We start from the raw sequence: 57024 nt of genomic DNA, 5'->3' as shown, positions 1-57024 counted from the left end.
AGGTGCGCAACGAGGTCGAGTACTACGCGGAAGACCCGGCCGATGCCAGCCGCATGCGCATCTGCGCCGGCTACCTGCACCAGGTGCAGGGCACCCTGCGCATGGTCGAGCTGTACGCCCCGGCGATGGTGGCCGAGGAGCTGGAACAGCTGGCCAATGCCATCGGCGCCGGTAGCGTGGCTGATCGGGATGAAGCCTGCGCGACCCTGATGCGCGGCAGCGTGCTGCTGCCCGATTACCTGGAGCGCCTGCAGAACGGTCACCGCGATATTCCGATCGTGCTGATGCCGCTGCTCAACGAGATCCGCGCCGCGCGAGGCGAAGAAGGCGTGCATGACAGCGTGCTGCTGGCGTTTGCGCCGGACAGTGTCAGCGCCACCGAGGCTGAGCTGGACCATGCCCGCGGCAGCCTGAGCGGGCGCAACCGCGAGCTGCTGGATACGGTCGGCAGCGCGGTGAAGGAAGAACTGCTGCGCATCAAGGATGCGCTGGACCTGCACCTGCGTACTGGCGGTGCGCCCGAACAGCTGGAGACCCAGGCCAACGAACTTGGCGCCGTGGCCGATACGCTGGGCATGATGGGCCTGGGCGTGGCCCGTGGCGTGGTCGTGCAGCAGCGCGACGCGCTGCGTGGCGTGGTCGAGGGTCGCCAGCAGATCGATGAGAACCTGCTGCTGGATATCGCCGGCGCACTGCTGTACGTGGATGCCTCGCTGGACGACCAGGTGGCCCATCTGGGCGCCGGTGGCAGTGGCGAGGACGATCCGAGCGCGGTCGAGAACCGGCGCACCGTGGAAGTGCTGGCGCATGAAGCCATCGCCAACTTCGCGGCGGCCCGTGAGCATTTCGTCGCTTTCATTGAAACCAGCTGGAACCATGCCGAGCTGCAGGACGTGCCGCGCCTGCTGGGCGATGTGTCCGGTGCGCTGCGCATGCTCGACCTGAACACCGCCGCCGATTACCTGCGCGGTGTGCAGCAGTACATCGAAGCCGAGCTGATCGGTCGCCAGCGCGTGCCCAGTGGCCGCCAGCTGGACACCCTGGCCGATGCCATGGCCAGCCTGGAGTACTACCTCGAGGCTCTGCGCGACCGCCGCCCGGGTCGCGAGGACATCCTCGACATCACCCGCAGCAGCCTTGAAGCGCTGCGCTATTGGCCGTTGCCGGACCGCAATGCGGTGGAGCCTGTTGCCGCCGCGCCGATTCCGTTCGCATCGCTGCTGGTGGACCGCGAGCCGATCGCGCTGCAGGCCGAGCCGCTGCAGCCGGAGCCCATCGAGATTCCGGTGCAGCCGGCCGCGCCCGCCGCCGGCACGGTGCCGGTACCGCTGCCGGACTTCACCTTCGATCCGCCACCGGCCGCGCCTGCACCGGAGGTGGTGGACAACCGCCTGATGTTCGGGGCGCTGGGGAGTGTCGCCTCCACACCGCTGTCGCTGCATGACGACGCGGATGCACCGCTGGTCTTCGCCGCGTCCAGCGCGCCTGCGCCCGAGGTACCGCAATGGGATCTCGCACCGTTCCATCCGGACTCCGAGCCGACCGCGAGTGCCGAAGACGAGCGCAGTCCGACCTTCGCCAGCTTCGACCCGGTCAGTTTCGAACGGGCCGAAACCAGCGTGGAACCGGCGCCGCAGTGGACACTGTCGGAGGCAACACCACCGGCATTGGCCGATGTGGCTGTGATGGATGTCGAGGACGACGTCGACGCGTCGGTGCCCTTTGACACCGCTGACGTTGCCGCGCCCGTGTTCGACCCGGTGGCTGCCGAGCACGATGTGGTCGCCGCCGGTGACGACGTGGTGTTCCGTTTCGACGCCGATGCGCTGGACAATGCCGACGACGTGCTGTCGCTGCACGCGATGGAGACGCTGTCGCTGGACGACGACGCCGGATTGCACCCGGCGCTGGAGATCGTCGATCCCGCTGCACCCGTGCGGGTGGACGAAAGCCCTGTGGTTGCCGAAGCGGACGCGGTTCCGGCGGATGTGCAGGAGGACGTGCCCGCGCCGATGGCCGAGGTGCTGACGCCGGTCTCCGATGCACCGGCACCGGCGGTGTCGGTGATTGATATCGACACCATCGCGCCCATCGACTTCAGCGAAGCCGACGCGCAGTTCTTCGCCGAGCTGAGCGCCGCGGCGGCCGATTTCAATCCGCAGGCCATGGCGGCTCCGCCCGCTGCGGACATCCCGGTCGTGGCCGGCACCGAGACCGGCTTCGAGGCCGGCTTCGACGACGATGCCGAGAACATCGACGAGGACATCCGCGAGGTGTTCCTGGAAGAGTTCGACGACGAGCTGGCCAACCTGGGCACGCTGCTGCCGGCATGGCACATGCAGCTGGACAACATGGACCGGCTGCGGCCGATCCGCCGCATCTTCCACACCCTCAAAGGCAGTGGCCGCCTGGTGGGTGCACGCACCCTGGGCGAGTTCGCCTGGAAGATCGAAGGCATGCTCAATCGCGTGCTCGATGGCAGTCGCCCGGCGACTCCGGCGGTGCTGGCGATGGTCGACAACGCCCATGCCGCGCTGCCGCAGCTGAACGCCGCGCTGCGCCATGGCCAGCGCATCAGCGTGGACCTGCAGGCGATGCAGGCCATTGCCGATCGGGTCGGTGCCGGCGAGGAGACCTTCTACGTGCCGTTGCCGGCTGCGGCCGCACCGGCAGCGACACTGGCCGAGTCCGAAGGCGAAGACGAAATCAGCCGACTGCTGGAAGCCGAGGCCGCTGCGTCGGCGCAGGCCGATGCCACGGCGGTGGCGGAAGACGCCGGTACCCCGGCCAACATCGACAGCGTACTGCGCGAGATCCTCGAGGCCGAGGTCGAAGTCCACCAGGCGACCCTGCAGGAATGGCTGCGTTCGGCGCAGCAGGCACCGCAGCCGGTCAGCGACGCACTGCTGCGTGCGGTGCACACCATGAACGGCGCCTTCGCGATGACCGAAGTGCCGGAAATCACGGCGGTCACCGGCGGTGCCGAGTCCTACATCAAGCGCGCCCTGGCCGCCGACGTGGTGCCTGGCGACGAGGGCGTAGCCGCACTGGATGCGACCGCGCAGGCGATCACCGCGACCATGGAAGCGCTGCAGGCCGAACAGCCGCGGATTGTTCCGCAGGGCGCGTTGGTGCAGCGGCTGCAGGCATTGGCCGGCGAGCTGCCGGAAGCGCGCTGGCCGCTGTTCGCGCTGGAAGACGAGGACGAAGAGGGCGTCGAGCTGGCGCCTGATGCCGAGCAGGCATCCGCGGCCGAAGCGCCGCTGGCCGGGCTGGACACGCTGGACGAAACCAGCATGCCGTCCGCTTTCGATGCGGCGACCGATTTCATTGCCGAGCCGCAGTCGCATGCCGAAGATGCGCTGGAACCGGTTCCAGCTGCAACCGGGCTGGAGGCGCTGGACGTCGCAGCCGACAGCGGCCTGGACGTGGGTGAGCTGACCGCCAGCGACGATCTTTCGCGTTACTTCGACGCCGGCTGGCCGTCGGTGCCGGGCGAAGGTGAACCTGCCACGGCGGACACCGGCGCGATTGAATCGATCCAGCCGATTGAAAGTGCGCCTGATGTTGCCCAGGACGAATCAGATGCCGTGCCGGCGATCGCGACGGTCGACGACGCTGACCTGACCATGGCGGACGATCTGTCGCCGTACCTCGACGCCAGTGCGCTGCCGGTGGATGACCGCGACACGGAAGAGTTGCCGGTGTCTGCGGAAGTTGACGCGATCGACCTGAATACGCCGTTGCCGTTTGATTCGGGCAGTGACGATGACAACGTCATTGACGACGCTGCTGCACTGCCACTCGACAGCGAGCTGTCGAGCCTGCAGGATGAAATGGCTGTGCCGGGTTTTGCAGAACCGGTCACGCTGGCAGCCGCGCTCGAGGCCGGCCTGCACGTGATCGAGGAGGAGCAGACCCTGGACGACGACGGGCAATGGCCCGTGATCGGCCTCCAGGCCAGCGAACTCGCGCCGGGTGAGGCAGATGCCTTTGCCGAGGATGCGGACGTCGGCGGGGAGGCGGCGGTCGGTGAAGGAGAGAGCGCCGATCAGCCGTCCCCGGCGACGGTGATTGAGGAGATCACCGCGGAGGCACCGCAGGGCGGCACTGCTGCGGTGCGCTTCTTCGAAATGGAAGACGCACCGGGCCAGGGTACGGTCGATGCCGATGCACAGGTTGCAGCGACCGACATCGTGCCGCGTGCGCCGCACCACGAGCAGGCACCTGTTGCGGCGGATGCCGAGGACGGCGCTGATGCACTCGACTTCAGCGTGTACGACCGCGAGCTGGTCGATATCTTTGTCGAGGAAGGCAAGGACCTGCTCGACCACTGCGATGGCCTGATCAGCGAACTGCGCGATGCACCGCAGGACCGCGAGGTGCTGGCCGGCCTGCAGCGTGACCTGCACACCCTGAAGGGTGGCGCACGCATGGCTGGCATCAATGCCATCGGCGACCTTGGCCACAGCATCGAATCGCTGCTGGAGGCGGTGGCCGCTGGCCGTACCGAGATCGAACGCCGCGACGTGCAGCTGCTGGAGCGTGGCTTTGACCGCCTGCACCAGCTGCTCACCCGCACCGGCGCGCACCGCGTGGTGGAGCCGGCGCAGGATCTGGTCGAAGCCTTCGAGGTCCGCACCACCATCGATATCGCCGCAGCCGCTGCGGCCGCGCGTGCGGCCAGCGAGATCGAGACCGTGCCCGCACAGGCCGCGGGCCCGCTGGCGACCCCGATTGAAGCGCCGCTGTCGGCTCCGCTTCCGGCCGAGGGCGTGATCGATGAAGATCCGCTGGCGCGTCCGCAGCAGGAGCAGGTGCGCGTGCGTGCCGACCTGCTCGACCGCCTGGTCAACCATGCCGGTGAAGTGGCGATCTACCGCTCGCGGCTTGAACAGCAGCTGGGTGCCTTCCGTGGTGCCATGGGCGAACTGGAGCGCACCAATGCGCGACTGCGCGACCAGCTGCGGCGACTCGACCTGGAAACCGAGGCGCAGATCGTCGCCCGCTACCAGCGCGAACAGGACCAGGCCGACCAGAAGTTCGATCCGCTGGAGCTGGACCGCTTCTCCACCCTGCAGCAGCTCAGCCGTGCGCTGAACGAGTCGGCGGCCGACCTGGGTGGCCTGCAGGGCGTGCTGGACGATCTGTCGCGCCAGTACGATTCGCTGCTGCAGCAACAGTCGCGCGTCAGCTCCGAGCTGCAGGATGGCCTGATGCGCGCGCGCATGGTGCCGTTCGATGGCCTGGTGCCGCGCCTGCGCCGCGTGGTCCGCCAGTCCGGCATGGATACCGGCAAGCAGGTCCACCTGACCCTGGAAGGAACCCACGGCGAACTGGACCGCAACGTCCTCGACCGCATGGTCGCGCCGCTGGAACACATGCTGCGCAACTCCGTGGCCCATGGCCTGGAAGCGCCGGAACAGCGCCGCGCCGCCGGCAAGCCGGAGGAGGGCGAGATCGCCATCCGCCTGCACCGCGAAGGTTCGGAAATCGTGCTGGAAGTGGCCGATGACGGTGCTGGCCTGGACCGCGAGGCGATCCGCCGCCGCGCCATCGACCGTGGCCTGCTGGCCGCCGATGCGCAGCCGAACGAGCAGGAGCTGGACAACCTGATCTTCGCGTCCGGCTTCACCACCGCCGACCAGGTCAGCCAGCTGGCCGGTCGTGGCGTGGGCATGGACGTGGTGCGCAACGAAGTGCGCCAGCTCGGTGGCTCGGTCGACATCCAGTCGGTGCGGGGCCAGGGCGTACGCTTCACCCTGCGCCTGCCGCAGACGCTGGCCGTCACCCAGGCGGTGTTCGTGCAGATCGGCGAAACCACCTTCGCGGTGCCGGTGGCCTCGGTCAGTGGTATCGGCCGCCTGTCGCGCGAGCGTTTCGAAGCCGCCGACAGCAGCTACCGTTACAGCGGCGAAGACTATCCGCTGTACGACCTCGGCAGCCTGGTCGGGCAGGCCCCGGCGCGTGCCGATGGCCAGGACCAGGTGCCGCTGCTGCTGGTCCGTGCCGGTGATCTGCGTGCCGCCGTGGCGATCGACCAGGTGCTGGGCAACCGCGAAATCGTGGTCAAGCCGGTCGGCCTGCAGATCGCGTCGGTGCCGGGCATCTATGGTGCCACCATCACCGGCGATGGCCGCGTGGTGGTGATCCTGGACGTGGCGCCGCTGGTGCGCCGCTTCCTCGCCAACCCGACGCTGCCTGTGCTGGCCAACGCACCGCGCCAGGAGCGCCAGGTGCCGCTGGTGATGGTGGTCGACGACTCGCTGACGATGCGCAAGGTCACCGGCCGCATCCTCGAACGCCACAACTTCGAGGTCAGCGTCGCCCGCGACGGCGTGGAAGCGCTGGAACGCCTGGAAGAGCGCGTGCCGGACCTGATGCTGCTGGATATCGAGATGCCGCGCATGGATGGCTACGAGCTCGCCACCGCGATGCGTGCCGACCCGCGCTACAGGGACGTGCCGATCGTGATGATCACTTCGCGCAGCGGTGACAAGCACCGCCAGCGCGCCTTCGAGATCGGTGTCCAGCGTTACCTGGGCAAGCCGTACCAGGAACTGGACCTGATGCGTAACGTGTACGACCTGCTGGGGATCGCCCGTGTCCGTGAGTGAAACCCAAGCGGCTCCGGCCGTGGCCCTGCTGGCCCGTCCCGGCGCGGCGCGTGAGCGCCTGCGTGAGGCGTTGTCGCACGCCGATGTGCAGCTGGTGCTGGAAGATAATCCCAACACGCTGGAGGCGCGGGTCCTGCAGGAGGCGCGCCCACAGTTCGTGGTGATCGCGCTGGAAGCCGCCATCGAGGACGCCTTGGAGCGCCTGGAAGCGGTGCTGTCCGCACCGGGTCTGACCCTGGTCTTCGACGAGGCCGAACTGGCTGCACGTCGTGATGGTTGGGAGGCTCAGCGCTGGGGCCGTCATCTGTCCGCCAAGCTGCATGGCCACCAGCAGGTGTTGCCGCCGGGGGCCGAAGAAGAACCCAGCCTGCAGCTGGAGCCGGGCCACCCGGCACCGGCACCGGCGCCGCAGGAAGAAGCGCTGCAGCCGCACCTGGAGCAGGCATTGAGCTGGGCCGACGAGGTCCCCGCTGACACTCTGCACTCGCCGCCTGTACAGCTGCACGAACCGATCGCGCTGGAACAGGCGCTGGCCGCGCTGCAGCCGGTGGTGCCTGAGCCGCTGCAGGCCTCCGCACTGCCGTCGCTGGCAGAGACCGCGTCCGCATCACCGCCGCTACCGCCGGTCTCCTTCGACCACACCGCCTGGTCGCTGGTCGAGGACGAGGCCGATGCCTCGGCAACCGCTCCGCACCACGCTGCCGTGGAGGCTCCGTTGCCTTCCTTCGATACCGGTCATCTGAGCCTGGTCGATCTGGACGCTGCTGCGCCCGTGGGCGCACGCGCAGGATCGCTGCTGGTGCTGGCCGGCATCGGTGGCCCGGATGCGCTGCGTCGCCTGCTCGGCGCGCTGCCGCCTTCGCTGAGCGTGCCCGTCCTGGTGCACATGCGCCTGGATGGCGGGCGCTACGGCAACCTGGTCAAGCAGATGGCACGTGTGTCGCCGTTGCCGGTGCAGCTGGCTGAAGCCGGCCAGCGTGCAACTCCGGGTGAAGTGCATGTGCTGGCCGATGACATCGGCGTGCAGGCAGCCAGTGACGGCCTGCATTTCGTCAGCGACGCGCAGGGCATTGCGATTGCCGCGCTGCCAGCTGACCACACCGCGCTGGTCCTGCTCAGCGGCGCTGACCTTGCGCATGTCGGTCCGGCGCTGGATCTGGCTGCCGCCGGTGCATGGGTGGCCGGGCAGGTGGGCGAGGGCTGCTACGACCCGGCTGCAGCCACGGCGGTGGTTGCTGCCGGCATGGTGGCCGGTGAACCGCAGGAACTGGCGCAGGCGATTGCCGCGCGCTGGGGTGAGCAGGACGACAACGGAGAAGCACCATGAGCTATGCCAGCAATGACGAAATCCGTGGCGTCCTGATCCAGGCCGGCAACGCGCGCGTGCTGCTGCCCAATGCCACCGTGGCCGAAATGATGTCGCGCGTGCCGGTGCAGCCGGTCTCCGGTGCGCCGCGCTGGCTGGTGGGCGAGATCGGCTGGCACGGCTGGCAGGTGCCGCTGGTGTCGTTCGCACGTCTTTCGGGACTGGGCGAAGAAGCCGTGGGCGGCCACAACAAGGTGGTGGTGCTGAAGGCCCTCAGCGGCAACGCGCAACGCCCGTACTACGCCCTGCTGACGCAGAACTTCCCGCAGCTGATTTCGGTGCCGCGCGACGGCCTGCTGGCTGACGCCTCGGAAGAAACCCTGCCGGACATCGTGCACATGCGTGTGCTGCTGGGCGAGCAGAGCGCGCTGCTGCCGAACCTGGACGCGCTGGAAGCGGCGCTGGATTCGCTGGCGGCCTGATCGGGAATCCGCCGGTCGGGTTCCCGGTAGTGCCGGACGCTGGCCGGCAACCGCATGATTCCGTGGATGCCGGCCAGCGGCCGGCACTACCAGGAATCGGGCCTTACCCCAGATCCCCCAACCGTGCCTGCAACGCTGCAATCGCGGCGAGGCCGGCCGTTTCCGTGCGCAGGATGCGCGGTCCCAGCTGCAGGCCCTGGAAGCCCGCGGCCGCCAGTTGATCACGGTCGCGTGGCGACCACCCACCTTCCGGGCCGATCGCGATCACGATGCCGCCTGCCGGAGCGGCCGCCAGCGTCGACAAGCGATGTGTGCCCAGCGGATCCAGGGTCAACCGCAGCGTATCCACCGGCAGTGCCGCTGCCGCCTGCGCCAGCGACAGCGGTGATCCCACCTGCGGAATGCGCGCGCGCCCGGACTGGCCGCAGGCCGAGGTCACCACATTGTTCCAGTGCGCCACGCGCTTCTCCGCCCGTGCTGCATCCAACTTCACCTCGGTGCGCTCGGCGTTGACCGGAATGATCGCCGCCACGCCCAGTTCGGTGGCTTTCTGCAGGATCAGGTCCATCTTCTCGCCACGGGCGATGCCCTGCAGCAGGGTGATCGCCAGCGGCGATTCGGTGTCGATGGCCTGCACGGCGTCGATGCGCACCTGCACTTCGCGCTTGCCGGCCACGGTCAGCGTGGCGCTGTAGTCATGGCCGTCGCCGTTGAACAGCACGCAGGTATCGCCCTCGCGCAGGCGCATCACCCGCACCAGATGGTTGGCGGTCTCTTCCGGCAGGGTCACGGTCTGGCCGCTGTGCAGCGCCAGGTCGATGGGGCAGCGGGTCACGCGCATGCAATCGCCTCGTCAATCGCCGCCAGCGTGGTATGTGCCAGCAGCTCCAGTTGTTCGTCATCCACGCAGTAGGGTGGCATCCAGTACAGCACGTCGCCCAGCGGACGCAGTACCACACCGCGCTTCAGCGCGGCCTTGTAGGCGTGCAGGCCCAGCCGCATGGCCGGGTCGAACGGTGTGCGCTTGTTGCCATCGCGCGACAGCTCGAACGCCACCACCATGCCGGCCTGGCGCACGTCGGCCATGTGCGGGTGGTCGGCAAACGGTGCCGCCAGCGTGCCCATCACCGAGGCGATGCCCCGGTTGCGCGCGATCACATCGTCGTCGCGGAAGATGTCCAGCGTCGCCAGCGCGGCCGCGCAGGCCAGCGGGTTGCCGGTGTAGCTGTGCGAATGCAGGAAGGCGCGCTCGCGCGAGTCGTCGAGGAACGCGTCGTACAGGGCCTGCGTGGCCAGTACCGCGGCAAGCGGCAGGAAGCCGCCGGTCAGGCCTTTCGAGAGGCACATCAGGTCCGGCATCACCCCGGCCTGCTCGCAGGCGAACAGGGTGCCGGTGCGGCCGAAACCGGTGGCGATCTCGTCGGCGATCATGAATGCACCGTGCGCATCACACAGTTCGCGAACCCGCTGCAGGTACACCGGATCGTGCATGCGCATGCCGCCCGCGCACTGCAGGCGTGGCTCCAGGATCACCGCACAGATCTCGCCCGGATGCTGGTCGAACAGTGTGGCCAGGCCATCGGCGGCCTGGCGCGCGCGATCGGCGGCGCTCTGGCCGGGCTCGGCCAGGTAAGCGTCGGGCGAGGGCGCGAACAGCCCTTCGGCCAGCAGCGGCGCATAGACGCGGCGATACAGCGGGATGTCACCCAGCGCCAGCGCGCCCAGGGTCTCGCCGTGGTAGCCGTTCTCCAGTGCGATGAACCGCGTGCGCCGCGGCTCGCCACGGTTCTGGAAATACTGGAAGGCCATCTTCAGCGCCACTTCCACGCCGGCGGAGCCGTTGTCAGCGTAGAACACCTTGGCCAGCGGTTCGCGGCCAGGCTGGCGCGGGGCCAGCGCCAGCAGGCGTTCGGCCAGGGTGATGGCTGGCTCATGACCGAAGCCGGCCAGCATCACCTGTTCCAGCTGCGTGGCCTGGGCGGCGATGGCACCACCGATGCGCGGTTCGGCATGACCGAACAGGTTGGTCCACCAGCTGCTGACCGCGTCCAGGTAGCGGTTGCCGTCGTGGTCGAACAACCAGGCGCCCTGGCCGCGTGCGATCGGGACCAGTGGCAGGGTGTGCGGATGCTCGCGCATCTGCGTGCACGGGTGCCACAGCACCTTGAGGTCGCGTTGCCGCCAGTGCTCGACCAGCGGGGAGGGGGTTGGGTCTGCTAGCATTTCGGGCTCATGAACATGTTGCTGCCTGCACATTCTATCGGCCCCGGCGCAGGCGCCGGCCGCCGCGGAGATTCCGCATGAACGATGACCGTGCCGGCCGTCGCTTGCCGATCATCCATCGGATCACCGATGAGGAGAACGGTCCCTTCCAGCGCCAGCACCTGGACCTGGAGTTCTCCAACGGCGAACGCCGCCGCTTCGAGCGGCTGGTCAGCCGGGGGCATGGCGCGGTGGTGGTGGTGCCGATGCTCGACGACGAAACCGTGCTGCTGGTACGTGAATACGCCGCCGGCATGCACCGCTACGAACTGGGCCTGGTCAAGGGCCGGATCGATGCCGGCGAGACCCCCGAGCAGGCCGCCGACCGCGAACTGAAGGAAGAGGCCGGTTACGGCGCGCGCCGGGTGGATGTGCTGCGCGCGATGACCCTGGCCCCGACCTACATGAGCCACCAGTCGTGGCTGGTGGTGGCGCGCGACCTGTACCCGGAAAAGCTGGCCGGCGACGAGCCGGAAGAGCTGGAAGTCGTCCCGTGGAAGCTGGCCGAGCTGGACCAGCTGATGCTGCGCGAGGACTTCTCCGAGGGGCGCTCGCTGGCAGCGCTGTTCATCGCCCGCCAGTGGCTGCAGGGAACGCGATGATCAAACTGACCACGGACCTGCGCGAGACCGCCATCGCCATTGCCCAGGAAGCCGGACAGGCCATCATGCAGGTCTATGCCGACGGCTTCGACGTGCAGATCAAGGATGACAACAGTCCGGTCACCGCAGCCGACCTGGCCGCCAACCAGGTGATCGAGCAGGGCCTGCAGCAGCTGACCCCGGATCTGCCGATCCTGTCCGAGGAATCGGCGCAGGTCCCCTGGGAACAGCGCCGCCACTGGGGCGCCTACTGGCTGGTCGATCCGCTCGATGGCACCCGTGAGTTCGTCAAGCGCAACGGCGAGTTCAGCGTCAACATCGCGCTGATCTACCAGGGCGCACCGGCCTTCGGCGTGGTGCTGGCCCCGGTGACCGGCATCGTCTGGCATGCCATGCGCGGGGAGCTGGCCTATCGCCGGCAGGGCCTGCACGACACCGTGCTGCGCACCCGCACGCCGGCCACCGCACCGCTGCGGGTTGCCGCCAGCCGCTCGCACCGCTCACCGGAAACCGAGGCGCTGCTGGCGCGCATGGGCCGCATCGAGACCATCGCGCAGGGCTCGTCGCTGAAATTCTGCCGGATCGCCGAAGGTGGCCTGGATGTCTATCCTCGTCTGGGCCCGACCTCCGAATGGGATACCGCCGCCGGCCAGTGCGTACTGCACGCCGCCGGCGGTGCGGTACTGTCGGCAGCGACCGGCAAGCCGTTCCGCTACAACCGCCGCGAGACCCTGTTGAACGGTGATTTCATTGCCCTTGGTGACACCAGCCTGCCGTGGCGCGACTGGTTATCCGACTGACCCTGGAGGCCGCATGAGCGCGCATGACACCCCCATCGCCGGCAGTGCAGCCAGCAACGAACTGGAACGCCTGCTGGCGATCATGGCGCGCCTGCGCGATCCGCAGGGCGGCTGCCCCTGGGACCTGGAACAGAACTTCGCGACCATCGCGCCGTACACCATTGAGGAAGCCTACGAGGTGGCCGATGCGATCGACCGTGGCGACCTCGATGATCTCTGCGATGAGCTGGGCGACCTGCTGCTGCAGGTGGTGTTCCATGCACGCATGGCCGAGGAGCAGGGCGCCTTTGCCTTCGCCGAGGTCGCACGCGCGATCAGCGACAAGATGCAGCGCCGCCACCCGCACGTGTTCGCCGATGTCAGCGTCGATGACGCCGACGGGGTGACGCGTAACTGGGATGCGATCAAGCGTGCCGAGCGTGCCGCCAAGGGCGAGCAGGACACCTCCGCATTGGCCGGCATCTCGCGTGGCCTGCCCGAATGGCAGCGAGCGGTGAAGCTGCAGTCGCGCGCGGCCAAGGTCGGTTTCGACTGGCCGGGCCCGTTGCCGGTGCTGGACAAGGCGGCGGAGGAACTGCAGGAGCTGCGCGAGGAGTTCGAGCGCGGCGATATTGCCGGCAACAAAGCGCGCCTGCAGGAAGAGCTGGGCGACCTGCTGTTCGTCTGCGCCAACCTGGCACGCCACGCCGATATCGATCTGGGTGCGGCGCTGCGCGGGGCCAACCACAAGTTCGAACGCCGCTTCCGTGCGATGGAAGCGCAGGCTGACGCCCAGGGTGGAGCGCTGGCGTCGATGGACCTGGATGCGCAGGAAGCACTGTGGCAGCACGCCAAGGCGGCGGAGAAGGCGTGAAGACGCTCGCGCTGTTCCTGCTGACCGCGCTGGCCGAAATTGTCGGCTGCTACCTGCCGTGGTTGTGGCTGCGCAAGGGCGGCAGCGTGTGGCTGCTGCTGCCGGCTGCCGCCAGCCTGGCCCTGTTCGCCTGGCTGCTGACCCTGCACCCGACCGCCAGTGGCCGGGTCTATGCGGCCTACGGTGGTGTCTACATCGGCACCGCGCTGTTCTGGCTGTGGCTGGTCGATGGCATCCGCCCCAGCCGCTGGGACCTGTTCGGCGCAGCCCTGTGCCTGGCCGGCATGGCGGTGATCATGTTCGGGCCGCGCACGCCCCCGGTGTAGCGTCGAGCCATGCTCGACGGCTTCCGCTTTTGTAGCGTCGAGCCAGGCTCGACGGCTTCCGCTCTTATGTAGCGTCGAGCCATGCTCGACTGCAACTGGGAGGGCCAGTCGAGCATGGCTCGCCTCTACAAAGGCAGCGCCACCGGATCATGCACTGCCTTGTCAGAATCGGCCACGCCGTCCAGGCCGCTTTCCCTCCCAGGAAGGCGCATGATGGCGGTGACCACGGCCCCCGGAGCACGCACATGCCCCGCTTCGCCAACTTCCGCGAGTTCTATCCGTTCTATCTCAGCGAGCACCGCCACCCGGTATCGCGCCGGCTGCACTTCGTCGGCAGCTGCGGCGTGCTGCTGCTGGTCGTTGCAGCGATCCTGCGCGGGCAGCCGGTGCTGTTGCTGGCCGCCCTGTTCTGCGGTTACAGCTTCGCCTGGGTCGGCCATTTCTTCTTCGAGAAGAACCGCCCGGCCACCTTCCAGCACCCGCTGTACTCGTTCATGGGCGACTGGGTGATGTTCGCCGACATCCTGCGCGGGCGCGTGCCCTGGTAGCTCCGCTGTGAATGTGGCCTTCACGCGCTATGCTGGGGCCTGGACGTCATAGATAAGGAAAGCAAGATGTTCCCGACCATGTTCTTTACCGTGGTACTGGCCTTCGTGGCCGTGGTGATCCTGTTCAAGGCAGTACGGATGGTGCCCCAGGGCTACGAGTGGACCGTCGAGCGCTTCGGGCGCTACACGCACACCATGACCCCCGGCCTGCATTTCCTGATCCCGATCGTGTACGGGGTGGGGCGCAAGGTGAACATGATGGAGCAGGTGCTGGACGTGCCCAGCCAGGAAGTGATCACCAAGGACAACGCCGCCGTGCGCGTGGACGGCGTGGTGTTCTTCCAGGTACTGGATGCCGCCAAGGCCGCCTATGAGGTGGCCAACCTGGAAGTGGCGATGATCGCCCTGGTGCAGACCAACATCCGTACCGTGATCGGTTCGATGGATCTGGATGAATCGCTCAGCCAGCGCGAGGTGATCAATGCCCAGCTGCTGAGCGTGGTCGACCATGCCACCAATCCCTGGGGCGTGAAGGTCAACCGCATCGAGATCCGTGACATCCAGCCGCCGCGCGATCTGCTGGATGCGATGGCGCGGCAGATGAAGGCCGAGCGCGAAAAGCGCGCGCAGATCCTCGAGGCAGAGGGTTCACGGCAGTCGGAGATCCTGCGCGCCGATGGCGAGAAGCAGGCCACCGTGCTGGAGGCCGAAGGCCGCCGCGAAGCCGCGTTCCGCGATGCCGAGGCGCGCGAGCGCCTGGCCGAGGCCGAAGCGATGGCGACCAAGGTGGTGTCGGCGGCGATTGCCGAGGGCGACGTGCAGGCGATCAACTACTTTGTTGCGCAGAAGTACGTGGAAGCGTTCAAGGAGCTGGCCAGTTCGCCGAACCAGAAGCTGGTGCTGATGCCGATGGAGGCCAGTGGCGTGATCGGTTCGATCGCGGGCGTGGCCGAACTGGCGAAGCAGGCGCTGGCCAGCCAGGACAACAAGGCCGCCGGCAAGCGGCCGCCGCCGCTCGGAGGCTGACATGCGCTGGGAAGTCGTCGGTTGGGGCGCGCTGGCGCTGCTGCTGTTCGCTGCCGAAGCGCTGGCGCCGGGTGCGTTCATGCTGTGGATCGGCATTGGCGCGGCGGCAGTGTTCGTACTGGTTGCGGTGTTCAGCGACATTCCACTGTTGTGGCAGGTGATCGCTTTCGTCCTGCTGAGTGTGGTCTCGATCCAGTGCTACCGGCGCTGGGGGAGGCCGCGGGCACGGCCCAGCGATGCGCCGTTGCTTAACCGCCGTGCCGAGCAGCTGGTCGGCCGGGAGGTGGTACTGCAGCAGGCCATCGTCGGTGGCCAGGGACGGGTCAGCATTGACGATGCGTCCTGGCAGGTGAGCGGTCCGGAGCTGCCTGCGGGTACGTGGGTGCGGGTGGTGGCGGTGCAGGGCAGCACGCTGCTGGTCGAAGCGGTGGCCTAGGGGTTCCCAGCCAACGGCGGAGCCCCTCGTGGGTGGTCGCGGAAGGTGGTTCATGTGTCTGGGTCGGGCGGGTTGGGTTCGCGGGACACGCCGTAGACCCCGCTCCGCGGTCCGGCCCAGCCGCTGGCGGCTGCGCGTTCGGTCGCTTGCGAAGCAGTGCTTCGCAAGCAAAGCGCCCTCACCCATGGGGGCTCGATGGCGCCATCCATGGCGCCAACGGTCCCGCGAACCCAACCCGCCCGGCCCCCGACAGTTTCCGTGCGCGTCCCGCCCACGGAAAAAGAAAAAGAGCAAAGAGCAAAAGCACTCGCTCCGACCCGCCCAGGCCGAGTCAATCCAGAGCCGATGAACTCAGGCTTTGCGCTCCAGCTGTAGAAAGCGGCGCCGGCCGCAGGCCGGCCAAACACCCCGCTGCGCTGCGGCGCGACCTGCGGGCGACCGATCTGGGATAATGGGGATTCTTGTTTCCTCTGCTGCCGGACCCGGTCATGACCCAGAAGACGCTGCTCAACGATACCCACCGCGCCCTTGGCGCCAAGATGGTCGATTTCGGGGGTTGGGACATGCCCATCCACTACGGCTCGCAGCTCGACGAGCACCACCTCGTTCGTCGCGAGTCGGGTGTGTTCGACGTCAGCCACATGACTGTGGTCGACCTGCGCGGTGATCAGGTCAAGCCGTTCCTGCGCCGCCTGCTGGCCAACTCGGTTGACAAGCTGAAGGTGACCGGCAAGGCGCTGTACTCGTGCATGCTGAATCCGCGCGGCGGCGTCATCGACGACCTGATCGTCTACTACCTGGGCGACGATTTCTTCCGCATGGTGGTCAATGCCTCCACCCGCGAGAAGGACCTGGCCTGGCTGCGCGAGCAGGCTGCACCGTTCGGCGTCACCGTCGAGCAGCGCCCGGACCTGGCTATTCTCGCCGTGCAGGGCCCGCAGGCGCGCGACATCGTGATCGGCCTGGCCCGCGAAAGCGATCGCGCAGCGCTGACCAAGCTGGGCCGTTTCGCCGCCCTGCAGGTGCAGTCCGATGACGGCGTCGAACTGTTTGTCGCCCGTACCGGTTACACCGGCGAAGACGGCTTCGAAATCCTGCTGCCGCAGGACGCCGTGGTCGCGTTCTGGAACCGCCTGCTGGCGGCGGGCGTGAAGCCGGCCGGCCTCGGCGCACGCGACACGCTGCGCCTGGAAGCCGGCATGAACCTGTACGGCCAGGACATGGACGAAGAGATCAGCCCGTACGAAGCGGCGCTGGCCTGGACCGTGTCGCTGGACGAAGGTCGCGACTTCATCGGCCGCGAGGTGCTGGAAGCGCAGAAGGCTGCCGGCACCGCCCGCCAGATGATCGGTCTGGTGATGGACGAGAAGGGCGTGCTGCGCCATGGTCAGGCGGTGACCACCGCCGGCGGCCAGGGCGAGATCCTGTCCGGCACCTTCTCGCCGACCCTGGCCAAGGGCATCGCCTTCGCCCGTGTACCGGCCGGTGAACTCGGCGAGGTCACCGTCGACATCCGTGGCCGGCAGGTGCCGGTGCGCGTGGTCAAGTTCCCGTTCGTGCGCGAAGGCCAGGCCCAGCCCGGCGTGCTCGCCGACGGCTGATCCGAAACTGCCGATCGTCACTGACAGCAGTGGCGGCCGGTTGGTTACACTAGCCCCGTTTTTTCCACCCCTGCATATCTCTGGAGCAGTCCCATGAGCGAGATCCCCGGCGACCTCAAGTTCCTCAAGTCCCATGAGTGGGCCCGTGTCGAAGGCAATGGCCGTGTCACCGTCGGTATTTCCGACCACGCCCAGGGCCTGCTGGGTGACCTGGTCTACGTCGAACTGCCGGAAGTCGGCGCCGACGCAAAGGCTGGCGAGCAGATCGCCGTTGTCGAGTCGGTGAAGGCCGCCTCGGACGTCTACAGCCCGATCAGCGGCAAGGTCGTCGAGGTCAACTCGGCGCTGTCCGACAAGCCGGAAACCATCAATGAAGATGCCTACGGCGAAGGCTGGATGTTCGTGGTCGAACTGACCAACGCTGAAGAGGTCAACGAACTGCTGGATCCGGACGCGTATGCCGAAGCCCTGGAAAACGACGACCACTGAGTCGTCACTTCCGGGTTCTGGAACGGCCACCTTCGGGTGGCCGTTTTTGTTTTGGCGAGTGCGTCGGACTCATGACGGCGGGTTCGCTCTGCACCCTCGGCGCGGCATCAGCCGACAGACGAACGGTGCCGATCAGCGTGCGCAGTTTTGCGCAAATCCGCGTTTCCGCCCCGCGCCGAAGCGATCGAATGTGAAAACTTTTCGCCCCCCGTTGCGGCCCCGTTGTGCTGGCGTTGGCGACGGTGCCGGTGACCATCGGCGATGCACGTGCGCTGTTGTCCGGAACATGTGCCTATCTGCGCAGAGTGCTTATTTCAAGTGTTTTTTGTTCAGAGAGCGCATCGACTTCGTCGTATGCGGCGCGCGTGCGCGCCGCTTCAATGGTCGTTGCAGGGCGCGCACGGCGGTGGCGAGGGCGGCGTCCGGGATGGCGCGGATGTGAAAATTTTTCGCGGGGGTTGTTGACAGTAAAAAAAACCGTGATTAGGTTTCGCCTCAGCAGACCTTGCCTGCCCAACCGAGTGCGCAGAATCAATCGTCCGATGCGAAGCAGCCCCTTCAAGACCACCGCGACCCTGATGACGGTGGACATGGCCCCGCTTCCCCCGGAGAAATGCAAGGCAACTCCCGTTCCGATGTCCGCTCCGCCGATCGAGGCGGGCATTGCCGCATCCGTAACGGCGCGCCTGACGCGCCGGCGGTCCCCGCACGCAGCATCCGCGGGTTTGATCCACCTGGGCGTTTCAACTCCCTATCACTGACGAGGAGCCATCCCATGGCAACCAAGAAAGCTGCGAAGAAGAAGCCCGCCGCCAAGAAAGCGGTGAAGAAGGTCGCGAAGAAGGCCGCTGCCAAGAAGGCAGTGAAGAAGGTCGCGAAGAAGGCGACCGCCAAGAAGGCAGTGAAGAAGGCTGCGAAGAAGGTCGCCAAGAAGACCACTGCGAAGAAGGCAGTGAAGAAGGCGGCGAAGAAGGTAGCCAAGAAGTCCACTGCCAAGAAGGCCGTCAAGAAGACCGCGAAGAAGGCCGTCAAGAAGGCCACCAAGAAGACTGCCAAGAAGGCAACGGCCCGCAAGCCGGCCAAGAAGGTCGCGAAGAAGGCCACTGCCAAGAAGGCTGTCAAGAAGACCGCCAAGAAGGCAGTAAAGAAGACCGCGAAGAAGGCGACCAAGAAGGCTGCCCCGAAGAAGGCAGCGAAGAAGGTTGCCAAGCGCAAGCCGGCCGCCCGCAAGAAGAAGGCCGCTCCGGTCGCTCTGCCGGCAACCCCGGCGCCGCTGATCTAAGTACTTCCCGATAGCCGCATCCTGAAACCCCCTTCCCTGACTGCCCAGCGGGGAGGGGGTTTTTTTATGGGCCGTTTGCAGGGTCGAGCCGTGCTCGACTGCTTTTCTGACAGTCGACGCTAGCGGTGCGGCGCCGGTGGAAAGCGCTCTACCAGGAAGTCCAGGAAGCTGCGCAGGCGGGTCGAGTGGTAGCGATCGTGGGCGTAGACCACGTGCATCGGCCGACCGGTCTGGCCGAACTCAGGGAACAGCTGCACCAGGCGTCCGGTGTCGATGTCGGCAGCCAGCAGCAGTGCCGACTGCAGCACGATGCCCAGCCCGTGCAGCGCTGCCGTGCGCAGCGCTTCGCCGTTGTTGATCTGCAGCCGGCCGCCGGGCACACGCTCGAGTTCGCCAGCGTCGGCCTGCAGCCACTGTGCGAGTGCGCTCGGTTCGAAGGACAGGCACTGATGCAGGGCGAGGTCGCGCAGGCTGCGAGGCGTGCCATTCCTGGCCAGGTACGCCGGCGATGCGCACATCATCAAGCGATACGGTGCCAGCGCACGCGCCACCAGCATGCTGCTGTCGGCCAGCGTGCCGATGCGCAGCGCCGCTTCGAAACCCTCCTCGGCGAGGTCGACCACGCGGTCGCTCAGCGTGACTTCGACCCGGACATCCGGATGGCGCGCCATGTATTCGGCCAGTGCCGGTACCAGTGCGTGAGTGCCGAAGATCACCGGCGCACTGATGCGCAACGTGCCCGCCGGTGCCAGCTGCTGGTGCTGCGCCTGTGCGTCCGTTTCTTCCACCAGCCGCAGGATCTCCCGGCAGCGGGTGTAGTAGTCCTCGCCGAAGGGCGTCATGTGCTGGCGCCGGGTGGTACGGCTCAACAGCTGCATTCCCAGCCGTGCTTCCAGCGCACGCAGGTGCTTGCCGGCCATCGTCGCCGAGATATCCATCGCCGCCGCCGCAGCGCTGAGGCTGCCCTTGTCCACGATCAGCACGTAGACCTGCATGCTCTCCAGCAGATTCATCTGACACCCCGGGTGTTGAATGCTGAAACCTGCGCGGAGTTTATCAATCAGGGGTGATCAAACAGCATGTACTGCACGGGCCGGATGTACCGGCTGGCGGATTGGGAGAACATCATGGATCTGGGGCTTGAAGGGCGTACCGCGCTGGTCACCGGGGCGGGCAGTGGCATCGGTGCCGGTGTGGCCAGGCTGCTGGCGGCCCAGGGAGTACGCATTGCGATCAGCGCACGGCGTGCCGAGCCGCTGCATGCACTGGCGGCGGAGATCGAATCTGCAGGCGCGCCGGCACCGATCGTCCTGCTGGGCGACCTCACCGATGCGGAGCAGGTACGCCACATTGCGGATGCAGCCTCGGCGGCACTGACGCGTGTCGACATCCTCGTCAATGCGGCTGGAGGAGGCCGGCCGACCACGGTGGATGCGGGGGACGATGTCTGGGAGGAAGCCATGGCCTTGAACTTCTCTTCGGCACGACGCCTGACCCAGGCACTGCTGCCGGCGATGCAGGCGCAGGGCTGGGGGCGGGTGATCAACCTCAGCGGTTCAATGGAACCGCGCGCGGTGAATGCTGCCACGGCGGCGAAGGCGGCGTTGCATCTGTGGAGCAAAGGGCTGTCGTCGGCGCTGGCCTCACAGGGCATCACGGTCAATGCAATCGCGCCGGGACGCATCAACAGTGCTCAGATCCGGGACCGCCTGCATCCAACCGAGGAAAGCCGGCGTGAGTTCATCGAACGCAACATTCCGATCGGGCGTTTTGGTGATCCGGAGGAGGTGGCGCCGCTGGTGGCCTTTCTGGCCTCGCCCTTGGCCGGCTACATCACCGGCGCGGTGATTCCGGTGGATGGCGGCATGCACTACTTCGCGCATTAGCCTTCCGTTTGTAGAGTCGAGCACTGCTCGATTGCTTTGCTCTACAACTGCCAATAAAGAGGGCGACCCGCAGGCCGCCCTTCGCACACACGGTGAAGCCCGCCAACTCAGCGCGGCGAGGCCACCGCACGGTTGCTCGAAGCACCCTTGCCCTTGCGCTTGTCCTGCTGCGCCGGGCTCGCGCCTTCGGCCATCAGGTTGTCGCTGCCGAAGTCGGTGTCCACGTCCAGCCAGCGCTGCGTCGGCAGGCCGAGCGCGGAATCGAGCACCGTCGGCAGCAGGCCGCTGGGCAGGCCGCTTTCGCCGTTCCACATGATGGCGATGCCGAGATCGCGTTCCGGCACCAGCGCGACCAGGCCGCGATAGCCCTGCACGGCACCGGCATGGAACACCACATCGTGGCCGGCGTAGTCGAAGGTGCGCCAGCCCAGTGCGTAGCCGGCCGAATGCAGGCGCTCGCGGCGCCAGCCCGAACGCATTTCGCCCGGGGTGTTGATCAGGCTCGAATGCAGGGTGGCCAGCAGCGGTGCCGGCAGCACGTCCGGGCGATGGCCGGTGTGGGCCAGCAGCCACTGCGCCATGTCGCTGGCGCTGGCGTTGACGCCGGCGGCCGGGGCGACGCGATAGTAGGTCGGCTTCGGTGTCAGCGACACCCAGCCATTGCGGCTGCGCACGTGCGGACGCGCCCAGCGCGAGCTGGCCTGGATGCCGGCCAGGCCGAGGCTGGCATCGTTCATGCCCAGCGGCTTGAAGATGCGGCGCTCGACCGACTGCTCGTAGAAGCTCCCCGAGGCGGCATAGACCACGTCGCCGATCAGGCTGAAGGCCACGTTCTGGTAGGCGTAGCAGTCGCCCGGCAGGCACTTCAGGCTGGTATTGGCCAGCTTCTGGGTGAGTGCGTAGTACTCGGCGTTGCCTTCGATGTCGCGGTCGTAGGCGTTGTACGGCAGGCCGACGCGGTGGCTGAGCACGTCGGCCACGGTCAGGCGATCGGTCGCTTCCGGAGAGTTCAGGCGGAAGCCCGGCACGTAGTCGGTGACCTTGCTGTCCCAGCGCAGCGTGCCATCGTTGACCAGCAGTCCGGCCATGGTGCCGGCGAAGGCCTTGGACAGCGATGCCAGGCGGAACACGGTGTGGGCGTCGACCGGCAGCGGGTTGTTGACATCGGTAACGCCATAACCACGCGCGCTGAGTACGCGGCCACCCTGCACGATGGCCACGGCCATGCCGGGCACACGCTCGCCATAGGTGAGTTGCTGCGCCATCGATTCGATGTTGGCCACGTTGAAGCCGGCCGCCGGCAGCTGCACCTGCGGCACCAGGCCGGTGCGGTAAGCGGCGGGCTGGGTGTGGGCGACGGCGGTGGCGGCGGATTCGATGTTGGCCGGCATCGGCGGCAATGGCGGCGGGGTCTGCGCGGTGGTGGACAAGGCAACGGGCATCAACATGCCCAGCAAACCGGTGGCCGCCGAACGGATCGGACGACGCAGGCTGTTCTTTTTCATCGTGGAGACCCGTGCGCGACTGCTGATGGCGATTCTAGCGCCGCTTTTCCCTTGTGCACAAACAAAGCGAAGATGAATGCGCATCTCGTTGAAAAAGTTGGGATTTTGACGCCCCGAAAGCATGTGTCGGAACGTGTCGTCCCGGCGGGGCCGTGACACTGCGTTGCGGCGTTCTGCGTGGTTGCTGCTGGCGATGTTGCAGTGCATTGGCTAACGTACGCGCTTCACCGCCCCCGGAGCCTGCCATGCCGCTGTCCAACCGCCGTCTTCTGGCGAGGGACACCGCGTGAGCGCGGTGAAGGGCAAGGGGCCGTTGCGTGGGCTGACGGCGGCACTGCGTGAGTCGCCGGCGCTGTGGTGGTCGTTCCTGTACTTCTTCTGCCTGCTCAGCGGCTACTACGTGCTGCGCCCGGTGCGGGAGGCGATGGCCGCCTCGGCCGACCTGGAAACGGTGTTCCCGCCGATGCTGATCGCCTGGTTCGCCAGTCATGGCATCGCGCTGAAGGATTTCGTCCTGCAGTTCCTGTTCTCCTGCGTGTTCGTGATCATGCTGGTGCTGCAGCCGGTGTACGGCTGGCTGGTCAGCCGCTTTCCGCGGCGGGTATTCCTGCCGGCGGTGTATGGGTTCTTCATCGTCACCTTGCTGGGCTTCTACGCGCTGTTCGACAGCAACGTGCCGGGGCGCGGCATGGCCTTCTTCCTCTGGGTGATGGTGTTCAACCTGTTCGCGGTGGCGGTGTTCTGGAGCTTCATGGCCGACGTGTTCTCCAACACGCAGGCGCGGGCGTATTACGGCTACATCGGCGCGGCTGGCACCATCGGCGCGTTCCTGGGCCCGCTCATTACCAGCGCGCTGGCACAGCGTGTGGGCATCGCCAACCTGATGCTGGTGTCTGCGGGTTTCCTGATTGTCTGCTTGTTATGCATCTGGCGGTTGCGGCACTGGGCGGTGCTGCGCGAACGCGAGCAGCAGCTGGTCTCGGGCGAGAAGCCGATGGGCGGCAGCGTGCTTGACGGCCTGAAGCTGATCGCACGCGAGCCGCTGCTGCGCTGGCTGGCGGTGCTGGTGGTGTTCGGCGTGGGCGTGGGCACCCTGTTGTACAACCAGCAGGCCAGCATCGTGCGCGCGGCCTTCAACGACCCGGCTGCCAGCACCGCGTTCTTCTCGCGCATCGACCTGGCGGTGAACGCGCTGACGCTTCTGTTGCAGTTGAGTCTGACTCGCTGGCTGTTGTCGCGCCACGGCATAGCCCCGGCCCTGCTGATTCCCGCGTTCGCCATCCTGATCGGCTTCTCGGTGCTGGCCGCATCGCCGCTGCCGATGATGGTGGCGGTGGTGCAGGTGCTGACCCGCGCCAGTGAATTCTCGCTCTTCAAGCCGGCACGCGAAACCATCTACACCCGGGTGGACCGCCAATGGCGCTACAAGGCCGGTGCGGCCATCGACACGGTGGTCTACCGTGGTGCCGACCTGAGCTTCACCTGGGTGCACAAGGGCTTGTCGCTGTTTGGTTCACACGTGGTGTTCATCGGCGGCGTGGTGGTTGCCGCGTGCATGACCGCTGCCGCATTCGGTGTGCTGCGCGAAGAAAAGAAGCTGCCGCGCGACCGCTGAGCCGCGCGGGGTCGGCTCCCTCTCCCACGGAGAGCGCTCTGACCCCATCACCCCATCCATCTATCCAAGGAACCGCCCATGTACTGGATCGCCCTCGCCCTGACCCTGCTGGTCGCCCTGCTGCACGTCTATTTCCTGGTGCTGGAGATGTTCCTGTGGACCCGCCCGCTGGGCCTGAAGACCTTCCGCAACACGCCCGAGAAGGCAGAGACCACGCGCGTGCTGGCGGCCAACCAGGGCCTGTACAACGGCTTCCTGGCGGCGGGCATCGTGGTGGGGCTGGTGATCGGTCAGCCGGTGCTGGTGACGTTCTCGCTGGCTTGCGTGGTGGTGGCCGGGTGCTATGGCGCGTACAGCGTGAGCCGGCGCATTTTCATGATCCAGGCCGTACCGGCCATTCTGGCGCTGGTGTCGCGAGCGCTCTGACGTGGGCGCGTGCTGGCAGGCGCCGCCGCTCAGCGGCTGATGGCGTGCATGAAGCCCAGCCACATTGGCACGGCATGCAGCGCCGCACCCAGCACGAACAGGCCCGTCAGCAGGTGTACGCGCCAGTCGTTGATGCGCAGGAAGACGAATTGTTCAAGCGCGCGGCCCACCCAGAACACCGCCATGAAACCCAGCAGGACCAACCCCAGACGAGTGCCGACCAGGTCCGGGGCAAAGATCAGCGCGATCAGCCCCATTCCCAGGAACACATAGATCACGCGCAGATTGAGGATCTGCATGATCGCGCGGTTGACCGTGCCGAGCTGGGCGAGCTCGCGTTTCCAGCCGAACAGCCGCCAGAACGCCAGATGGAAGGCGGCAAACCCCAGGCTGTGAATGCCTGCCAGGCGCACAAGCAGTTCAGCGGTCGTCATGGTTGATCAGCCTGTGCGCGGAGGGCGCGGCGATACCCACATTGCGATGGTCGCATGGAACACCTCGGTCCCTGCCGCATCGGTCACGCTGACCTTCACGGGCAGGTCGTAGCCGTCCGCAGCACTGACGATGGACAACATGGGCGTCGCCACGGCCTTCAACGTGCCCAAGGCCTTGGCCTGGTATTTCACTTCCATGCCCTTGGGGATCCAGCGCATGTCTGCCGGCAGGCTGGCGTCCACCATCACCCCGCCGACCAGCTCGGCCAGGTTGCACATCGCGATCGCATGTACCGTGCCGATGTGGTTGTTGATGCGGCGGTGCTGGCGGATCACGCCTTCGCAGCGGCCTGGCTCCAGTGCGGTGATGGTGGGCGCGATGCTGGCGAAGTAGGGTGCCTTGAAGCACACCGCGCGCGAGAACAGCCAGTTGCCGGCAGGCCAGCGCTGCAGGCGGTGGTAAAGCGAGAGCAGGGGCGTGGACATGGTTGACGTTCCGGTCGGCGGATAAAGCGACGGCGGGCCGAGGCCCGCCGTCGTGGCAACGCGTGTCGCGGGCGATCAGGCCGCCTGCGAATGCGGGTCCTTGTGCTGGCGGTCGTAGTAGCTGGCCGCGCGCAGTTCGTGGGTGTCGAAGTCGTCCACGGTGATGGTGTCCAGGGTCAGCGTACGCAGTTCTTCCAGCAGGCTGCGCTCGTCGTGGGTGATCACGCCTTCGGCCACGGCCTCGTCCAGCTGGCTCTTGAAGTCCAGCGCTTCGATGCCCTTGCTCTTCAGCGCCTTCAGGAACTTGCGCTCCACCGGCTCGGCCATGATCGCCTTGCTCAGGTAGCTGTTGATACGGCCGCCCGGGTTGTTCTCGCACGGGGTCAGGAACACGCCGCTGGCCAGACGGTCGCGGGCTTCGTTCGGTGCCATCAGCAGAGCGGCAACACGGCGGCTCAGGCGGTCGCCGGGGGCCTCGGCACGACGGCCCAGCGGGAAGATCAACGCCCACATCAGCCAACCGATCGGACGGATCGGGAAGTTGCGCAGCGCGGCCGACAGCGATTCTTCGATCTTGTGCACGCTGTCATGGAAGGCCCAGGCCAGCAGCGGCTGGTCGGCCTGCGGTGCGCCTTCGTCGTGGTAGCGCTTGAGCATGGCGCTGGTCATGTAGACGTGGCTCAGCACATCGCCCAGGCGGCCGGACAGCGATTCCTTGAACTTCAGCTTGCCGCCGAGGGTCATCATCGAGATGTCGGCCATCAGCGCCAGGTTGGCCGAGTAACGGTCCAGCTTGCGGAAGTAGCGGCGGGTGTAGGCGTCACCCGGGGCAGCACCGAAGCGTGCACCGGTCAGGCCGAACCAGAACGAACGCACGGCATTGGAGAGGCCATAGCGGATGTGGCCGAACAGGCTGCGATCGAACTCCTGCAGGCCGGCACGGGTATCCGGATCCTGCGCAGCCTTCATTTCCTTCAGCACCCACGGGTGGCAGAGGATCGCACCCTGGCCGAAGATCAGCAGGCTGCGGGTCATGATGTTGGCGCCTTCCACGGTGATCGCGATCGGCGCGGCCTGCCAGCTGCGGCCGGCGAAGTTGCGCGGCCCCAGGATGATGCCCTTGCCGCCGATCACGTCCATCATGTCCGAGATCACTTCGCGGCTCATGTTGGTGCAGTGGTACTTGGCGATCGCCGACGGCACCGACGGCACGTCACCACGGTCAACCGCCGCCGCAGTGGCCTGCGACAGTGCGCTGATCTTGTAGGCCTTGCCGCCGATGCGGGCCAGCGCTTCTTCCACGCCTTCGAAGCGGCCGACCGACAGGCCAAACTGCTTGCGGATGCGTGCATAGGCGCCGGTCACGGCGGCACCGGCCTTGGCACCACCACTGGCGGTGGACGGCAGGGTGATCGAGCGGCCCACGGCCAGGCACTCGTTGAGCATGTTCCAGCCCTTGCCGGCCATGGCAGCGCCACCGATCAGCTGGGTCAGCGGAATGAACACGTCCTTGCCGCGGATCGGACCGTTCTGGAACGTCGAGTTCAGCGGGAAGTGGCGACGGCCGATTTCAACGCCGGCGGTGTCGCGCGGCAGCAGGCCCAGGGTGATGCCGATGTCGCGGGTATCGCCGATCAGGCCATCCGGATCGTACATGCGGAAGGCCAGGCCGATCAGCGAAGCGACCGGGGCTAGGGTAATGTAGCGCTTGTCGAAGGTCAGCTTGACGCCGAGCACCTGCTCGCCGTTCCACTCGCCCTTGCAGACGATGCCGTAGTCCGGAATGGAGGTGGCGTCGGAGCCGGCGAACGGACCGGTCAGGCCGAAGCACGGCACTTCGCGGCCATCGGCCAGGCGCGGCAGGTACTGGTCCTTCTGTTCCTGGGTGCCGTAATGCACCAGCAGTTCACCCGGGCCCAGCGAGTTGGGCACGCCGACGGTGGAGCTGACCACCGAAGACACCGACGCCAGCTTCTGGATCACCTTGTGGTGGGCCAGCGCAGAGAAGCCCAGGCCGCCGTACTCCTTCGGGATGATCATGCCGAAGAACTTGTTCTTCTTGATGAAGGCCCACAGTTCCGGCGGCAGGTCAGCGTGGACGTGGGTGATTTCCCAGTCGTTGACCATGGTGCACAGCTCTTCCACCGGGCCATCGAGGAAGGCCTGTTCTTCGGCGGTCAGCTGCGGCTTGGGATAGTTGAGCAGGATGTTCCAGTCCGGATCACCGGTGAACAGTTCACCCTCGAAACCGACCGAGCCGGTTTCCAGCGCGATGCGCTCGGTCTGCGACAGTGGCGGCAGCACCTTGCGGAACACCTTCATCATCGGGCCGGTCAGCAGCGGCTTGCGGATGAACGGCAGCAGCAGCGGCACGGCGATGACGGCCAATACAGCGGCTGCGACGATCGTGGCGGTCTGGTTGACGTAGGGAATGAACCAGCAGGCGGCCAGCAGGGCCACGCTGATCAGCGTCCAGGTAACCAGCCGCATGCGGTGGTAGGCGACGAACGCGCCTGCCAGCAGCAGGGCGAGGAAGGGAAGAACGATGCTCATGAGCGTGCTCCGGTGACGTGCTCGTTTGTGGCGGACGAAGCCGCAGCGTCTGCTGCGGGCAACACGTCCAGATAGTCCAACACAGTAGCGGTAAAGGCGTCGTTGTCGTCGCCGGCGACCATGTGCGTGGCCTGCGGCAGCTGTACATGACGCGCGTGCGGCGCCAACGCCAGGAATTCGGCCACGGTCTGCGGCGTGACCAGGTCGCTGCGACCGCCGCTGACCAGCAGCAGCGGGCACTTTACCTGGCGCGCGGCTTCGGCCAGTGCGTCCTGGTGCTGTTCGCTGTCGCGGGCCAGTTCGGCCACCAGGCGCGGATCCCAGTGCCAGCGCCAGCGGCCGTGACCGTCTTCGCGCAGCAGCGCGCGCAGCGACTGCTCGGATTTGCGCGGACGGTGCGGCATGTAGGCCGAGATCACGTCGGCGGCCTGGCTCAGCGAGGCGAAGCCGTCGGGATGGGCGGTCATGAAGGCGAGGATGCGCTCGACACCGGCGGTATCCCAGCGCGGGGTGATGTCGACCAGCACCATCGCCGAGAACAGGCCCGGCCAGCGCGACTCGGCCAGCAGACCGAACAGGCCCCCCATCGAGGCTGCAACCAGCACCGGCGGGCGCGGCTGTTCACCGGCCAGCACGATCAGGTCATCGGCGAACTGTTCGCCGTGATAGGGCAGGTCGGCGGCATTCCAGTCCGAATCGCCGTGACCACGTGCGTCATAAGCCAGCGTCTGCAGGCCGGCTGCAGACAGGGCACGCGCGGTGGCATTCCAGGCGTGACGGGTCTGGCCGAAACCGTGCGCGAACAGCACCCGGCCACGACGACCGTGGTCGCTGGCAGTGGCGGCGAGGCGGGCACCATGGGCCGCCTCCAGGTGCAGGTCATGGAACGCAGCGGGAGTAGGGGACGTAACCATACTTGCTAGTATGGATCGCTTGTGAGGGAAGTCAATACTGCATCGTATGGTGCGGTGCGGCAGCCCTGCAGGAGAGCCCTTTGACGGTTTCGCCCGCAACGGCGTACTGCAACGAACCCCGGCGTATGGTTAAATCAGCCCATGAATCAACCTGACGCTTCCGCCGGCGAACCGCGCGCCGGCCGCAACAGCCGCCTGAGTGCCGAAGACTGGGCCCAGGCGGCCCTCGACCTGATTGCTGAACAAGGCGTAGGCGCCGTTGCGGTGGAACCGCTGGCGCGGCGCCTCGGCGTGACCAAGGGCAGTTTCTATTGGCATTTCCCCTCGCGTGACGCCTTGCTGCAGGCCGCGCTGGAACGCTGGGAACTGTTCGAACAGGAACAGGTGTTCGGCAGCCTGGAAGACGTACCGGACCCGCGCGTGCGCCTGCGCCAGCTGTTCCAGATGGTGGCGCATGAAGTGCAGCCGCACATCATCTACAGCGAGCTGCTGAAGGCACTGGACCATCCGATGGTGCGTCCGGTGATCGACCGCGTGTCGCAGCGCCGCCTCGACTATCTGATCGCCTCGTTCCGCCAGGCTGGGCTCAGCTCGACCGATGCGCGCCACCGCGCACGCCTGGCGTACGCGGCCTATGTCGGCTTCCTGCAGCTGTCGCTGCAGCTGCAGCAGCCCAAGCAGGCGCGCGAGGATTTCGAGGCCTATGTCGAGCATCTCATCGAGACGCTGATTCCGAACGGTTGAGCGTCGTTGCTGCGTTGAATGCAGAAAGGCCGCGGCAATGCCGCGGCCTTTTCCGTTGGTGCTGCCGCGATCTGGCAGGCACAAAAAAACAACGGCCCCTTGCGGGGCCGTTGCTGCATCAGCTGATCAGTGGATCGATCAGAACTTCTGCTTGTACTGCATGTACATGTAGCGGCCCGGCAGGTCGTACTGCGGGTCGAACATGTTGTACGAGGTGTAGTACGAAACCGGCGGGCTCTTGTCCCACGCGTTGTTCAGGCCGACCATGATGGTGCCCTTCCACGGCGTGTTGTAGCGGAACTGGATGTCGTGGTAGGTCGTGGCACCAATGTGGTTCGTTCCCTTCGCGCCATCAGAGCAGTATGCGAAGGTTTCCGGTTCCTTGACTGGATCAAACGGGCACGGTTCGGTCATGCCGGACTTGTAACGAATGCCGTAGTTGACCCCGAAGTCCCCGTAGGACCAGTCCACATACAGATTGGAACGGATGCGCCAGTACGGATCCTGGTCGAGATAACGTCCCTGGCGACCCTCGATCGGAGCATCCTGAGTCGACTTGGTATCCCACTTGGACAGGTAGGTGCCGTCCAGAGTGATGGTGAACTGGCCGATCGAAGTTTCCGGCAACTTGTACAGGATGCCCAGATCCCAACCTTCCACCTTGTACGACGCCAGGTTCTGCAGCGGCATGTTGACGTTGGTGATGGTGTAACGCTGGTTGGTGCTGCCGTAGTTCGGGTCACGCGTGATCAGGCCGCAGTTGGCTGCCTGCTCCTGCGCGGTGCCGCCATAGCAACGATCCATGATGTCCTGGATGGCCGGACGGGTGATGGCGTCCTCGATCTTGATCTGCCACCAGTCCAGGGTCACGTTCAGACCCTGCACGAAGCTCGGGCTCCACACCAGGCCCAGCGTCTTGCTGGTCGAGGTTTCCGGCTTCAGGTTCGGGTTGGCCTGCCAGGTGAACGGCTCAGGAGTCTGCTTCGCACCACTACCAGCGCCCGGCTGAACGAAGCCGATCGGCACGCCCTCTGCCGCACATTGTGCCGCGATAGCGCCGGTACGGCGACCAGACGTTGAGGAGCACGGATCGATGTAGCTCTCGAACGAGTCAGCATCACCGCGATACAGGTTGTTGATGCTCGGGGCGCGGAAGCCTTCCGAGTAGTTACCACGCACCATCAGGTCGTCGATCGGCTTCCAGCGGAAACCGAACTTGTTGTTGGTGGTGTTGCCGAAGTTGCTGTACTTCGAGTAGCGGGTTGCCGCGCTGAAGTCGAGCAGCTTGGCGCCCGGCAGGTCAGCCAGCACCGGGATCGACAGTTCCAGGAAGAACTCGTCCAGGTCATAGCTACCCTTGGTGGGGGATGCTCCGTTGCCGGTGCTCAGGCCAGAGGCGATGAAGGCGTCCGGATCGAACTGACCGGTTTCCTTGCGATATTCGTAACCAGCTGCGAAGCCCAATGCACCCGCCGGCAGCTGCACGATTTCGCCGGAGATGTTGGCGTAATAACCCTTGGACACCAGGCTGGCGGAGTCATGCGCGGTGAACGAGGTGTAATCCAGTGCCTCCTGCGAGATCGAACCCATCCCACCCAGCGGATTGATCGGGGCGCAGCCCGGAATGATTGCGCCAGCGGAGTTGAGGCACACAGCCTTGCCATCGCGGATCGCCGAGGGACCATATGCCTCGGCCAGACGCTGCTTGTTGAACAGGCCGTAGGTCAGATCGTTCTGGTCGGTCTTGTCGTAGCGGTAGCCGACATCCCAGTCGAAATTGCGGTCGGCGAATTCGAAGAAGCCCTCGAAACCACCGTAGAAGTGCCAGTTCTTGACGTTCTGGTTGAACGAACGTCCACCGGTTTCGTTGAAGCGGCGCGCGACGCCAGTCAGATCAACGCCGTACGGATTGTACATGCTGCCCGCGCTGAGGCGCTGGCCGGTGACCGGCATGGCAGCCAGCAGCTGTTCGGACTTGCGTTCGTTGTACATCGCCTCGGTGCGGAAGGTGATGTTGTCGGTAACGTTGTAAGAACCCACCGCGAACAGCGAGGTGCGCTCGTTGGGGGTCAGCAGGTAGTTATCCGGCGCGGTGTTGTAGCCGTGAACATTGGGATCGAACGGCGTTTCAACGCCGTTTAGGATGATGTAACGCTCGTCGTTACGCAGATACGAACCCGGAATACCGGTGCTGCTCTGGCCGCTGAAGAACGGCGGGCCACCGGCGGAGATCTTGCGATCACCGGCCATCACGGCCTTTTCGTTGACGTAGGAGACGCCCAGCACCAGCGAAGCGCGGTCAGTGGTGGTGCCCAGAGTGAAGTCGGCCGCTTCGCGGTCGCCGTCACCGGCGCTGTACTGGCCCTTGTAGAAGTTGGCTTCCGCGCCATCGAAGTTCTGCTTGGTGATGATGTTCACCACGCCGGCGATCGCGTCCGAACCGTAGATGGTCGATGCGCCGTCCTTCAGGATGTCGATGCGCTCGATCATCGCGGTCGGGATGGTGTTCAGGTCGACGCTGCCATCCAGGCCGGTGGTCCAGCGGCGGCCGTTGACCAGTACCAGGGTGCGCTCGGAACCCAGGTTGCGCAGGCTGACGCCGGCAGAACCATCACCGCCGTTGTTGTAGGTACGGTTCAGGGCGGCACCGTTGGCGGCAACGCGCTGCAGGATGTCGGCGACCGAAGTCACGCCCTGCTTGTCGATGTCGGCGCGGGTCAGGCTCAGGACCGGCTGCGAGGTTTCGATGTCGGTGCTCTTGATGCGCGAACCGGTGACCGAGATGCGGTCAAGGTTGGTCGCTTCCTGGGCCTGGGCGGTGGCAGTGGACGCCACACCGGCAACGAGCGCGACCAGAACGGCATCGCGCAGCTTGTTGGACTGGAAATTCATTGGCTCTCTCTCTCCAAGAAATCTTGGCTGGGTTAATGCCCGGCGGGGGAGCGAAAAGCGCTCCCAAATCGCGAGGCTGAGCCGATAGTAGCGGGCGTTCGCCAAGAATTAAAGCTGCGTTAATCAAGTCTATGATTTTGGTAAAAATGAAAATTGATGCACGAAATCAAGGGGTTGAATCGCAGGTGACATCACTCTGTCTCGTTTGTTAGCGCAAAGTGACGAAAAAAGTTTCCGTTGATGTGTATCGCAATATGTCGACGTGAATTGCGCGGTATCCAATTCGTCGAAAAGCGCTCTACGTGTATCACGAACGCGCATACGCAACGGGCGCCTTTCGGCGCCCGGGAGAAGTCATTGCAGGAAAACCCAGGAGGTGGGGTCAGAGATCCTGTTCGTAACGCACGTACGGCACGGTGCCGTCGTCATTGCTTTCATTGCGTGGGGAGAACGGATTCTTGCCGCGGCTGATCACGTTTTCGGCGCCAACGGTAAGCTGGCCGGACCACGGGGTACGCCAGGTCAGGCCGATACCCAGCCCTTCCCACTTGCCGGGCTTGCCCGGCACATCGATCACGCGGCCGATGATGCTGCCGGTGAAATTGCCGTACCCGGCGCCGATGCTCAGGCTCTTGCTGTCCCAGCGGTCGACGATGGACGGTGCGGCGTCGGCCAGCGGTACCAGGCGGGCCTTGGCGTAGGTACCGGCGATCGAGACAAAACCCTCGCGGCCGATGTTCTTCTGCGCGAATACGGTCAGGTCGTTCTGCTCGGCGCGCAGCGAGGGGGTCTTGTTCGGGCCGGACAGCCACGCCGGCAGCGTTTCACGGCCGGTGCCGGCGGTGATGCCGAGACGGCTGCTGCCGCGGTTCAGCGCGGCGGTACCGGTGAAGCGGCGGCCGTTGAGGTCGTCGTCGTCACCCAGGCTGGCCAGCATGCAGTGACTGGCCAGGCCGCTCATGCTGGTCCCGCTGCTGCTGTTGCAGAGCAGGCCCAGCGAATCGCCGGAGGACAGGCCGAAGGCTGCATCCAGCGAGTTGCGGCCGAAGTGCCAGCGGGCGCCGGCGGCCTGTTCACCGGTGGGCTCCAGGTACAGCAGGGCCTCGACCTTGCCGCTGCCCTTGTTCCATACCGGCAGCACGGTCCGGGTGTCCTTGCTCTGCGCGTGCACGCCCGTGATCGCGCCAAGGGCGATCAGCAGGGCCAGCGGTAGACGCAGGAAGGTACGCATCGGACCAGTTCAGACAGGGACGGACAACGGAAGTTCCCGCGGAGACGGGAACTTGATCCTAGGGTGTTTATGAATTCTTAACAAGCCTTGATCCCCCCAGATGCAAGACAAGCTGTTTACTGAAGCCGTTCAGGCGCCGGTACAGTCCCCTCGGCACCGTGGAACAGTATGCCGAACTCCGTCAAAGGAAAGTGATACTCCCTCCCGCAGAATTCGCAACGGACCTCGACGGCGCCGGTGTCCGCGGCTGCGGCACGGGCCTCGTCCTCGCCCAGCGACTGCAGCATCGACGCGACCCGCTCGCGGGAACAGGAGCAGGCGAAGGACAGCGGCTTGCCGCCCATCAGTTCCGGCTTCTCTTCGTGGAACAGGCGGTGCAGCAACTGCTCGGCCGGGGTGGCCAGCAGCTCGGCTTTGCCCAGGGTCTCGAACAGGGCGCTGGCACGCGCCCAGCCGTCCTCGTCACCCTCGTCGCCCGGCAGCTTCTGCAGCAGCAGGCCGGCGGCGCCGTTGCGGTCGGCGGCCAGCAGCAGGCGGGTGGGCAGCTGTTCGGACTGGCGGAAGTAGTCCTCGAAGGCCTCGTCCAGCTCCGGTGCGGTCAGCGCGACCAGGCTCTGGTAGCGCTGCGGCTCGCGCGGGTCCAGGCCCGGGTTCTCGATGGTGATCGCGAGCAGGGCGTCATCACCCAGGCTGGACAGGTCGCGCGGCGCATCGGCGCCGTCGCTGAGCTGGGCGATGCCGCGCAGGGTACCGGCGGCGGTGCACTCGGCAAACAGGGTGCGCAGCGCGGTGCTGCTGCGCAGCTGGATCGAGAGGCGGCCATCGATCTTGGTGTGGCCGGTGAACAGCGCCGAGGCCACGCAGGCCTCGCCGAGCAGTTCGGCGGCGGTATCCGGGTACTCGGCGTGGGACAGGATCTCCTGCCAGGTCGCCTGCAGGCGCACGTGGACGCCACGGACGCCAGCGTCGGGAAGCAGGAAGCGGATCAGGGAATCGGGGTTGGCGGTCATCGGCTCACATCGCGCGTAAACGAGGGCGGTTGCCGGATAATGCGCCGACAACCGGATAGAAGAAGGATGCACCAGTAATGGGGGCAGGGGGAGAGCAGCACAAGGTGGAGGCCCTCGCGGAAGTCCCGCGCCGCAGGCGCTGGCGCTGGAAACGGCTGCTCTGGCTGCCGCTGCTGCTGGCCGCTTTCAGCTGCCTGCAGGTACTGGTGCTGCGGTTCATCGACCCGCCGGTATCCACGGTCATGCTGTGGCGCTATGGCGAGGCATTGGGGGAGGCCGACTGGTCCTATCGCCTGCATTACCAGTGGCGCGACCTGGACCAGATGGCAGCGAGCCTGCCGATCTCACTGGTGGCCGCGGAGGACCAGCGCTTCCCCGACCACAATGGCTTCGACCTGCAGGCGATCGAGAAGGCCCGCGACCACAACGCCAAGGGCGGACGCCTGCGGGGGGCCAGCACGATCAGCCAGCAGGTCGCCAAGAACCTGTTCCTCTGGCAGGGCCGCAGCTGGATCCGCAAAGGCCTGGAAGTCTGGTACACGGTGCTGATCGAAGCACTGTGGCCGAAGGAACGGATCCTGGAGATGTACGCCAACATCGCCGAGTTCGGCGACGGCGTCTATGGCGCGCAGGCGGCGGCGCAGACGTTCTGGGGCAAGGATGCGTCCCGGTTGAGTCCGGCCGAGAGTGCACGGCTGGCGGCGGTGTTGCCGGCACCGCGGCGCTACAACGCGGCAAAGCCAGGGCCGTACGTGCAGCGGCGCGCGGCATGGATCCAGCGCCAGGCACGGCAGCTGGGCGGCGCGGCTTACCTGTCGGAAGACTGAGGACACCTGCCCTCGGGGCGGCAGGCCATGCACCTGCAGGCAACGTACAATCCGGGCATGAACCGCGAACGCCTTACTTTCGTCATCGCCGCCTACAACGAGGAGCAGGCGCTGCCGTGCCTGCATCCCCGCCTGTGTGCGGTGCTGGACGGAATGCCCGATATCGATGGCCACATCCTGTATGTGGACGATGGCAGCCACGACGGTACCTGGCAGGTGATCGCAGGATTGGCGCAGGACGACGCGCGCGTATCGGCGTTGAAGCTGTCGCGCAATTTCGGCAAGGAGGCTGCGCTGACTGCCGGCCTGGACCTGGTGCGCGACGGCGCGGCGATGATCCTGGATGCCGATGGCCAGGACCCGCCGGAACTGGTGCCGCAGTTCGTTGCGCGCTGGCGCGAGGGCCATGACAACGTCTATGGCACGCGCATGGCCCGCGATGGCGAAGCCTGGATCAAGCGCGCCACGGCGGCGGCGTTCTATCGGGTGATCGGTCGCCTGTCACGCACGCCGATCCCTGCCGACACCGGTGACTTCCGCCTGTTGTCGCCACGCGCGCTGAGTGCGCTGCGCGAGATGCGTGAACGCCACCGCTTCATGAAGGGCCTTTTCAGCTGGGTCGGATTCAAGCGTATTGCTGTGCCCTACCACCGTCACGCGCGGGTGGCCGGATCCAGCAAGTTCAGTCTGTGGCGGCTGTGGAATTTCGCCTTGGAGGGCATCACCGGGTTCTCGACCGTTCCCCTGCGGGCGGCGACCTACATGGGCCTGGCAACGGCGGCGGTGGCCTTCGTATTCGGCGTGTGGGTGATTGCCAAGGCGGCCCTGTACGGTGACCGCGTGGCGGGTTGGCCGACGATGATGGCGGTGATCCTGTTCCTGGGCGGGGTGCAGTTGATCGCGCTGGGCCTGATCGGCGAGTACCTGGGACGGCTGTACGAGGAATCCAAGCAGCGCCCGTTGTACCTGGTTGACGCCTGGCTAGCATCCGCCGTGGCAGACTCGGCCCTGCAACCCACCCTCGGAGGGCAGGCAGATGACCACGGTACGGCAACTGTTGGACGGCAAGTCTCCTGAAGTACATGCGGTCGCGCCGGATGCGGCGGTGATCGATGCGATCCGGTTGATGGCGGAAAAGGGCATTGGCGCGGTGCTGGTGATGGACGGTCCGCGGCTGGTCGGGATCCTTTCGGAGCGCGACTACGCGCGCAAGATCGTGCTGCGTGATCGTTCGTCGCGGGATACGGCGGTGGCCGAGATCATGACGGCGAAGGTGGTGACGGTCTCGCCGGGCGAACAGGTAGAGCATTGCCTGCAGCTGGTGACCGACTACCGCATCCGCCACCTGCCGGTGGTGGAGGGAGCACAGGTGCTGGGGGTGATTTCCATCGGCGACCTGGTGAAGTCGGTGATCGATGCGCAGCGGCGCGAGCTGGATCAGCTGCAGCAGTACATCGTGGCAGGGTGAGTTGTTCGCTGGCGGGCCTGCGGCCCGCCGGCCCGCTTTTCGAAGCTCAAAGCCAAAGCCAAAGCCAAAGCCAAAGCCAAAGCCAAAGCCAAAGCCAAAGCCAAAGCCAAAGCCAAAGCCAAAGCCGCGCCTTCCTGCTACGCCGGGAGGCGGAGGGCATGGCCGTGCAGGACACGCCGTAAACCCATCCATGGGGGCTCGATGGCGCCATCCATGGCGCCAACGGTCCTGCACGCCCATGCCCTCCGCCCTTGGACACGTTCCTGCGAGCGCGGTGCATACATGCGCGGTGGCTCGCCTTTGGTAGCTGCCAACCTTGGTTGGCAACAGCTTTTGAATTTGCTTTCTTCTTTTGACTTTGAATTTCGCTCTCGTTCCGCGCGCGCAGGAACCTGTCCGGAGCCGGAGCAAGGCGGCAGGCAGGACCGTGAGGCGCATGGATGCGCCGACCGAGCCTACGGGGACGTATTTACGGCGTGTCCTGCCTGTCGCCTTGCTCCGGCTCTACGCGCGGGAAAAGAGGCGCCGCGAACAACGCTGTAAACCTACTTCGCATATTGCCCACCGCAGTCGGCATCCTTCCCCGGCCCCAGTTCGATGGTCGCCAGCAATGCCGCTGGCGGCGCGATGCTGCCCAGCGCCAGGGCCACCGCGCCACGAATCCCCAACGCCTTGAAGTCCGGGCGGAACGACGGGTCCTTGAACGTGCCACTGATGTGCGTTGGAGAGCGCAGTACCAGGATGCTCTTGTCCTTCGGGCGCGGTTTCAGCAGCAGGTCCAGGGTCTCGTCGCGCAGGCTGACCGTGCCTTCGCCGATGAGGATCGTATCGGTGGTGTCCACCGCCAGCGCCTGGCTGGTCATCAGGCCGTCGCGCACGCCGAAGTCGGCGAAGGCGCAGCGCAGGGGAATCTGTTTGTCGCCGGTCACCAGGAATTTCAGTGATTCGGTGATGTCCAGCCCTGCCAGTTCCATCACCAGGTTGCCGACATGGCCGCGGCCCATCGCCAGGCCGACCTTGCCACTGCTGCTGCCGAGCATCGCGGCGATCGAGTTGCCGCGGCCGCTCAGGTCCACCTCGCCGCCGATGCCGCCCTTGGCCTGCTCGGCAAGTTTCGCGTCCGGAAACAGCTGGCCGAGCTGCACGCCGCGCACGCTGGCCTTCAGGGCGGTGCTGATCTGCGGGCGGCGCGCGTCCATGCGGATCGTGCTGCGGATATCGCCTCCGGCCACGCCGAAGTTCAGCGGGTCCAGCCGCAGTACGCCGTCATCCAGCAACAGGTGCGCGTCCATGTCGTCCGGCGGCAGCGATGGCGCGTTGATGCGGTGGGCCTTCCAGCGCACGTCGGCATCCATCGCGCGCAGCTTGCCGAGGTTGTAGGGCGTGTCGGGCAGCACGCGTGCGCGGGCGGCAACCCGTGCGGCCTCGGCCTTCTGTTCGGCGTTGGCGGTTTCGCCGCCGCCGGTTTTCGGTGGGGCACCGACGAAGCCGGCAAGGTCATCGAAGTCCAGGCGCTTGGATTCCAGCGTGGCGGTCAGCCGCGGCCGCGCACCGCCCACTTCGAACTGCAGATTGCCGCCGAGGTCGCTGTCACCGACCTTGCCGGTGAAGGCGTCGTAGCGCCAGACGTTGTGGTCACGCTTGAGCCGGCCGTTCAACGCATAGGGCGGCGACGGCGGAATGGCAATGCCGAGCAGCGGATAGAGGTCGGCGAGGTCCTGGCCGCTGAGCGCAAACTGCAGATCGAACACGCGCAGCTGGAAGGGATTGGTCAGCGTGCCACTGGCTACCGCGTGGGTGGCGCCTGCTCGGCCATCGAGATGGATGCGGAACGGATGGTCGCTGTCGGTCAGCTCCAGCGGTGATTCCGTGCCGCCACGCAGGGTGAACGGATTGCCCTGCCAGTGTCCCTTGCCCTGTACCAGCAGCGGTGGCGCCGCATCGGCCTGTTTCGGCTGGCCGCTGCGCACGTCCACGCGGATATCGGTACGGCCGAGCGCGTCGAGGAACTGCAGGCGACCGTCATCGATGCGCAACCGTTTGAGCTGCGGGCTGGTCCCACCGGCGCTGCCACCGAGGAAATCCCAATTGCCCGGTTCGCCCTTGCGCGGGGCGGTTTCCAGCAGCACGTCCGGCCGGGTCAGGCGTACTTCGGGCAGCTGCACGCTGCCACGCAGCAGGGGCCACACCCGCACGTCGATCTCGACGCGGTCTGCGGTGGCCATATCGGGTTGCTTCGCCCAGCTGGCATTGGCGAAGGTGATCGCATCGGCGCGGATCGTACTGGTGCGGCCGAGGTCGACATCAAGGTTCCCGATGTGCAGCGCGCGGCCGGTGCGTGCCTGCACCGCACGCTCAACCGGCCCCTTGAACCAGTTCCAGTCCCACAGCGCGATCAGCAGCAGGAGTGCCGCCAGCAGGAAGATCAGGATCGTGAGCCAGCGCCGGCCTCGTGGGCCGGGGCGGCGGAGGCGCCAGCGGGTCGTGCGCTTTGCGGCAGGGGAGGCGGCAGCATTCACGCCGCCATGGTTGCCCCCTCTTCGTGGACAGGGCGCGAAGCGTCCATGTGCGTGGTGTGCACACGCCGCGTTCGAACGCTGGTTTACAGCACCTGCATGGTGACTGCGACGAAGTGGCAGACGCTGCCACCGATCACGAACAGGTGCCAGATCGCATGCGAATACGGGATCGATTCACGGTGGTAGAAGTAGGTCCCCAGCGTGTACGACAGGCCGCCGGCGAACAGCCAGGTGAGGGTGCCGCCGTCGATCGAAGCCCACATCGGCTTGATCGCCACGACCACCAGCCAGCCCATGGCGATGTAGATCACCGTTGAGAGCACCTTGAAGCGGCCAGTGTAGAACAGCTTGAACACCACGCCGCCCAGCGCCAGCGCCCAGATCGCGGTGAACAGGCCCCAGCCCCACGGACCACGCAGGCCGATCAGGGTGAACGGGGTATAGGTGCCCGCGATCAGCACGTAGATCGCGCAGTGGTCGAACACCTTCAAGCGGCCCTTGGCGACCGGATGCTGGATGGCGTGATACAGGGTGGAGGCGGTGTACAGCAGCAACAGCGCGATACCGAATACGATCGCACTGGCCAGCTGCCAGCCGTCGCCGTAGATCGCAGCCAGGGTGATCAGCACCGCGCTGGCTGCCAGGGCGAACACCGCGCCCAGGCCATGGGTCAGGGCGCTGGCGATTTCTTCACGGATCGAAGCAATGGACGTCGTGGACATGGGCATGGGCATCGTTCACGGGGAGGGGGACCCGCGTCCCCCTATCATCGCCGCGATGGCCGCCGTGTGCACGCCCGTCACCGTATGGTGGGTGAATCCCTGCGTTGCGCCGATGAATCCGTGAGCGGTAGATCCACGCCATGCGTGGATGAACCACCCGCGACGGCCGGGGGCAGAGCCCTTTCCTTGCGGAAAGGGATCCGGCCCGCTGGCATCAGCCCACCGAAACCGTATGCGCCGCTTCGCGGGTGGCCGAGAAGCGCACGTCCGGCGAGCGTTCCTGCGCCAGCTGCAGGTTGACCCGGGTCGGTGCCAGGTAGACCAGGTGGCCGGCTGCATCCAGCGCCAGGTTCAGCGCATTCTTCTCGCGGAACTCTTCCAGCTTCTTCTCGTTGCTGCAGTGGACCCAACGCGCAGTGGTCACGCTGACCGGCTCGAAGGTGGCTTCCACGCCGTACTCGTCCTTCAGGCGGTAGGCGGCCACGTCGAACTGCAGCACGCCGACCGCACCCAGGATCAGGTCGTTGCTGGTCAGCGGGCGGAAGAACTGGGTCGCACCTTCCTCGGACAGCTGGGCCAGGCCCTTCTGCAGCTGCTTGAGCTTGAGCGGATCGCGCAGGCGGGCGCGGCGGAACAGTTCCGGGGCGAAGTTGGGGATGCCGGTGAAGGTGACTGCTTCGCCTTCGGTGAAGGTATCGCCGATGGAAATGGTGCCGTGGTTGTGGATTCCGATCACATCGCCCGGCCACGCCTCGGCGGCGATCTCGCGGTCGCTGGCCATGAAGGTCAGCGCGTTGGCCAGCTTCATTTCCTTGCCGGTGCGCACGTGGAAGGTCTTCATGCCGGCGCTGAAGCGGCCCGAGCAGACCCGCATGAACGCCACGCGGTCACGGTGCTGCGGGTCCATGTTGGCCTGGATCTTGAACACGAAGCCGGTCAGTTTGTTCTCTTCCGGGGCGATCTCGCGGCCGGTGGTGGAACGCGCCTGCGGCGACGGGGCATGTTCGACGAAGAAGTCCAGCAGCGGCTGCACACCGAAGTTGTTCACGCCGGAGCCGAAGAACACCGGGGTCTGCTTGCCCGCGCGGTAGGCGTCCAGGTCGAACGGATGGCTGGCGCCCTGCACCAGTTCCAGTTCGTCGCGCAGGTCGGCCAGCATCTGTGCACCGATCTTCTCGGCCAGGCCGGGCGCATCGATGGACGGGAAGATGGTCGAGTCCTGGCGGGTGAAGTTGCGGCCCGGTTCGTACAGGTGCACTTCGCCGGTCAGCAGGTGGACCACGCCCTTCAGGCGCTGGCCCATGCCGATCGGCCAGGTCACCGGCGCGCACTGGATGCCCAGCACGGTTTCCACTTCATCCAGCAGCTCGATCGGGTCCTTGCCCTCGCGGTCGAGCTTGTTGATGAAGGTCATGATCGGGGTGTCGCGCAGGCGGCACACTTCCATCAGCTTGATGGTGCGCTCTTCCACGCCCTTGGCCACGTCGATCACCATCAGCGCCGAGTCCACCGCGGTCAGCACGCGGTAGGTGTCTTCGCCGAAGTCGGCGTGGCCGGGGGTGTCGAGCAGGTTGACGATCTTGCCTTCGTACGGGAACTGCATCACCGAGGAGGTGACGGAGATGCCGCGCTCTTTTTCCAGCGCCATCCAGTCGGAGGTGGCGTGGCGGGCGGCCTTGCGGCCCTTGACCGAACCGGCCATCTGGATCGCGCCTCCGAACAGCAGCAGCTTTTCGGTCAGCGTGGTCTTGCCGGCGTCAGGGTGGGAGATGATGGCGAAGGTGCGGCGACGCGACGCTTCGTTGGCGACTTCGGACATGGCAGTGGCGCCCGCCCGGGGCGCTTTTCAAAGAGATAAGCGCCCGATTATACCGGCCGGGGCCGTTCAGCGCCCGATGCCGCCCTCGACCTCGCCCTGGCGGGCGAACTGCAGTTGGCCCTGCTCGGCGAAGATGCGTGCCGGCACCGAGCGCAGGCCCATGCCGCGGTTGACCTGCACCACGAAGTGCAGGTGCGGCGCGCTGCTGAAGCCGCTGTTGCCGGACAGGCCGAGCGGCTGCCCGGTCCCCACCGCCTGGCCGCGACGCACGCGCATGCCGCCGGCCTGCAGGTGGCCGTACAGCGCCATGCTGCCGTCGCTGTGCAGCACACGGATGAAGTTGGCGCGGGCACCATCACGTTCGCGGTCCTGGCCGTTGCCACGGAAGCCATCCTGGATCTGCATCACCGTGCCCTCGCGCGCGGCCAGCACCAGCGTGCCCTCCGGCAGCGCGAAGTCCACCGCGTCGCGGTTCTCCTCGTCATCGTGGCTGAACCGGCCCTGCGGCGCCTGGTCCACGCGCGGACGGGCCGCATCGAACGGCAGGCGATAGGCGACATCTTCGGCCTGTGCGGCCGGGTTGCCCGGCACCGACTGCAGGCGCAGATCCAGCGTGCGGCCATCGAGCGGGGCGGGCAGGTGGCCGACCACCAGGCTGCTGTCGCCCTGGATCAGCGATTGCAGCGGCAGCCCTTCGACCGGGCGTCCGGGTGCAGCGCGCAGTTCGATCTGCAGCGGTCCTGCCAGCCCATTGTCGATCCGGGCCTGCCATTGCGTGCCGACCGGCTGCAGGCGCAGCCGGGCCATGGGGGCGGCGCCCTCGGCACTGCCAGCGTGGGTGGTTGGGGGGGCGGGGGAAACCAGTCCCCAGCCTTGGCGCCAGTCACCGGCGCTGGCCGTCGTGCTCGCCAGCAGGGACATCAGCAGGCAGATCAGGGGCAGGCGCAGCATCAGTGGTTCCAGAGGGTAGGGACCGCCGGGACTGTAGCCGATCCTGAACAGGACGACCGCGACCGCCTTCGCATAGTCACGTTGAAAATATTCATCGCTTTATCCGCATGAAGGGATTGACAGTGCCGGAAAGGGCTGGCATCGTGGCTCCACCATCGAGACCGGCAGAGGGACAGGCCCTTTGAAGCCGGGGCAGCCCGCGGATGCGAAAGCGTCTGCGTAGGTGCCAAATCCTGCGGGGACCGTGGCGTCCACCGAAAGATGGTTCGAACCATGCACCCCACGTGCATCTCGAACGCGGGCCCCGCGAAGGCTCGATGGCCGATTCCCCAACCGGATCCCGCCATGAGCTTCGCCGCCAGTACCGCGCTTCGCCCCGAACCCTTTGTCCCCGTCAGCGTGCCGGTCGAAGACCGCGTGCATGCCGAGCGCGGTGAGTTCGCCGCGGTGCTGTCGATGCGTCACGCCGGCCCCAGCCCGGTGCGCCTGCGCTATGAGTGGGTCGGCCCGGCCAATGCGCCGGTGGTGGTGCTGGCCGGTGGCATTTCCGCCCATCGCCACGTGGCGTCCAATGCACAGTTCAGCGAGAAGGGCTGGGCCGAAGACCTGGTCGGCAGCGGGCGCGCGCTGGATCCGCAGCAGCTGCGTGTACTGGCCTTCGACTTCATCGGCGCCGATGGTGCACTGGATGTGCCGATCGATACCGCCGACCAGGCCGATGCACTGGCGCTGCTGCTGGACCATCTCGGCATCCGCACGCTGAAGGCGTTCGTGGGCTACTCCTACGGGGCGCTGGTCGGCCAGCAGTTCGCGATCCGCCACCGTGCACGCGTGCGCCAGCTGGTGCTGGCCAGTGGCGCGCATCGCCCGCATCCGTATGCCGCCGCCTGGCGCGCATTGCAGCGCCGCGCGGTCGCGTTGGGCCAGCTGCAGTGCGGCGAAGACCACGGTCTGGCGTTGGCCCGGCAGTTCGCCATGCTCAGCTACCGCACCCCGGAAGAGTTCGGCGAGCGCTTCGACGCCGCACCGGAAGTGATCAATGGCCGTGTGCGCGTGGCCGCCGAAGATTATCTCGATGCGGCCGGTGCGCAGTACGTCGCGCGCACGCCGGTGACCGCTTACCTGCGCCTGTCCGAATCGATCGACCTGCACCGCGTCGACCCCACCGCGATCCTGCCGCCCACCGTAGTTGTCGCGGTGGAGGGTGACCGCCTGGTGCCGCTGGCCGACCTGGTCGGTCTGGTCGAAGGGCTGGGCCCGCGCGGCAGTCTGCGCGTGCTGCGCTCGCCCTACGGCCACGACGCCTTCCTCAAAGAAACCGATCGCATCGACGCGATCCTCGCCACCGCCTTCCGCAATTCTGGAGAGTCCGCATGAGCCTGCACGCAAACGAGCCGTCCTGTAGTCGCACCACTGCCGCCGTCCGTGCCGGCATCGATCGGGACACCGCGCATGGTGCGGTCACGCCGCCGATCGTGCTGTCGTCGAACTTCAGCTTTGAAGGCTTCGGCAACAAGCGCCAGTACGACTACACGCGCAGTGGCAACCCGACCCGTGACCTGCTCGGCGAGGCGCTGGCGGAACTGGAGGGCGGCGCCGGCGGCGTCATCACCGCCACCGGCATGGGCGCGATCAACCTGGTGCTGAACGCGCTGCTGCAGCCGGGCGACACCCTGGTGGTGCCGCACGATGCATACGGCGGCAGCTGGCGCCTGTTCAATGCGCTGGCGAAAAAGGGCCACTTCGAACTGGTCACCGCCGACCTGACCGATCCGCGCGCACTGGCGCAGGCGCTGGCCACGCAGCCGAAGCTGGTGCTGGTGGAAACCCCGTCCAACCCGCTGCTGCGCATCACCGACCTGCGCTTCGTCATCGAGGCCGCGCACAAGGCCGGTGCACTGGTGGTAGTCGACAACACCTTCCTGTCGCCGGCACTGCAGCAGCCGCTGTCGTTCGGTGCCGACCTGGTGCTGCATTCCACCACCAAGTACATCAATGGCCACAGCGATGTGGTCGGTGGGGCGGTGGTCGCGCGCGATCCGGCGCTGCACGAGCAGCTGGTGTGGTGGGGCAACGCGCTGGGCCTGACCGGCTCGCCGTTCGATGCGTTCCTGACCCTGCGCGGCCTGCGCACGCTGGATGCGCGCCTGCGCGTGCACCAGGAGAACACCGCGTCGATCGTTGCCCTGCTGGACCAGCATCCGGCGGTCGGCGCGGTGTATTACCCGGGCCTGGCCGATCACCCGGGCCACGCCATCGCCGCGCGCCAGCAAAGCGGCTTCGGCGCGATGCTGTCGTTCGAACTGGCCGACTGCGAAGGCGATGATCCACATGCCGCAGTGCGTGCCTTCGTCGATGGCCTGCGCTGCTTCACCCTGGCCGAATCGCTGGGTGGCGTCGAAAGCCTGATCGCGCACCCGGCCACCATGACCCATGCGGCGATGACCGCTGAAGCGCGCGCGGCCGCCGGCATCAGCGAAGGCCTGCTGCGCCTGTCGGTCGGCATCGAGGCCGAGCGTGACCTGCTGGCTGATCTCGGCGCAGCGCTGCAGCGCGCCGAAGCCGTGATAGATGCGGCTGCGCGCCGCAAACAGGTGGTGGATGCATGAGCGCGCTCGCCGCTGACATTCCTGCGCTGGGCGTGGGACGCCTGGCGCTGCTCGGCACCGGCACGGTGGGCTCTGCCTTCGTGCAGCGCTACCAGGCGTTGCAGGCACGCGGGTTGGAACTGCCCAGCGTGCAGTGGCTGGCCAATTCGCGCACCGCACTGGCGATCGACCGTGATCTGGCGTTGCCGCTGGAGCTGGCACGACGCGCACCGCGTGACGGTCTCAGCTCACCGCCATGGGCGAGCGCCGAAGGGCTGGAACGGGGTGACGTGGTGGTCGATGCCACTGCCAGCGAAGATGTGGCCGCACGTCACGTGCAGTGGCTGGCGCGTGGGGTGCACGTGGTCACCGCCAACAAGCTGGGCCGCGGTGCGCAGCTGGCACGTGCCACGGCCATCGCCGAGAGCTGCGCAGACAGTGGCGCACGCTATGGCGACAGCGCCACCGTCGGTGCCGGCCTGCCGTTGCTGAGCAGCCTGCGCGCGCTGGTAGCCGGTGGCGACCACATCCACGCCATCGAGGGCGTGCTGTCCGGCTCGCTGGCGTGGCTGTTCCATCGCTATGACGGCCAATCGCCGTTCTCGGCGGCGGTGCGCGAGGCGCTGGCGGCCGGTTATACCGAACCGGACCCGCGTCTGGATCTGTCCGGCGAGGACGTGCGCCGCAAGCTGCTGATCCTGGCGCGCAGCAGCGGGCTGGCGCTGGATGCTTCGCAGGTGCAGGTGGATTCACTGGTGCCTGAAGCGCTGGCAGCGCTGCCGCTGGAGGATGCGGTGGCTGCGCTCGAGCAGCTGGATGCGCCGCTGCAGGCGCGCTGGCAGCAGGCACGCGACAATGGTCGTGTGCTGCGTTTCGTCGGCCGCGTTGATGGCGAGGGTGCGCAGGTAGGCCTGCGCGAGTTGCCGGCCGATCACCCCTTGGCGCAGGGTGCGGGCACCGACAACCGCGTGGCCATCCACAGTGATCGCTACCGCCGCCAGCCGTTGCTGATCCAGGGGCCGGGCGCGGGTGCGGAAGTCACTGCGGCCGCGTTGCTGGATGACGTGCTGCGGATCGTGGGTTGATGTCCGTGCTGCTGCGCTTGCCGGGCCATGCCCGGCGGGCCCGCAATCTCAACGCGATCTCAACGCCTTCAACAATGCCGCATTGAACTGCTTCGGGTCCTGCACCTGTGGCGAATGGCCCAGTTCGGCGAACTCGACCAGCGTCGCGCCGGGAATCGTCGCGGCCGCCGACTTGCCGAGCACCGGATAATTGCCCAGCGTCGCCTTCACCGCAGGCGGCGCCAGGTCACGGCCGATCGCGGTGCGGTCCTTCTGGCCGATGAACAACGTGGTCGGCACCTGCAGATTCTTCAGTTCGTAGACCACCGGCTGGTTGAACACCATGTCCGATGCCAGTGCCTGGCTCCACGCAACGACCTGCTTGCCCGGGCCTTCATACATGCCCGACTGCATCCGCGCCCACGGTTCATACGCCGGCTTCCATTTGCCGTCGTAGTACACGTCCAGCTGGTAGCGGCGGATGCTGTCATAGCTGATGTTCATTTCGCCGGCGTACCACGTGTCCACGCTGCGCCAGGGAACACCCAGCGCCTTCCAGTCTTCCAGCCCGATTGGATTGACCAGTGACAGGCTGCGCAGGTCCTGCGGGAACATCAGCGCGTAGCGCACCGCCAGCATGCCGCCCATCGAATGACCGACCAGGTGCACCGGTACATCACCCAGTTGCAGCTGTTGCAGCAGGGCATGGGTGTTGGCGGCCAGCTGCGCGAACGAATACTGGTAGCGTTCGGGCTTGCTGGATTTGCAGAAGCCCACCTGGTCCGGGGCGATCACCCGGTAGCCGGCGTTCAGCAGCGGCGCGATGGTCTGCTGCCAGGTGGCTGCGCAGAAATTCTTGCCGTGCAGCAGCACCACCACGCCGATGGCGCGGCGTTTGGGCAGGACATCCAGATAGGCCATTTCCAGTGGCTGCCGCTGCGACTCCAGCGCGAAGATCTTCACCGGATAGCCGTAGTCGAAACCTTCCAGCCGCGGACCATAGGTCGGCGCGGCAAGCGCGGACAGCGGCAGGCAGGCAAGCAGGGCAGCAGCGATCACGCGCATGGGGCCAATCCGGGGCGGGGGAGCCCCGAGCCTAACCGGAACGCGGTGACGGTGTCGTCCGATGTTGAGCCGGGCTCATGCCCGGCTGCAGGGTAGAGCCAGGCCATGCCTGGCTGCGGCCATCAGCATTCGATGACGTTCACCGCCAGGCCACCGCGGCTGGTTTCCTTGTACTTGTCCTGCATGTCGCGGCCGGTATCGCGCATGGTCTTGATCACCTTGTCCAGCGACACCTTGTGCTTGCCGTCGCCGCGCATCGCCATGCGCGAGGCATTGATCGCCTTCACCGCACCCATCGCATTGCGCTCGATGCACGGGATCTGCACCAGGCCGCCGATCGGGTCGCAGGTCAGGCCCAGGTTGTGTTCCATGCCGATTTCCGCAGCATTCTCGATCTGGCTCGGGTTGCCGCCCAGCGCCGCGACCAAGCCGCCGGCCGCCATCGAGCAGGCCACGCCCACTTCGCCCTGGCAGCCCACTTCGGCACCGGAAATCGAAGCGTTTTCCTTGTACAGGATGCCGATCGCCGCCGAGGTCAGCAGGAAGTCGAACACACGCTGCTCGTTGGCGCCGGGGCAGAAACGGTCGAAGTAATGCAGCACCGCCGGCAGCACGCCGGCTGCACCGTTGGTCGGCGCGGTCACCACGCGACCACCGGCGGCGTTTTCTTCGTTCACCGCCAGTGCGTACAGGTTGACCCAGTCCAGCGTGGTCAGCGGATCGCGCATCGCCGCTTCCGGCTTCGACGACAGCTCGCGGTACAGCGCCGGTGCACGACGGCCGACCTTCAGGCCACCCGGCAGCACGCCTTCCTCGCGGATGCCACGCGCGACGCACGACTGCATCGCGCTCCAGATCTCGCGCAGGTTGGCGCGGATCTCGTCTTCGCTGCGCCAGCACTTCTCGTTCTCGAACATCAGCTGGGCGATGCTCAGGCCGCTGCGTGCGGTCTGCGCCAGCAGCTCGTCGCCGCTCTTGAACGGGTAGGGCAGCGGGGTCTCGTCGGGCACGATGCGGTCATCGGCCGCGTCGTCCTGGTTGACCACGAAGCCGCCACCGACCGAGTAATAATCGCGGGTGGCGATCACTTCGTCCTCGGCGCTGTACGCGGTGAAGCGCATGCCGTTGGTGTGGTAGGGCAGCTTCTGGCGCTTGTTCATGCCGAGGTCGCGCTTCTCGTCGAAGGCAATCTCGTGCTGGCCCATCAGCTGGATGCGCTTGCTGCTGCGGATGCGCTCCAGCGTGGCCGGGATGATGTCCGGGTCGATCAGGTTCGGCCGCTGCCCTTCCAGGCCGAGCAGGATCGCCTTGTCGGTACCATGGCCGCGGCCGGTCAGCGCCAGCGAGCCGTAGACGTCGGCACGGATGCGCGCGACCTCGTGCAGGCGGCCCGGGTCGAGCAGCCAGCGGTGGATGAATCGCTCGGCGGCCTTCATCGGCCCGACGGTGTGCGAGGAGCTCGGGCCAATGCCGATCTTGAAAACGTCGAACGTGCTGACAGCCATGGTTGCCGTACTGCGGGTACCGGAAGAGACCGCTATTCTAGCGGTTCACGCCGCACTTCAATGGCTGCGGCGCAGCATTTCCACCAAGGGGACCCTGCCGGTGTTGACTCTGTTCCAGCGTGACGACTGCCACCTGTGCGACATGGCGCTGGCCGAGCTGGCCAAGGCCCGGGCGCCGGAATTCGAATCGGTGTTCCTGGATGACCAGCCAGCGCTGGAATCGCGCTACGGCGCGCGGGTGCCGGTGCTGCGCGACGAGCGCGGCGACCGTGAGCTGGACTGGCCGTTCGACGCGGCTGCGGTTCAAGCCTGGCTGGCTGTCGAACGGTAGTGCCGGCCGCTGGCCGGCACCTGCCCGCATCGGTGAGGTTGCCGGCCAGCGGCCGGCACCACCGGAGATGATGGCCGGGGCGGTGCCCCGGCCCGTTGATCATTTCGCGTCGAACTTCACGATCGTGCTGATCGCGGTTTCGTCCGGGATGGTCTTGGTGTCGGCCCAGTCACCGCTGCCGACGCCGAAGTCCAGGCGCTTGACGGTGGCCTTGCCGGTCAACACCGGCTGGGTGCCCGGCTTCCAGGTGAAGGTGAGGGTGACCGGCTTGCTGACGCCGCGCAGCTCCAGCGTGCCGTCGGCGGCGAACTGGTCGTTGCCCACCGCACGGAAGCCCTTGGCGGTGTAACGCGCAGTGGCGAACTTGCCGACGTTGAAGAAGTCGGCGGTCTGCAGGGTCGAGTCGCGGTCGCTGTTGCCGCTCTTGGCACCGGCCAGCGGAATCACCACGTCCAGCGAACCGGCGGCCGGGTTGGCCGGGTCGAAGCTGAGCTTGGTGGCAAAGCCCGGAAAGCTGCCGGTGAACACTTCGCCGTCGTACTTGGTGGCGAACACCAGGATCGAGCCGGCGCCGGGGGCCTGCGCGTAGTCCGCGGCGAGCGCCGGGGCGGTGGCCAGCATGCCGGCCAGGGCGGCGGCCACGGCGGCCGGAGTGGTCAGTTTCAGGTTCATCGGTCAGTCCTTCTGAGGGGAGGCGAGCCAGCCGCGCGGCAACATGCGGGACAACGTTGCATCGCGCTGGAACAGGTGGTGGTAGAAGGCAGCGCCGGCATGGGCCAGCACCACCGCGATCAATAGCCAGAAGCCGTATTCGTGGATGGCGTGGGACACCGCGACGACCTGCGGATCCGGGCCACTCAGCTTGGGCACATCAACCAGGCCGAACCAGCGGAACGGGCGCAGGCCACTGGCCGAGTCGTACAGCCAGCCCGACAGCGGGATGGCGAACATCAGCACATACAACAGCACGTGGGTGGCGCTTGCGATGCGCTCCTGCCAGCTGGGCACGCCCGGCACCGGCTTGGGGGCGCCGGCGTACAGGCGCCAGCCGAGGCGGAACAGCACCAGCGCCAGTACGGTGATGCCGATCGACTTGTGTGCGGTGTAGACCCAGAAGTACTTGGGCGTCTTGGGCAGTTCACCCATGGTCAGGCCGACCACGCCCAGGGCGAGGATCAGCAGTGCGATCAACCAATGCAGGATCTGGCTGACACTCCCCCAGGCGGCGGGGGTGTTCTTGGCGGTCATGAAAGGTCCTCTAGCGGGCCGTCTTGGGGTCGGAGTGCGGAACGGGAGCGGGAGTTCCCGGGGCGTCGCTGCGGTCGAGGGTGGCTTCAGCCTCGATCCTCAGCTGTACTGCATCACCGATGACGCCCGGCCAGGCGGTGATGCCGAACGCGCGCCGGCTCAGCGTGGTGCTGGCGGAGAAACCGGCGGTGCGTCGGAACGGGGGGAGGGGGTAGCGCTTGATGGCGTTGAGGGTCACGTCCAGGGTGACTTCCTGGCTGACGCCGCGCAGGGTCAGGGTACCGATCACGTGCGCACGCTTGGCATCGATCGGTTCGACCCGGCTGGAGACGAAATGTGCCTTCGGGAAACGCTCGCCATCCAGAAGGCTGCGGGCCAGCGTGGCCTGGTTCCATTTGGCATCACCAAGGTCCAATCGCGACACGGGGACCTCGACATCCAGTGTGGCCTCGCGCCAGTTGTCGGGATCGAACTGCAGGCGGCCCTCACTGCCGGAGACCGTCCCCATCGCCTGCGAGTAACCCGCGTGGTCGATGGTGAACAGCACACGCGTATGCACCGGATCGAGGCGATAGGTATCTGCATCCGCCCAGGCGGGGGCGGTGGCGAGCAGCATCGGCAGCAGGGCCAGGCAGGGACGCATCGATGGCGGGCTCCGGAAGGGGGACGATGCGATCATACGCACAGCCCCCCGCCAACGTTGCGTGCATGGCTGCAACAGTTCGTGGTGGGTCCACCGGTGGAAACAGGCTGTTGCAGCCATGAACCCGGCCCTGTGTGACAATCGGGACAGGACAGGGGGTTCAGGATGACGAGCGGTTGGCGCCTGTGGTGCCGAGGCATCGCGGGAATGGGGCTGCTGCTGATGGCGTTCGCCACGGCGGCCACGGCCCTCGACATGGCGGAAACACCGCGCCTGCGCCGTTTCGGTGCAGCTGAAGGCATGCCCTCGCGCATGGTGCTGGCGCTGGCCGAGGACCGCCAGGGCCATATCTGGGCGGCCACCGATGGTGGCCTGGTGCGCTATGGCGGCGGCAACCTGCGGGTCTGGGAACATGATCCGGAGCAGCCGGGCTCGCTGCCCGGCAACGAGATCGAGACCCTGCTGGTCGATCCCCTGGACCGCGTCTGGGTCGGCATCAATGGCAAGGGCGTGGCCCGGCTGGATGCCGACCGCGAACGCTTCAAGACCTTCGATGCGGTCAACGGCCCCTGCATGAGCCAGTTCTGGACGCTGGCCTACGCCGAGGATGCACTGTGGATCGGCACCAGTGGCCATGGCGTCTGCCGTTTCGGTGAAGACGGCAGCCTGCGCTTCTTCGAGCATGATCCGGCCCGTCCTGGCGGGTTGCCCAGCAATACCATCTACAGCAGCCTGGTCGATGCGCAGGGGCGACTGTGGATCGGCACCGAGGCGGGCATTGCGCGCTGGAACGGGACTGGATTCGAGGCTGTCGCGCCGCGCGAACTGGGGGCGCTGAGTGTATTGCGCCTGAGCCGCGACCCCGATGGCTCGATCTGGGCCGGCAGCCAGAATGACGGCCTTTACCGTATCGACGCGCAGGACCGGGTCAGCCGTCCGCGCTGGGCCGACAGTGCGCGCCTGCGTTCGGCACTGGTGCTGGCCGATCGCCAGGGCGGTTACTGGGCGGGCACCTCCGATGGCCTGTTGCGTGGAGATGCCAGCATGCTGCGGCGGCTCGACGGCGACCGCGGCAGTGGCTTCCTCACTGCCCAGAGCGGTGTGCTTGATCTGATGCAGGACCATGAGGGCGGATTGTGGGTGGCGCTGCTGACCCAGGGCCTGGCCTACCTGCCGCCGGACTGGCGCCGGTTTTCGATCTGGAACCAGCTCGACGGCAAGCCGCTGGACAGCCAGTACCTGCTGAGTGCAGCCAGTGATGGCCGGAATTACTACGTCGGCTCAGCGCATGGCGTGTACCAGCTGGACGCGCAGGGAGTACTGAAGTTGCTGGCCAGCGATCGCGAGATCGGCAGCGGGGCGGTGTGGTCGGTGCTGCCGCGGCCGGACGGGCGCCTGTGGCTGGGGCGTGCCGGCCGCATCAGCGTGTACGACCCGGCCACCCGCGCGCTGCACGATTGGCATATCGATGGGGGAGCCGATCTGCGCCAGCGCATCGATCTGATGCGGCAGGCCCCCGATGGCACGGTCTGGCTGTCGGTGATGAACCTGGGCCTGCAGCAGCGCAGCGCCGATGGCCGCGTGCTGCGTAGTTACCCGCTGGAGGATCTCCGCAAGACCGCCGATTCACCGGTTGAGCAGATCCGCTTTGATGCACAGGGCAAGGCCTGGGTGATGGGCGACATGGGGATCTGGCGTGAACAGGCCGGGCGCTTCGAAGCGGTGCCGGGCGTTTCGCGCGGGCTGATCTACGATCTGGTGTGGGTGGATCCACAGCAGCTGTGGCTGGCCCGGCAGGGCGCGCTGGAACGCTACCAATGGGATGGCATGAGCCTCCGCCTGATCCAGCGCATCGATGGCAGTGCTGGCGTGCCCTCAGTCAGCATGGGAGGACTGGCGCTGGCCGAAGACGGCCGCCTGTGGGCGACCACGCCACGTGGCCTGCTGCGGTGGGACCCGAAAACGCGCCGCCTGCAGCAGTTCAACGAACGCGATGGTCTGCCCGACGCCGAGTTCACCAGCAGGCCGCCGGCGGTGAATGCCGATGGTCGCGTGCTCGCGGTGGCCCAGACCGGCCTGGTCGTGTTCGATGTGAATGCTGCCGATGCGGTGCTGCCGCCGTCGTCGCTGGTGATCGCCGAGGTCCGCGTGCGGCGCGATGATGCTCGCGGCTGGCAACCGCTGCCGACCACCGGCACGCTGTTGCTGGGCCCGGATGATCGTGATCTGCAGATCGATGCGCGACTGCTTTCCTATGCCAATCCGCAGGGCAACCGTTACCGCTTCCGGGTGCAGGGCTACGACCAGAACTGGGTGGAGCAGGGCGGTGACGGCCAGCGCACGCTGTCGCGGCTGCCGACCGGCAGCTACGTCATTGAAGTCCAGGCGGCAACGGCCAGTGGCACGTGGACGCCTTCACAGCGGTTGCAGGTGAAGGTGCTGCCGCCCTGGTGGCGCAGCGGCATGGCGATCTTCGGCTACCTGCTGATCGGCTCGCTGCTGCTGCTTATCCTGGTGTGGTCGATCCGTGCGCGCCTGCGCCGCCGCCAGCAATGGCAGTTGACCGTGCACAAGCAGCAACTGGCAGAGCAGGCCTCCCAGGCCAAGAGCCGGTTCCTGGCCACGCTGGGCCATGAGGTGCGCACGCCGATGACCGGTGTGCTTGGCATGAGCGAGTTGCTGCTGGCCACCCCGCTGGATGCGGTGCAGCGCAGCTATGCAGGCTCGATCCAGCAGGCTGGCAGCCACCTGCTGCGGCTGGTCAATGACGCACTGGATCTGGCCCGCATCGAGGCCGGCCGGCTGGAGCTCGACCTGCGCCCGTTCGATCTGGCTGGCCTGCTCGACCAGGTGCAGGCGTTGATGGAGCCGATGGCGAAGCAGCGCAACCTGGGGTTCCAGCGTGGGGGCGATCCGCTGGGGCCGATCAGCGTCAGCGGCGACGAGATGCGCGTGCGGCAGATCCTGCTCAACCTGCTGGGCAATGCAATCAAGTTCACCGAGCGCGGGCACGTCGGCCTGGCCGTGCGCCTGGAAGAGAACGGTGGCGGACTCTGCTTCGAAGTGCATGACACCGGCCCGGGCATCAACGCCGAGCAGCAGGACCGGCTGTTCCATCGCTTCGAACAGGCGGACGGCCCGCGCACCGCGTCGCGCTATGGCGGCAGCGGGTTGGGCTTGGCGATCTGCCAGGAGCTGGCCGTGGCCATGAACGGACGCATCGAAGTGGACAGCCAGCCGGGCAAGGGCGCGCGATTCCGGGTGTGGTTGCCGCTGCCCTGGATCCGGCAGGCCGCCAATGCGCCGGGCGAGTCGCCGGTGCTGCCGGTGCTGCCGCCGCTGCGCATCCTGCTGGTGGAAGATGACGCGACCGTGGCCGAGGTCATCGCCGGCCTGCTGCGTGGCCGTGGCCACGACGTGGTGCATGTGCTGCATGGCCTGGGCGCGCTTTCGGAGATTGCCACCGATGGTTTTGACGTGGGCCTGCTCGATCTCGATCTGCCCGCGCTGGACGGCACCGCCATCGCTCGCCAGCTGCGCACCATGGGCTATGAACTCCCCCTGGTGGCGGTCACCGCGCGCTCCGATGCCTACGCCGAGACCCAGGTCCTGGCGGCCGGGTTCGATGGCTTCCTGCGCAAGCCGGTGACCGGTGACATGCTGGTGACTGCCATTGCCCAGGCGCGCGCAAAACGACAAGCCGCCCTTTGAATGCGCCAGCGCCGGGCGTGAACGGCGCGACTTTCGGTTTACCATGCCGACGCCCGTAGTGCGGGAATCATCAGAAGCAGCGTGAGGAGGCAATCGGTGGTGTATCTGCGGGCGGCGATGCTGCTGCTGGTCCTCCTGTGCTGCCTGTCGCCCGCTGCGGCGCAGCCGGTGCCACCGAGCCCGCGCCAGGTGACGGTGTTCGACGGCTTGCCGTCCAATACCGTGAACCGCATGGCCGAGGATCGTTACGGTTACCTCTGGATCGCCACCAACGACGGTCTGGCCCGCTACGACGGGCGCAACTACCGGATCTGGCGCTCGGAAGACGGCCTGCGCGACAACCGCATCTGGACGGTGCTGGTCGATGCCCGCAACCAGCTCTGGATCGGCACCGAGAACGCGGGCCTGGTACGGATGTCGGCCGATCGCCGCCAGCTGCATTTCTACGACCGCAGCAGCCAGCCGTTGATGGGCACCAACACGGTCTGGAGCCTGGCCACCACGCCGGATGGTTCGGTCTGGTTCGGCACCCACGAAGGTGGTCTGTACCGCCTGGACAACCAGGACCGGCTGCAGCGCTTCCTGCCCGAAGCGAACAACCCACGCAGCCTGCCGGCCGCATCGGTGCCCTATCTGGCAACCCTGGCCGATGGCAGCCTGTGGATCGGCACCAAGCATGGCGTCGCGCGCTGGACCGGCACGGACTTTGAACGGGTTGGTGCCGGCATTGTTCCCAGCCTGCTGATCAATGGCCTGACGGCCGAGCCCGATGGCAGCCTCTGGATCAGCACGATGGCCGGTGCCATCGTGCGTCGTCCCGATGGTCGTTTTGAGGCACCGTCCTGGAAGCTGCCCGAAGGCGAACAGGTGCTGGGCATGATGCTGCGCGACGAGCAGGGCGGGCACTGGCTGGACACCCGCACCGGCCTTGGCCGCGCGGTCGATGGCCAGTACCAGGCCGTGCCGCTGTACAGCGCGGTGGCGCGTGGCCCGGTACGCCCGAACTGGACCGGCGCCTACGAGGATCGCGAGGGGGGCATCTGGCTGGCCAGCACCAACGCCGGCCTGTGGCACCTGCTGCCGCGCTGGTGGCAGTTCTCGGTGCTGTCGCGGCTGGAGGACGACCCGCGCTCGCTGCGCAATGCCTTCGTGCTGGGTACCAGCCCGTCCAGCAACGGCGGCATCTGGACGGTCGGCAGCCACGGCGCGCTGGACCGCTTCGATCCGAAGACCGGCCGCATCGAACAGCACCGCACCTGGGTCAACGGCATGCACTGGCTGACCTCGGTGCGCGAGGATCGTCGCGGCCAGGTCTGGATCGGCTCCAACGACGCGCTGCTGCGCTACGACCCGAAGCGGCGTGATCTGCGCCGCTGGGGCCGGGATGCCGGCGCCGACGCGACCATGGAAGGGGTCATCGAATCGATGATGACCTGTGATGGTGACAGCCTCTGGCTGATGCTGCCGTCGGGTCTTCAGCAGCGCGATCTGGATGGGCGCCTGCGGCGCCAGCTGGACAATGGCCAGCGCGGATTGCAGCAGGGCCAGCTCAATCTCGATGTGGAATGCGGGCCGCAGGACCATATATGGCTGGCCAGCAGCCGAGGCCTGCTGCAGTGGCTGCCGGAAAGCGAGCGCTTCCAGCCGGTACCGGGCGCACCGGCGACCGCGATCCATGCACTGCACGTGGGCAGCGATGGCCAGGTCTGGCTGTCCGAGGATGGCCGCCTGTCGCGCTACCGCTGGAGCCAGGGCCGGCTGGAGCGGCAGGCCGTGATCGGTGCCGAGCAGGGCTACCCGGCGATCTCCGCTTCGGGGCTGGTGGTCGATGCACAGGGGGTGGCGTGGGCAACCAGCGCGCGTGGCCTGGTGCGCATCGGCGCCGATGGCCAGAGCGTGCGCCTGTATGGCGTGCATGACGGCCTGCCGAGCCAGGAATTCCGCGAGCACACGCTGGTGATGTCGGGAGACGGCCATCTGGTGGCGGGTACGCCGGCCGGTGTGGTGGTGTTCGACCCGGAGCAGGTGCGGCCCTCGATGCGGCGTGCGCCGCTGGTGATCGAGCGGGTGGAGGTGCGCCGCAACGAGCAGGTGCTGGACCTCACCCACGACACGCCGTTGCAGATCGCCGATGGCGACCGCGATCTGCGCATCGTCGCGCGCCTGTTGTCGTTCGCCGATTCGGCGTCCAATACCTATCGTTACCGGTTGGCCGGCTATGACCCGGACTGGGTGGA

47 protein-coding genes and 1 riboswitch (2 of these 48 only partly in view) are annotated in these 57024 nt (G+C 66.8%); of the genes, 26 read left to right on the top strand and 21 right to left on the bottom strand.

Annotated features, from left to right (window positions below; translation table 11 throughout):
- The 3 genes in view from ACX9OT_RS09900 to ACX9OT_RS09890 are tightly spaced (each overlapping or abutting the next) and all read left to right on the top strand, a layout consistent with a single transcriptional unit that may run on beyond the window.
- A protein-coding gene (locus tag ACX9OT_RS09900) for an Hpt domain-containing protein (protein WP_277778646.1) crosses the window boundary here: on the top strand, positions 1-6617 show its 3' portion. The gene continues 76 nt to the left of window position 1, outside the view; 6617 of the gene's 6693 nt are visible here — the last part of the coding sequence; its start codon lies off the left edge, out of view; the stop codon is at positions 6615-6617.
- Positions 6604-7944, top strand: a complete 1341-nt coding sequence (locus tag ACX9OT_RS09895) for a chemotaxis protein CheB (RefSeq protein WP_277778647.1) — start codon at positions 6604-6606, stop codon at positions 7942-7944. Before ACX9OT_RS09900 ends, ACX9OT_RS09895 begins: the two co-directional genes overlap by 14 nt.
- Positions 7941-8405 carry a chemotaxis protein CheW gene (locus tag ACX9OT_RS09890; protein WP_032130103.1) on the top strand — a complete coding sequence of 155 codons (465 nt, stop codon included), beginning with the start codon at positions 7941-7943 and terminating at the stop codon, positions 8403-8405. Before ACX9OT_RS09895 ends, ACX9OT_RS09890 begins: the two co-directional genes overlap by 4 nt.
- Before the next feature lie 103 nt (positions 8406-8508).
- Here the strand turns inward: ACX9OT_RS09890 and ACX9OT_RS09885 are convergent, their stop codons facing one another.
- Positions 8509-9246, bottom strand: a complete 738-nt coding sequence (locus tag ACX9OT_RS09885; RefSeq protein WP_277778648.1) for a 16S rRNA (uracil(1498)-N(3))-methyltransferase — start codon at positions 9244-9246, stop codon at positions 8509-8511.
- On the bottom strand, positions 9237-10628 hold the full coding sequence (gene bioA, locus ACX9OT_RS09880; protein ID WP_277778649.1) for an adenosylmethionine--8-amino-7-oxononanoate transaminase: 1392 nt from the start codon (positions 10626-10628) through the stop codon (positions 9237-9239). Before bioA ends, ACX9OT_RS09885 begins: the two co-directional genes overlap by 10 nt.
- 77 nt (positions 10629-10705) lie before the next feature.
- On the opposite strand from bioA, the gene nudE reads away from it, so the two are divergent.
- The 9 genes from nudE to gcvH all read left to right on the top strand — a co-directional run bounded on the left by nudE (position 10706) and on the right by gcvH (position 17348).
- Entirely contained in the window at positions 10706-11269 is a 564-nt protein-coding gene (gene nudE, locus ACX9OT_RS09875) for an ADP compounds hydrolase NudE (protein ID WP_005418435.1), read from the top strand.
- The gene (cysQ, locus tag ACX9OT_RS09870) at positions 11266-12069 is read left to right on the top strand and encodes a 3'(2'),5'-bisphosphate nucleotidase CysQ (protein ID WP_032130106.1); all 804 of its coding nucleotides are present in this window, start codon (positions 11266-11268) and stop codon (positions 12067-12069) included. The genes nudE and cysQ overlap by 4 nt, the downstream gene beginning before the upstream one ends.
- Before the next feature lie 13 nt (positions 12070-12082).
- Complete coding sequence (gene mazG / locus ACX9OT_RS09865; protein ID WP_049422149.1) at positions 12083-12922, top strand: nucleoside triphosphate pyrophosphohydrolase; 840 nt, start codon at positions 12083-12085, stop codon at positions 12920-12922.
- The gene (locus ACX9OT_RS09860; protein ID WP_032130110.1) at positions 12919-13248 is read left to right on the top strand and encodes a YnfA family protein; all 330 of its coding nucleotides are present in this window, start codon (positions 12919-12921) and stop codon (positions 13246-13248) included. Before mazG ends, ACX9OT_RS09860 begins: the two co-directional genes overlap by 4 nt.
- A gap of 245 nt (positions 13249-13493) precedes the next feature.
- Positions 13494-13796 (top strand): Mpo1-like protein, encoded by a 303-nt coding sequence (locus tag ACX9OT_RS09855; protein ID WP_049463548.1) that lies wholly within the window; start codon positions 13494-13496, stop codon positions 13794-13796.
- A gap of 66 nt (positions 13797-13862) precedes the next feature.
- Entirely contained in the window at positions 13863-14822 is a 960-nt protein-coding gene (locus tag ACX9OT_RS09850) for an SPFH domain-containing protein (protein ID WP_005410704.1), read from the top strand.
- Between the two features lies 1 nt (position 14823).
- A complete protein-coding gene (locus ACX9OT_RS09845) occupies positions 14824-15258 on the top strand; it encodes an NfeD family protein (RefSeq protein WP_125895565.1) in 435 nt (144 codons plus the stop codon).
- A gap of 488 nt (positions 15259-15746) precedes the next feature.
- Positions 15747-16859: a glycine cleavage system aminomethyltransferase GcvT gene (gcvT, locus tag ACX9OT_RS09840; RefSeq protein WP_277778650.1), complete on the top strand. Its 1113-nt coding sequence runs from the start codon at positions 15747-15749 to the stop codon at positions 16857-16859.
- Between the two features lie 93 nt (positions 16860-16952).
- Positions 16953-17348: a glycine cleavage system protein GcvH gene (gcvH, locus tag ACX9OT_RS09835; protein WP_005410701.1), complete on the top strand. Its 396-nt coding sequence runs from the start codon at positions 16953-16955 to the stop codon at positions 17346-17348.
- Between the two features lie 292 nt (positions 17349-17640).
- Here gcvH and ACX9OT_RS09830 read toward each other — a convergent pair whose 3' ends face one another.
- On the bottom strand, positions 17641-17940 hold the full coding sequence (locus ACX9OT_RS09830; protein WP_125895567.1) for a hypothetical protein: 300 nt from the start codon (positions 17938-17940) through the stop codon (positions 17641-17643).
- 183 nt (positions 17941-18123) lie between these two features.
- On the opposite strand from ACX9OT_RS09830, the gene ACX9OT_RS09825 reads away from it, so the two are divergent.
- Positions 18124-18630: a histone gene (locus ACX9OT_RS09825; protein WP_125432428.1), complete on the top strand. Its 507-nt coding sequence runs from the start codon at positions 18124-18126 to the stop codon at positions 18628-18630.
- A gap of 119 nt (positions 18631-18749) precedes the next feature.
- On the opposite strand, the gene ACX9OT_RS09820 is transcribed toward ACX9OT_RS09825, so the two are convergent.
- Positions 18750-19643, bottom strand: a complete 894-nt coding sequence (locus ACX9OT_RS09820) for a LysR family transcriptional regulator (protein WP_134951643.1) — start codon at positions 19641-19643, stop codon at positions 18750-18752.
- Between the two features lie 114 nt (positions 19644-19757).
- On the opposite strand from ACX9OT_RS09820, the gene ACX9OT_RS09815 reads away from it, so the two are divergent.
- Positions 19758-20516, top strand: coding sequence for an SDR family NAD(P)-dependent oxidoreductase (locus tag ACX9OT_RS09815; protein WP_049400632.1), 759 nt, complete (start codon positions 19758-19760; stop codon positions 20514-20516).
- Positions 20517-20623: 107 nt separating this feature from the next.
- Here ACX9OT_RS09815 and ACX9OT_RS09810 read toward each other — a convergent pair whose 3' ends face one another.
- Entirely contained in the window at positions 20624-22021 is a 1398-nt protein-coding gene (locus ACX9OT_RS09810) for a serine hydrolase domain-containing protein (RefSeq protein ID WP_032130059.1), read from the bottom strand.
- 286 nt (positions 22022-22307) lie between these two features.
- Between ACX9OT_RS09810 and ACX9OT_RS09805 the strand changes: the two genes are divergently transcribed.
- Both ACX9OT_RS09805 and ACX9OT_RS09800 read left to right on the top strand, forming a co-directional pair.
- Positions 22308-23636: an NTP/NDP exchange transporter gene (locus tag ACX9OT_RS09805; protein ID WP_134951641.1), complete on the top strand. Its 1329-nt coding sequence runs from the start codon at positions 22308-22310 to the stop codon at positions 23634-23636.
- Positions 23637-23714: 78 nt separating this feature from the next.
- A complete protein-coding gene (locus ACX9OT_RS09800) occupies positions 23715-24062 on the top strand; it encodes a DUF1304 domain-containing protein (protein WP_277778651.1) in 348 nt (115 codons plus the stop codon).
- Between the two features lie 29 nt (positions 24063-24091).
- On the opposite strand, the gene ACX9OT_RS09795 is transcribed toward ACX9OT_RS09800, so the two are convergent.
- From ACX9OT_RS09795 to ACX9OT_RS09780, 4 genes are all read right to left on the bottom strand, one after another.
- Entirely contained in the window at positions 24092-24475 is a 384-nt protein-coding gene (locus ACX9OT_RS09795; protein WP_277778652.1) for a hypothetical protein, read from the bottom strand.
- A gap of 27 nt (positions 24476-24502) precedes the next feature.
- Complete coding sequence (locus ACX9OT_RS09790) at positions 24503-24982, bottom strand: hotdog fold domain-containing protein (RefSeq protein WP_121504652.1); 480 nt, start codon at positions 24980-24982, stop codon at positions 24503-24505.
- 75 nt (positions 24983-25057) lie between these two features.
- A complete protein-coding gene (locus ACX9OT_RS09785; protein WP_049463537.1) occupies positions 25058-27535 on the bottom strand; it encodes an acyl-CoA dehydrogenase in 2478 nt (825 codons plus the stop codon).
- Positions 27532-28449 (bottom strand): alpha/beta fold hydrolase, encoded by a 918-nt coding sequence (locus ACX9OT_RS09780; protein ID WP_032130065.1) that lies wholly within the window; start codon positions 28447-28449, stop codon positions 27532-27534. Before ACX9OT_RS09780 ends, ACX9OT_RS09785 begins: the two co-directional genes overlap by 4 nt.
- A gap of 141 nt (positions 28450-28590) precedes the next feature.
- Here ACX9OT_RS09780 and ACX9OT_RS09775 point away from each other — a divergent pair, with 141 nt between their 5' ends.
- Positions 28591-29193, top strand: a complete 603-nt coding sequence (locus tag ACX9OT_RS09775) for a TetR/AcrR family transcriptional regulator (RefSeq protein ID WP_006464233.1) — start codon at positions 28591-28593, stop codon at positions 29191-29193.
- Positions 29194-29331: 138 nt separating this feature from the next.
- Here ACX9OT_RS09775 and ACX9OT_RS09770 read toward each other — a convergent pair whose 3' ends face one another.
- The 3 genes from ACX9OT_RS09770 to hslO all read right to left on the bottom strand — a co-directional run bounded on the left by ACX9OT_RS09770 (position 29332) and on the right by hslO (position 34326).
- Positions 29332-32085 (bottom strand): TonB-dependent receptor plug domain-containing protein, encoded by a 2754-nt coding sequence (locus ACX9OT_RS09770; protein WP_049401415.1) that lies wholly within the window; start codon positions 32083-32085, stop codon positions 29332-29334.
- A 382-nt stretch (positions 32086-32467) separates the two neighbouring features.
- A complete protein-coding gene (locus tag ACX9OT_RS09765; protein ID WP_134951552.1) occupies positions 32468-33316 on the bottom strand; it encodes an XOO1806 family protein in 849 nt (282 codons plus the stop codon).
- A gap of 116 nt (positions 33317-33432) precedes the next feature.
- Positions 33433-34326 carry an Hsp33 family molecular chaperone HslO gene (hslO, locus tag ACX9OT_RS09760; RefSeq protein ID WP_032130068.1) on the bottom strand — a complete coding sequence of 298 codons (894 nt, stop codon included), beginning with the start codon at positions 34324-34326 and terminating at the stop codon, positions 33433-33435.
- Between the two features lie 77 nt (positions 34327-34403).
- Here hslO and mtgA point away from each other — a divergent pair, with 77 nt between their 5' ends.
- From mtgA to ACX9OT_RS09745, 3 genes are read left to right on the top strand one after another with little or no spacing between them, the layout of a single operon-like run.
- Complete coding sequence (gene mtgA, locus ACX9OT_RS09755) at positions 34404-35153, top strand: monofunctional biosynthetic peptidoglycan transglycosylase (protein WP_277778653.1); 750 nt, start codon at positions 34404-34406, stop codon at positions 35151-35153.
- A 57-nt stretch (positions 35154-35210) separates the two neighbouring features.
- A complete protein-coding gene (locus ACX9OT_RS09750; protein ID WP_049401430.1) occupies positions 35211-36230 on the top strand; it encodes a glycosyltransferase family 2 protein in 1020 nt (339 codons plus the stop codon).
- Positions 36190-36621, top strand: a complete 432-nt coding sequence (locus tag ACX9OT_RS09745; protein WP_019336409.1) for a CBS domain-containing protein — start codon at positions 36190-36192, stop codon at positions 36619-36621. Before ACX9OT_RS09750 ends, ACX9OT_RS09745 begins: the two co-directional genes overlap by 41 nt.
- Before the next feature lie 545 nt (positions 36622-37166).
- Here the strand turns inward: ACX9OT_RS09745 and ACX9OT_RS09740 are convergent.
- The 4 genes from ACX9OT_RS09740 to ACX9OT_RS09725 all read right to left on the bottom strand — a co-directional run bounded on the left by ACX9OT_RS09740 (position 37167) and on the right by ACX9OT_RS09725 (position 42632).
- Positions 37167-39140: an AsmA family protein gene (locus ACX9OT_RS09740; protein ID WP_459001870.1), complete on the bottom strand. Its 1974-nt coding sequence runs from the start codon at positions 39138-39140 to the stop codon at positions 37167-37169.
- A gap of 83 nt (positions 39141-39223) precedes the next feature.
- Entirely contained in the window at positions 39224-39862 is a 639-nt protein-coding gene (trhA, locus tag ACX9OT_RS09735; protein WP_005410682.1) for a PAQR family membrane homeostasis protein TrhA, read from the bottom strand.
- A 214-nt stretch (positions 39863-40076) separates the two neighbouring features.
- Positions 40077-41681, bottom strand: coding sequence for a peptide chain release factor 3 (locus tag ACX9OT_RS09730; protein ID WP_014038155.1), 1605 nt, complete (start codon positions 41679-41681; stop codon positions 40077-40079).
- A gap of 66 nt (positions 41682-41747) precedes the next feature.
- Positions 41748-42632 carry a M23 family metallopeptidase gene (locus ACX9OT_RS09725; protein ID WP_277778655.1) on the bottom strand — a complete coding sequence of 295 codons (885 nt, stop codon included), beginning with the start codon at positions 42630-42632 and terminating at the stop codon, positions 41748-41750.
- Positions 42633-42781: 149 nt separating this feature from the next.
- Positions 42782-42900, top strand: a riboswitch (SAM riboswitch).
- Between the two features lie 77 nt (positions 42901-42977).
- Here ACX9OT_RS09725 and metX point away from each other — a divergent pair.
- Genes metX through ACX9OT_RS09710 form a run of 3 tightly spaced genes read left to right on the top strand, consistent with a single transcriptional unit; the run spans position 42978 to position 46305 of the window.
- A complete protein-coding gene (metX, locus tag ACX9OT_RS09720) occupies positions 42978-44009 on the top strand; it encodes a homoserine O-succinyltransferase MetX (protein WP_049461931.1) in 1032 nt (343 codons plus the stop codon).
- Positions 44006-45241 carry an O-succinylhomoserine (thiol)-lyase gene (locus ACX9OT_RS09715; protein WP_032127792.1) on the top strand — a complete coding sequence of 412 codons (1236 nt, stop codon included), beginning with the start codon at positions 44006-44008 and terminating at the stop codon, positions 45239-45241. Before metX ends, ACX9OT_RS09715 begins: the two co-directional genes overlap by 4 nt.
- Positions 45238-46305: a homoserine dehydrogenase family protein gene (locus ACX9OT_RS09710; protein ID WP_032127793.1), complete on the top strand. Its 1068-nt coding sequence runs from the start codon at positions 45238-45240 to the stop codon at positions 46303-46305. The genes ACX9OT_RS09715 and ACX9OT_RS09710 overlap by 4 nt, the downstream gene beginning before the upstream one ends.
- A gap of 48 nt (positions 46306-46353) precedes the next feature.
- Here ACX9OT_RS09710 and ACX9OT_RS09705 read toward each other — a convergent pair whose 3' ends face one another.
- Positions 46354-47349, bottom strand: coding sequence for an alpha/beta fold hydrolase (locus ACX9OT_RS09705; RefSeq protein ID WP_459001867.1), 996 nt, complete (start codon positions 47347-47349; stop codon positions 46354-46356).
- Positions 47350-47471: 122 nt separating this feature from the next.
- Positions 47472-48854: an L-serine ammonia-lyase gene (locus ACX9OT_RS09700; RefSeq protein ID WP_459001865.1), complete on the bottom strand. Its 1383-nt coding sequence runs from the start codon at positions 48852-48854 to the stop codon at positions 47472-47474.
- A gap of 100 nt (positions 48855-48954) precedes the next feature.
- Here ACX9OT_RS09700 and ACX9OT_RS09695 point away from each other — a divergent pair, with 100 nt between their 5' ends.
- Positions 48955-49185: a glutaredoxin family protein gene (locus ACX9OT_RS09695; protein WP_032127830.1), complete on the top strand. Its 231-nt coding sequence runs from the start codon at positions 48955-48957 to the stop codon at positions 49183-49185.
- Between the two features lie 99 nt (positions 49186-49284).
- Here the strand turns inward: ACX9OT_RS09695 and ACX9OT_RS09690 are convergent, their stop codons facing one another.
- Genes ACX9OT_RS09690 through ACX9OT_RS09680 form a run of 3 tightly spaced genes read right to left on the bottom strand, consistent with a single transcriptional unit; the run spans position 49285 to position 51076 of the window.
- Complete coding sequence (locus ACX9OT_RS09690) at positions 49285-49857, bottom strand: YceI family protein (protein WP_010482754.1); 573 nt, start codon at positions 49855-49857, stop codon at positions 49285-49287.
- Between the two features lie 3 nt (positions 49858-49860).
- Positions 49861-50433, bottom strand: coding sequence for a cytochrome b (locus ACX9OT_RS09685; RefSeq protein ID WP_005410672.1), 573 nt, complete (start codon positions 50431-50433; stop codon positions 49861-49863).
- A 10-nt stretch (positions 50434-50443) separates the two neighbouring features.
- Positions 50444-51076 (bottom strand): YceI family protein, encoded by a 633-nt coding sequence (locus ACX9OT_RS09680; protein ID WP_032127796.1) that lies wholly within the window; start codon positions 51074-51076, stop codon positions 50444-50446.
- A 165-nt stretch (positions 51077-51241) separates the two neighbouring features.
- Here ACX9OT_RS09680 and ACX9OT_RS09675 point away from each other — a divergent pair, with 165 nt between their 5' ends.
- Positions 51242-54787 (top strand): hybrid sensor histidine kinase/response regulator, encoded by a 3546-nt coding sequence (locus ACX9OT_RS09675; RefSeq protein ID WP_459001862.1) that lies wholly within the window; start codon positions 51242-51244, stop codon positions 54785-54787.
- A 96-nt stretch (positions 54788-54883) separates the two neighbouring features.
- Positions 54884-57024, top strand: the 5' portion of a protein-coding gene (locus ACX9OT_RS09670) for a hybrid sensor histidine kinase/response regulator (protein ID WP_459001860.1). Its footprint extends 1387 nt past the window's final position; 2141 of the gene's 3528 nt are visible here — the first part of the coding sequence; its start codon is at positions 54884-54886; its stop codon lies off the right edge, out of view.

The sequence above is a fragment of the Stenotrophomonas genospecies 3 genome (assembly GCF_054473855.1).
The sequence above is the reverse complement of the archived record's forward strand: the minus strand, read 5'-3'. Positions and strand labels throughout refer to the sequence as shown.

Excerpts from the sequence above, each read along its gene's own strand:
- cysQ (WP_032130106.1), top strand. The coding sequence starts at position 11,266 with ATGATCAAACTGACCACGGACCTGCGCGAGACCGCCATCGCCATTGCC.
- ACX9OT_RS09750 (WP_049401430.1), top strand. The coding sequence starts at position 35,211 with ATGAACCGCGAACGCCTTACTTTCGTCATCGCCGCCTACAACGAGGAG.
- ACX9OT_RS09810 (WP_032130059.1), bottom strand. The coding sequence starts at position 22,021 with ATGAAAAAGAACAGCCTGCGTCGTCCGATCCGTTCGGCGGCCACCGGT.
- bioA (WP_277778649.1), bottom strand. The coding sequence starts at position 10,628 with ATGCTAGCAGACCCAACCCCCTCCCCGCTGGTCGAGCACTGGCGGCAA.
- ACX9OT_RS09690 (WP_010482754.1), bottom strand. The coding sequence starts at position 49,857 with ATGAACCTGAAACTGACCACTCCGGCCGCCGTGGCCGCCGCCCTGGCC.
- ACX9OT_RS09770 (WP_049401415.1), bottom strand. The coding sequence starts at position 32,085 with ATGAATTTCCAGTCCAACAAGCTGCGCGATGCCGTTCTGGTCGCGCTC.
- ACX9OT_RS09680 (WP_032127796.1), bottom strand. The coding sequence starts at position 51,076 with ATGCGTCCCTGCCTGGCCCTGCTGCCGATGCTGCTCGCCACCGCCCCC.
- ACX9OT_RS09685 (WP_005410672.1), bottom strand. The coding sequence starts at position 50,433 with ATGACCGCCAAGAACACCCCCGCCGCCTGGGGGAGTGTCAGCCAGATC.
- ACX9OT_RS09790 (WP_121504652.1), bottom strand. The coding sequence starts at position 24,982 with ATGTCCACGCCCCTGCTCTCGCTTTACCACCGCCTGCAGCGCTGGCCT.
- ACX9OT_RS09830 (WP_125895567.1), bottom strand. The coding sequence starts at position 17,940 with ATGTCCACCGTCATCAGGGTCGCGGTGGTCTTGAAGGGGCTGCTTCGC.
- ACX9OT_RS09815 (WP_049400632.1), top strand. The coding sequence starts at position 19,758 with ATGGATCTGGGGCTTGAAGGGCGTACCGCGCTGGTCACCGGGGCGGGC.
- ACX9OT_RS09825 (WP_125432428.1), top strand. The coding sequence starts at position 18,124 with ATGGCAACCAAGAAAGCTGCGAAGAAGAAGCCCGCCGCCAAGAAAGCG.
- ACX9OT_RS09785 (WP_049463537.1), bottom strand. The coding sequence starts at position 27,535 with ATGAGCATCGTTCTTCCCTTCCTCGCCCTGCTGCTGGCAGGCGCGTTC.
- ACX9OT_RS09820 (WP_134951643.1), bottom strand. The coding sequence starts at position 19,643 with ATGAATCTGCTGGAGAGCATGCAGGTCTACGTGCTGATCGTGGACAAG.
- ACX9OT_RS09800 (WP_277778651.1), top strand. The coding sequence starts at position 23,715 with ATGTACTGGATCGCCCTCGCCCTGACCCTGCTGGTCGCCCTGCTGCAC.
- ACX9OT_RS09710 (WP_032127793.1), top strand. The coding sequence starts at position 45,238 with ATGAGCGCGCTCGCCGCTGACATTCCTGCGCTGGGCGTGGGACGCCTG.
- ACX9OT_RS09890 (WP_032130103.1), top strand. The coding sequence starts at position 7,941 with ATGAGCTATGCCAGCAATGACGAAATCCGTGGCGTCCTGATCCAGGCC.
- ACX9OT_RS09730 (WP_014038155.1), bottom strand. The coding sequence starts at position 41,681 with ATGTCCGAAGTCGCCAACGAAGCGTCGCGTCGCCGCACCTTCGCCATC.
- ACX9OT_RS09885 (WP_277778648.1), bottom strand. The coding sequence starts at position 9,246 with ATGCGCGTGACCCGCTGCCCCATCGACCTGGCGCTGCACAGCGGCCAG.
- nudE (WP_005418435.1), top strand. The coding sequence starts at position 10,706 with ATGAACGATGACCGTGCCGGCCGTCGCTTGCCGATCATCCATCGGATC.
- metX (WP_049461931.1), top strand. The coding sequence starts at position 42,978 with ATGAGCTTCGCCGCCAGTACCGCGCTTCGCCCCGAACCCTTTGTCCCC.
- gcvH (WP_005410701.1), top strand. The coding sequence starts at position 16,953 with ATGAGCGAGATCCCCGGCGACCTCAAGTTCCTCAAGTCCCATGAGTGG.
- ACX9OT_RS09845 (WP_125895565.1), top strand. The coding sequence starts at position 14,824 with ATGCGCTGGGAAGTCGTCGGTTGGGGCGCGCTGGCGCTGCTGCTGTTC.
- ACX9OT_RS09700 (WP_459001865.1), bottom strand. The coding sequence starts at position 48,854 with ATGGCTGTCAGCACGTTCGACGTTTTCAAGATCGGCATTGGCCCGAGC.
- ACX9OT_RS09850 (WP_005410704.1), top strand. The coding sequence starts at position 13,863 with ATGTTCCCGACCATGTTCTTTACCGTGGTACTGGCCTTCGTGGCCGTG.
- mazG (WP_049422149.1), top strand. The coding sequence starts at position 12,083 with ATGAGCGCGCATGACACCCCCATCGCCGGCAGTGCAGCCAGCAACGAA.
- ACX9OT_RS09725 (WP_277778655.1), bottom strand. The coding sequence starts at position 42,632 with ATGCTGCGCCTGCCCCTGATCTGCCTGCTGATGTCCCTGCTGGCGAGC.
- ACX9OT_RS09745 (WP_019336409.1), top strand. The coding sequence starts at position 36,190 with ATGACCACGGTACGGCAACTGTTGGACGGCAAGTCTCCTGAAGTACAT.
- ACX9OT_RS09780 (WP_032130065.1), bottom strand. The coding sequence starts at position 28,449 with ATGGTTACGTCCCCTACTCCCGCTGCGTTCCATGACCTGCACCTGGAG.
- gcvT (WP_277778650.1), top strand. The coding sequence starts at position 15,747 with ATGACCCAGAAGACGCTGCTCAACGATACCCACCGCGCCCTTGGCGCC.
- ACX9OT_RS09775 (WP_006464233.1), top strand. The coding sequence starts at position 28,591 with ATGAATCAACCTGACGCTTCCGCCGGCGAACCGCGCGCCGGCCGCAAC.
- ACX9OT_RS09705 (WP_459001867.1), bottom strand. The coding sequence starts at position 47,349 with ATGCGCGTGATCGCTGCTGCCCTGCTTGCCTGCCTGCCGCTGTCCGCG.
- ACX9OT_RS09715 (WP_032127792.1), top strand. The coding sequence starts at position 44,006 with ATGAGCCTGCACGCAAACGAGCCGTCCTGTAGTCGCACCACTGCCGCC.
- ACX9OT_RS09765 (WP_134951552.1), bottom strand. The coding sequence starts at position 33,316 with ATGCGTACCTTCCTGCGTCTACCGCTGGCCCTGCTGATCGCCCTTGGC.
- trhA (WP_005410682.1), bottom strand. The coding sequence starts at position 39,862 with ATGTCCACGACGTCCATTGCTTCGATCCGTGAAGAAATCGCCAGCGCC.
- ACX9OT_RS09855 (WP_049463548.1), top strand. The coding sequence starts at position 13,494 with ATGCCCCGCTTCGCCAACTTCCGCGAGTTCTATCCGTTCTATCTCAGC.
- mtgA (WP_277778653.1), top strand. The coding sequence starts at position 34,404 with ATGGGGGCAGGGGGAGAGCAGCACAAGGTGGAGGCCCTCGCGGAAGTC.
- hslO (WP_032130068.1), bottom strand. The coding sequence starts at position 34,326 with ATGACCGCCAACCCCGATTCCCTGATCCGCTTCCTGCTTCCCGACGCT.
- ACX9OT_RS09675 (WP_459001862.1), top strand. The coding sequence starts at position 51,242 with ATGACGAGCGGTTGGCGCCTGTGGTGCCGAGGCATCGCGGGAATGGGG.